Source organism: Microvirga sp. BSC39, assembly GCF_000739015.1.
In the GTDB taxonomy this organism is placed as follows: Bacteria; Pseudomonadota; Alphaproteobacteria; order Rhizobiales; family Beijerinckiaceae; genus Microvirga.
In genome coordinates, this window is the sequence record NZ_JPUG01000040.1 from 1 (window position 1) to 51,276 (window position 51,276).

General features: G+C 55.6%; 34 protein-coding genes and 7 pseudogenes. 24 read left to right on the plus strand and 17 right to left on the minus strand.

Annotated features, from left to right (window positions below; all coding sequences use genetic code 11):
• The 10 genes and pseudogenes from MA07_RS04840 to MA07_RS04880 form a co-directional block, all read left to right on the plus strand.
• A partial coding sequence (locus MA07_RS04840; RefSeq protein ID WP_036347678.1) for a recombinase family protein occupies window positions 1-1,425 on the plus strand: 1,425 nt, incomplete at its 5' end.
• Window positions 1,426-1,468: 43 nt separating this feature from the next.
• Window positions 1,469-1,624 (plus strand): annotated as a pseudogene (locus MA07_RS30725) (IS630 family transposase); the annotation flags it as partial.
• A gap of 444 nt (window positions 1,625-2,068) precedes the next feature.
• A complete protein-coding gene (locus tag MA07_RS04845; protein ID WP_036347680.1) occupies window positions 2,069-3,010 on the plus strand; it encodes a glycosyltransferase in 942 nt (313 codons plus the stop codon).
• A gap of 71 nt (window positions 3,011-3,081) precedes the next feature.
• Complete coding sequence (locus MA07_RS04850; protein ID WP_244445159.1) at window positions 3,082-3,996, plus strand: glycosyltransferase; 915 nt, start codon at window positions 3,082-3,084, stop codon at window positions 3,994-3,996.
• Window positions 3,989-5,086, plus strand: a complete 1,098-nt coding sequence (locus MA07_RS28615; RefSeq protein ID WP_081928779.1) for a Gfo/Idh/MocA family oxidoreductase — start codon at window positions 3,989-3,991, stop codon at window positions 5,084-5,086. Before MA07_RS04850 ends, MA07_RS28615 begins: the two co-directional genes overlap by 8 nt.
• A complete protein-coding gene (locus MA07_RS04860) occupies window positions 5,083-6,165 on the plus strand; it encodes an NAD-dependent epimerase/dehydratase family protein (RefSeq protein WP_036347685.1) in 1,083 nt (360 codons plus the stop codon). The genes MA07_RS28615 and MA07_RS04860 overlap by 4 nt, the downstream gene beginning before the upstream one ends.
• 126 nt (window positions 6,166-6,291) lie before the next feature.
• Complete coding sequence (locus tag MA07_RS28620) at window positions 6,292-7,830, plus strand: glycosyltransferase (protein WP_152568725.1); 1,539 nt, start codon at window positions 6,292-6,294, stop codon at window positions 7,828-7,830.
• Window positions 7,778-8,812, plus strand: a complete 1,035-nt coding sequence (locus MA07_RS28625; RefSeq protein ID WP_160195384.1) for a polysaccharide deacetylase family protein — start codon at window positions 7,778-7,780, stop codon at window positions 8,810-8,812. Before MA07_RS28620 ends, MA07_RS28625 begins: the two co-directional genes overlap by 53 nt.
• A 46-nt stretch (window positions 8,813-8,858) precedes the next feature.
• Window positions 8,859-9,734 (plus strand): glycosyltransferase family 2 protein, encoded by an 876-nt coding sequence (locus MA07_RS04875; RefSeq protein ID WP_052002846.1) that lies wholly within the window; start codon window positions 8,859-8,861, stop codon window positions 9,732-9,734.
• Complete coding sequence (locus MA07_RS04880; RefSeq protein ID WP_052002847.1) at window positions 9,734-10,660, plus strand: glycosyltransferase; 927 nt, start codon at window positions 9,734-9,736, stop codon at window positions 10,658-10,660. Before MA07_RS04875 ends, MA07_RS04880 begins: the two co-directional genes overlap by 1 nt.
• Window positions 10,661-11,201: 541 nt before the next feature.
• Here the strand turns inward: MA07_RS04880 and MA07_RS28630 are convergent.
• Window positions 11,202-12,434, minus strand: a complete 1,233-nt coding sequence (locus tag MA07_RS28630) for an ABC transporter ATP-binding protein (protein ID WP_081928782.1) — start codon at window positions 12,432-12,434, stop codon at window positions 11,202-11,204.
• Between the two features lie 6 nt (window positions 12,435-12,440).
• Window positions 12,441-13,328: an ABC transporter permease gene (locus MA07_RS04885; RefSeq protein WP_160195385.1), complete on the minus strand. Its 888-nt coding sequence runs from the start codon at window positions 13,326-13,328 to the stop codon at window positions 12,441-12,443.
• Between the two features lie 593 nt (window positions 13,329-13,921).
• Here MA07_RS04885 and MA07_RS27545 point away from each other — a divergent pair.
• Window positions 13,922-16,078 (plus strand): glycosyltransferase, encoded by a 2,157-nt coding sequence (locus MA07_RS27545; RefSeq protein ID WP_052002849.1) that lies wholly within the window; start codon window positions 13,922-13,924, stop codon window positions 16,076-16,078.
• 587 nt (window positions 16,079-16,665) lie between these two features.
• Here MA07_RS27545 and MA07_RS04895 read toward each other — a convergent pair.
• Entirely contained in the window at window positions 16,666-17,736 is a 1,071-nt protein-coding gene (locus MA07_RS04895) for a phosphotransferase (RefSeq protein ID WP_036347690.1), read from the minus strand.
• Window positions 17,737-17,912: 176 nt separating this feature from the next.
• Window positions 17,913-19,033: pseudogene (locus MA07_RS28635) on the minus strand (IS3 family transposase); the annotation flags it as partial.
• 485 nt (window positions 19,034-19,518) lie between these two features.
• On the opposite strand from MA07_RS28635, the gene MA07_RS28640 reads away from it, so the two are divergent.
• Window positions 19,519-20,301, plus strand: coding sequence for a response regulator transcription factor (locus MA07_RS28640; protein WP_081928783.1), 783 nt, complete (start codon window positions 19,519-19,521; stop codon window positions 20,299-20,301).
• A gap of 643 nt (window positions 20,302-20,944) precedes the next feature.
• Window positions 20,945-22,672, plus strand: coding sequence for a CAP domain-containing protein (locus MA07_RS27550; RefSeq protein WP_052002850.1), 1,728 nt, complete (start codon window positions 20,945-20,947; stop codon window positions 22,670-22,672).
• Between the two features lie 304 nt (window positions 22,673-22,976).
• On the opposite strand, the gene MA07_RS04915 is transcribed toward MA07_RS27550, so the two are convergent.
• From MA07_RS04915 to MA07_RS28645, 9 genes are all read right to left on the minus strand, one after another.
• Window positions 22,977-24,455, minus strand: a complete 1,479-nt coding sequence (locus MA07_RS04915) for an IS66 family transposase (RefSeq protein WP_052002857.1) — start codon at window positions 24,453-24,455, stop codon at window positions 22,977-22,979.
• A gap of 117 nt (window positions 24,456-24,572) precedes the next feature.
• The gene (tnpB, locus tag MA07_RS04920; RefSeq protein WP_036347695.1) at window positions 24,573-24,929 is read right to left on the minus strand and encodes an IS66 family insertion sequence element accessory protein TnpB; all 357 of its coding nucleotides are present in this window, start codon (window positions 24,927-24,929) and stop codon (window positions 24,573-24,575) included.
• Window positions 24,926-25,315, minus strand: coding sequence for a transposase (locus MA07_RS04925; RefSeq protein ID WP_036347697.1), 390 nt, complete (start codon window positions 25,313-25,315; stop codon window positions 24,926-24,928). Before MA07_RS04925 ends, tnpB begins: the two co-directional genes overlap by 4 nt.
• Window positions 25,316-26,032: 717 nt before the next feature.
• The gene (locus MA07_RS04930) at window positions 26,033-26,992 is read right to left on the minus strand and encodes a glycosyltransferase family 2 protein (protein WP_052002851.1); all 960 of its coding nucleotides are present in this window, start codon (window positions 26,990-26,992) and stop codon (window positions 26,033-26,035) included.
• A complete protein-coding gene (locus MA07_RS04935) occupies window positions 26,989-28,212 on the minus strand; it encodes a glycosyltransferase (protein ID WP_152568727.1) in 1,224 nt (407 codons plus the stop codon). The genes MA07_RS04930 and MA07_RS04935 overlap by 4 nt, the downstream gene beginning before the upstream one ends.
• 59 nt (window positions 28,213-28,271) lie before the next feature.
• Window positions 28,272-29,153, minus strand: a complete 882-nt coding sequence (locus MA07_RS27555; protein ID WP_052002853.1) for a glycoside hydrolase family 16 protein — start codon at window positions 29,151-29,153, stop codon at window positions 28,272-28,274.
• A 347-nt stretch (window positions 29,154-29,500) separates the two neighbouring features.
• Entirely contained in the window at window positions 29,501-30,448 is a 948-nt protein-coding gene (locus MA07_RS04945) for a glycosyltransferase family 2 protein (protein ID WP_036347699.1), read from the minus strand.
• Between the two features lie 15 nt (window positions 30,449-30,463).
• Complete coding sequence (locus MA07_RS04950) at window positions 30,464-32,323, minus strand: Wzz/FepE/Etk N-terminal domain-containing protein (RefSeq protein ID WP_152568729.1); 1,860 nt, start codon at window positions 32,321-32,323, stop codon at window positions 30,464-30,466.
• Window positions 32,324-32,458: 135 nt separating this feature from the next.
• Complete coding sequence (locus MA07_RS28645; RefSeq protein ID WP_081928784.1) at window positions 32,459-33,508, minus strand: glycosyltransferase family 2 protein; 1,050 nt, start codon at window positions 33,506-33,508, stop codon at window positions 32,459-32,461.
• A gap of 699 nt (window positions 33,509-34,207) precedes the next feature.
• Here MA07_RS28645 and MA07_RS28650 point away from each other — a divergent pair.
• The 6 genes and pseudogenes from MA07_RS28650 to istB all read left to right on the plus strand — a co-directional run bounded on the left by MA07_RS28650 (window position 34,208) and on the right by istB (window position 40,894).
• Complete coding sequence (locus MA07_RS28650) at window positions 34,208-34,930, plus strand: sugar transferase (RefSeq protein WP_081928792.1); 723 nt, start codon at window positions 34,208-34,210, stop codon at window positions 34,928-34,930.
• Between the two features lie 337 nt (window positions 34,931-35,267).
• On the plus strand, window positions 35,268-36,209 hold the full coding sequence (locus MA07_RS04960; protein ID WP_036347704.1) for a glycosyltransferase family 2 protein: 942 nt from the start codon (window positions 35,268-35,270) through the stop codon (window positions 36,207-36,209).
• Between the two features lie 290 nt (window positions 36,210-36,499).
• Window positions 36,500-37,798 (plus strand): O-antigen ligase family protein, encoded by a 1,299-nt coding sequence (locus tag MA07_RS04965; RefSeq protein WP_036347706.1) that lies wholly within the window; start codon window positions 36,500-36,502, stop codon window positions 37,796-37,798.
• A 361-nt stretch (window positions 37,799-38,159) separates the two neighbouring features.
• Window positions 38,160-38,537 (plus strand): annotated as a pseudogene (locus MA07_RS04970) (integrase core domain-containing protein); the annotation flags it as partial.
• Window positions 38,538-38,772: 235 nt separating this feature from the next.
• Window positions 38,773-40,025 (plus strand): annotated as a pseudogene (gene istA, locus MA07_RS04975) (IS21 family transposase).
• Window positions 40,022-40,894: pseudogene (gene istB / locus MA07_RS04980) on the plus strand (IS21-like element helper ATPase IstB). The pseudogenes istA and istB overlap by 4 nt, the downstream one beginning before the upstream one ends.
• A gap of 63 nt (window positions 40,895-40,957) precedes the next feature.
• Here the strand turns inward: istB and MA07_RS04985 are convergent.
• Window positions 40,958-41,976 (minus strand): annotated as a pseudogene (locus MA07_RS04985) (IS701 family transposase); the annotation flags it as partial.
• A 395-nt stretch (window positions 41,977-42,371) separates the two neighbouring features.
• Here MA07_RS04985 and MA07_RS04990 point away from each other — a divergent pair.
• The 4 genes and pseudogenes from MA07_RS04990 to MA07_RS05005 all read left to right on the plus strand — a co-directional run bounded on the left by MA07_RS04990 (window position 42,372) and on the right by MA07_RS05005 (window position 46,305).
• Window positions 42,372-43,607, plus strand: coding sequence for a polysaccharide biosynthesis/export family protein (locus tag MA07_RS04990; protein ID WP_160195387.1), 1,236 nt, complete (start codon window positions 42,372-42,374; stop codon window positions 43,605-43,607).
• Between the two features lie 24 nt (window positions 43,608-43,631).
• Entirely contained in the window at window positions 43,632-44,729 is a 1,098-nt protein-coding gene (locus MA07_RS04995; protein WP_036347710.1) for a glycosyltransferase family 2 protein, read from the plus strand.
• A 116-nt stretch (window positions 44,730-44,845) separates the two neighbouring features.
• A pseudogene (locus tag MA07_RS05000) lies at window positions 44,846-45,177 on the plus strand (transposase); the annotation flags it as partial.
• A gap of 93 nt (window positions 45,178-45,270) precedes the next feature.
• The gene (locus MA07_RS05005) at window positions 45,271-46,305 is read left to right on the plus strand and encodes a glycosyltransferase family A protein (protein WP_036347715.1); all 1,035 of its coding nucleotides are present in this window, start codon (window positions 45,271-45,273) and stop codon (window positions 46,303-46,305) included.
• Window positions 46,306-46,350: 45 nt separating this feature from the next.
• On the opposite strand, the gene MA07_RS05010 is transcribed toward MA07_RS05005, so the two are convergent.
• The 3 genes from MA07_RS05010 to MA07_RS05020 all read right to left on the minus strand — a co-directional run bounded on the left by MA07_RS05010 (window position 46,351) and on the right by MA07_RS05020 (window position 50,416).
• Window positions 46,351-47,307, minus strand: a complete 957-nt coding sequence (locus MA07_RS05010; protein WP_160195388.1) for a polysaccharide pyruvyl transferase family protein — start codon at window positions 47,305-47,307, stop codon at window positions 46,351-46,353.
• 158 nt (window positions 47,308-47,465) lie between these two features.
• Window positions 47,466-48,599 (minus strand): glycosyltransferase family A protein, encoded by a 1,134-nt coding sequence (locus tag MA07_RS05015; protein WP_052002854.1) that lies wholly within the window; start codon window positions 48,597-48,599, stop codon window positions 47,466-47,468.
• On the minus strand, window positions 48,596-50,416 hold the full coding sequence (locus MA07_RS05020) for a lipopolysaccharide biosynthesis protein (protein ID WP_081928789.1): 1,821 nt from the start codon (window positions 50,414-50,416) through the stop codon (window positions 48,596-48,598). The genes MA07_RS05015 and MA07_RS05020 overlap by 4 nt, the downstream gene beginning before the upstream one ends.
• A gap of 579 nt (window positions 50,417-50,995) precedes the next feature.
• On the opposite strand from MA07_RS05020, the gene MA07_RS05025 reads away from it, so the two are divergent.
• Window positions 50,996-51,276: sugar phosphate nucleotidyltransferase (locus MA07_RS05025; protein WP_036347718.1), on the plus strand; the 281-nt coding region annotated here is incomplete at its 3' end.

The following is a 51,276-nucleotide window of genomic DNA, read 5'->3' on the forward strand; positions in this document are numbered from 1 at the left end:
GTCAGCGGTGTGCTGCGCTATCTCGTTGACCACGACCTTCGCCTGCCGGATCGCATTCGCCGCGGGCCGCACAAAGGAGAGGTGCACTGGACCCGGCCCAACGGGCAGACGCTGCGCGACATGTTGCGCAACCCGCTCTATGCCGGCGCCTATGTCTATGGCCGCCGCACCTATGACGGCCGCCTGCGCCGGCCCGGCCAGCCGCACAGCGGCAAACGCTTCCTGCGCGATCCAAAGGCCTGGAAGGTTCTGCACCGAGGCATGCGTCCGGCCTACATTGATTGGGACACCTTCGAGCGGAACCAGGAGCAGATGGCCGCCAATCGCGCCCGCCACACCGGCCTTCCCCGCGGCGGTCCCGCGCTGCTCGGCGGGCTGGTGGCCTGCGGGGTCTGTGGCCGGCGCATGTGCGTCACCTACAACGACGATGGCCGGGAGGCGCGGTATTCCTGCAATCAGATGGCGACGACCTACGGCGCGCCCCAGTGCCAGTCGATCAGTGCCCGCCCGGTGGATGAGCATGTCAGTGCCCTGATGCTGGAAGCGCTCTCGCCGTCGGCGATTGAGGTCAGCCTGCAGGTGGCCGAGGATCTCGAGCTGGAGCGCCAGCAACGACGGCGGCACTGGAAGCAGCGGCTGGAACGGGCAATCTACGAGGCGGATCTGGCCCGCCGGCGCTATGAGGCGGTCGACCCGTCCAACCGCCTCGTCGCCCGCACCCTGGAGCGGGACTGGGAAGCCGCGCCGGCCGCCCACCAGACGCCGGAGAGTGAGCACCACCGGGTCCTGGCCTGCGAGCCGGACCCGCTGACGCCCGAGGAACCGGCAGCCGTGCACTGCCTGGCCGAGGACATTCCGGCCCTGTGGAGCGCCGCATCCACAACGGCGCGCGACCGGCAGACGATCGCGCGGACCATGCTCGAACGCGTGGTAATCCATCTGCAGGGCGCGACCGAGCGGGCGGAGATCGCGTGCCACTGGGCCGGCGGCGTCATCACCCGGCATGCGGTGATCCGTCCGGTGCGGCGGTTCGAGCAGCTGGCGAACTTCGATCAGCTGCTGGCACGGGCGGTGGAGTTGCGGACGGCCGGTACCACGGCAGAGCAGATTGCTGCCATCCTGAACGCGGAGGGCTTTCGGCCGGCCAAGCGCAGCGCCTTCAACGCTCCGATGATCCGGCGCCTGCTGCAGCGGCACGGACACGGCACGACCCGGCCGATCTGGTCCGGGAAAGTGCCGCGTGCGGATGCTGAGGAAATGACCTTGCAGGAGGTGGCCGACCAACTCGGAACCCACTGGCAGACGGTGTACGGCTGGCTGCGGCGTGGCACGCTCAAGGGCCGGCTGGCTCAGGTGGGCAAACAACGCATTTGGCTGGTGAAGCTCGCGGATAGCCCCGCAGCTCGCATCAAGCCATCAGACTGAACGTCAACAGGAAGCAGTTATTGAGAGGCATTATGGCAAAACGATCGAGCAGGTCTTCTCCCAGATCAAAGCCCATCTGCGCAAAGCCGAAGCCCGAACCGTCGAGGCGCTCTGGCGGGCCATCGGCGACATCTGTGATCTCGTCGAGCCCGAGGCATGCCGTAACTACTTCACCGCGGCCGGATACGGATTCGTCTGAATGACCGGTGCTCTAGTAATTTGATGTGCTTGGTGAAGGACAGGGCTGGCAGCAGCTTATGAGATGTGCCTGTTTTGAAGCAACTGACCAGCAAAAACCCACCTTGAGCGGGGTTCAACAGCCTTCGCTAAGCGTCGACGGCGACGCCCCTACCACTGAATGCTGAACGATCTGCCGCCATGGGCTTGTGGCCCAGCCGCGGGCGCCCCTGGCTGGAAATTCGGTGTTTCGAGTAACTGACACATGATCTGCAGTTGCCAACAAGACGAGCACCGCACCCGTTACCTCCTATTGCACGCTGAAATTAATCATAAGAGTGATTTCAACTCGCGCCTATAGCCACGGCTGATGACTCAGGAGCCCATGGATTGTACATAGTATCGTGGAGCACGAGCCTCTCCTAGCTGTATAGGCATGTTGCTGCTGGATTGAACGAGCGGCGCTATGGCGAGGATATCTGAACCTGTCAGAGTTAGTGTCTTGGTGATTGCCTACAATCACGAGCGGTTCGTTCGTCATGCTCTCGAGAGTGTCATGGCACAGCAGACGGACTTTCCGTTCGAGGTCATCGTCAGCGAGGACGCGTCAACCGACAGAACACCACAAATCATACACTCTATCGCCCGGCGATGGCCAGGTCGGATCCATGTTCTTGAATCAAAGCGCAACCTGCGTTCCAATGAGGTAGTAGCGCGTGGACTCCGAGTGGCTCAAGGAAAGTACATTTCCTTGCTCGACGGTGACGATTTCTGGACGTCCACCTCGAAACTCCAGGCTCAAGCCTCTTTTCTGGACGAAAATCCGGATTGTGCAGCCGTATTTCATAATGCGTTAGTGGCCAACGGGGACGTGACTAGCCCGCAACGCTGGACGCCTTCTCACCAAAAAAAGTTCTCGAACCTCCACGATATCTGGTACGGCAATCCATTCGCGACCTGCGCTGGGATGCTGCGCCTCGCTCCTATCCAAGATGTTCCAGAGTGGTACGCCGCATTCTTCCCAATCACCGATTGGCCACTGTACATCTTATGTGCAGAGAAGGGTAAGATCGCCTTCCAGGATGAGGATGTTGGTGTCTATCGCATGCACGACGGGGGCATGTTTTCGTCACTGCCCAATGGACAAAAAAGAAAGCTAATATTCTCGTTCTACCGTCGGATGAACGAAGTGCTGAATTTCAAATACGATCGTATCGCACGAGAAGCCTGCTCCCGGTACTTCTACGATTGGTCCGTTGAATTCTCATCAAACGGCAAGATTAATCAGGCTTGGGAGTGTCTCTGGCGCGCTTCTTTAGGTGGTGGCGTCGGAGATTCAGTATCATACAGACAAGTGCTTGGTTTAGCGAAGCATCTTCTAGTTCAAAGGCTGTTGTCATCAACATGACTGGAGCAATTCAGTACCGCAGCACAGTGTCAGCTCTCGCGTCGGATGTGGAGCGTCCACTTTGGTCCGTGATGATCCCCACATATAACTGTGCTCAGTATTTAGGTGAGACCATCAGAAGCGTCTTGGATCAAGACCCAGGTCCAAACCTCATGCAAATTGAGGTGGTCGATGATAACTCCACCCAAGATGATCCAGCCGCTGTAGTAAGGTCTGTAGGGCAGGGGAGGGTTGGATTCTTCAAGCAAGCACGAAACGTCGGACATATTTCAAACTTTGAGACCTGCCTCAACCGCGCGCGGGGTCATCTGGTCCATATTCTGCATGGAGACGATTGCGTTCGGCCCAAATTTTACGAGAAGCTCGGACAAGGATTTGAGCTTGCTCCTGAAATCGGTGCAGCGTTCTGCAGGCAAGCCTTCGTCGATGCCTCAGGTCGAAGGTTGTCATTTTCTCCCTTAGAAGAACCCGCTGCGGGCATTCTCCCCAACGCGTTGCTTCGCCTGGCGCAGGAGCAGAGGATCATGACGCCCTCAATCGTTGTCAGGCGCGAGGTCTACGAACGACTTGGCGCGTTCGATCGGCGGCTGGCATGCAGTGAAGATTGGGAAATGTGGGTTCGCATCGCGGCGAATTATCCGATTTGGTACGAACCCGAGCCGCTCGCGCTATATCGACTTCATGACGCCTCTTCATCCGCGCGGCACCAACTCACAGCGGAGGATATGGCTTATACCCGGGCGGCAATCGAAATCTTCCGCGCCTACCTGCCGGACGCAATAAAGCCAACGGCAGAGCGACATGCTCGCAACGCCTATGCTCGTTCTGCGATTGCAGCAGCAGGTCAGATGTTGGAAAAGGGCGACGTCTCAGCATTCTTTGCGCAGCTTCGGGAGGCCCTTCTCTTCGAACATTCTTTTGACGTTCTGCTGCGTGCGGCACGAATGTTTGTTCGGTCCGGTATTCATAGGTTGCGTCATGGTTGAGTCATCTGACAGATGCACACCTGTGTCAGTGGCTATTGCTGGTTGTGGGGCTGTCACTCGGCTGTATTATGCGCCAGCTTTGGCGGCGCTTACAGCCGCTGGCAAGATTGAGCTCAAGGTCGCATTCGACCCCGATCGCACGAGTGCCGAAGCACTCTGCAGTCAGTTCAAAGCAGCAAGAGTCGCGGACACGTTTAGCGATTGTTTGAACGGCCCAGAGGTCCTTATTGTCGCTTCGCCGCCCCATTTTCACGCGGAACAGGTCACGGCAGCTCTCACAGCGGGCCTTCATGTTTTTTGTGAAAAGCCCTTAGCGACGAACAGCAGCGATGCTGACCGCATGTTGACTGCAGCCAAGCAAAGCAAGCGAATGCTCGGCGTAGGCCTCATACGCCGACATCTTCCAGCTGCTCGTATGATCCGTGACCTTCTAGCAGCTGACGTTTTGGGTCGTCCACGCCGCGTGCACTGCTTTGAAGGGGGGCCTATGAGTTGGCCCGTACACTCACCGGCATACTTTTCCCGCTCTCTTTCAGGCGGCGGCGTGCTCCAGGATGTCGGCACCCATGTGCTTGATCTTCTAACATGGTGGTTTGGACCGCCTCTAGCCGTCGACTACGAAGATGATTCTATGGGTGGTGTTGAGGCAAATTGTCGAGTGGTGCTCGATTATTCAGACTTCCAAGCAGTGGTGCGCTTGAGCCGTGATTGGCAGCAACCGAACCGCTGGTTTATCGAGGGTGAAAAGAGTTGGCTTGCTTGGAATGCCAACGACGGTCGCGACCTTGAACTTGGCACCTGCGGGGGAAGTCTCACCCTTAGTGCGGCACTCAAGTGCAACACATCAAATCCCCAACGCATGAGGGCCTCCCACCCGGTTCATGACTTTAATGCTTCCTTCGAAAATCAGATTGCCTCCTTCATCAACGCCGTCCATGGCGGAACCCACGCTCCCGTCCCCGGTGAAGTTGGCCTCGATGTGGTACGGATTATCGATCGGTGCTATGCCAACCGTAGGTTGATGCATATGCCATGGCTCTCGGATGCCGAGTTTTCACAGGCTTTAGCTCTCTCGGAAAACCTGACATGAGCCATACCATAGCTGTTCTTGGGGCCAATGGTTTCATCGGCGGACGGACGGTCGAGATGATGCGGCTACTCGGCTGGGCCGAGCCAAGGCCACTTGTCCGCCGTGCCGAGGCACTCGCCCACGTCTGCCGTTTCGCCCTTGATGCCCGGGTCGCTGATGCTCGAGACGAGACCGCTCTGCGGGCGGCCTTTCTCGGCTGCCAAACCGTACTACACGCTGTCGCTGGCGATCGCCACACGATTTTGGGAACGTTGGAACCTGTTTACCGAGCGGCCCACCAGGCTGGCGTAAAGCGGCTGATTTACTTGAGCACCGCGTCGGTCCATGGCCAAGATCCTGCACCCGGGACCGACGAAACCAGCCCGCTCTCAGACCGGCAGCCGATTGCCTATAACAACTTTAAGGTGCGTGCAGAAGCGCGGCTCTCTGCGTTGCGCCGCGCTGGGGACGTTGAAATCGTCATACTTCGTCCAGGTATTGTTCACGGCCCAAAGTCAGCTTGGACAGCGGGATTGGCAGATGAACTCCTCGCCGGGCAAGCGTACCTTGTCGGCGGTGGACGCGGCATATGCAACAGTATATACATCGACAATTTGGTGCATGCGATTCAGCTGGCTGCCAGGGCTCCACACATCGACGGCCAAGCTTTCTTGGTGAGCGATGCCGAACAGGTTACTTGGTGCGATCTGTGTCGGCCGATCGTGGAGGCGCTTGGATTCCGCATGGCGGATTTGCCAGATCCTCCTGTTGCAGCACCCCATCGTCCGCTGCTTAGCCGCCTCCGTCACACGCCAGAACTTGTCGCAGCCTATCGGAGGCTCCCAGAACCCATGCGGCACGCCTTGCGGGCCGGGTATGCCTCCTACCGGCTCCAGCGTGACAAGCCCGAAAAAAAAGCCCACGCCAGAAACCGGCTGGAGGCGAGCCACGAACGCGCGCTCCTCCACCAATGTGGCTACCGCTTACCCACGACACGAGCCAAGGAGCGCCTTGGCTTCGAACCAATCGTCACTTTTCCTGAGGCGGTGCGCAGGTCCGTTGCTTGGCTAAAATTTGCCGGGTATCCTGTAGTAGACTAACCCAATTCAAGGCTAGCGCTTCCTTGGAGATAGATCTTGTCCCACTCCCACCTGCCTGAGCCCAACTCTCAGGACCACGCAACCGGGTCGACGAGACGTGCGCAGCCCGCGGATACATCCGTTTCCGTGATCATAACCACTTTCAATGACTCTCATTATTTGGGCGATGCACTTGATAGTGTCGCTGCACAATCGGTAAAGCCAAAGGAAGTCATCGTTGTTGACGACGGATCGTCCGACGATCCCGCTGCCGTCACAGCCCGCTACCCAGATGTTCGTGTCATTCGGCAACCCAATCAAGGCTTAGCTGCGGCGCGTAATACTGGTCTGCGCGCGGCCAGTGGGCGCTATGTGCTCTTCCTTGATGCGGACGACATTTTGCTCTCGAAAGCCATTGAGGCGAACCTGCAGCAGTTTCAGGCAAACCCCTCTGCCGGATTCGTCTACGGCGCCTACCGATATGTGGACGAGCATCTGAACGTTCTGCACGTAGCAACTTTTCGTCCGATCGGAAACGACCCATACGCGGATTTCCTGAAAGAAAACTGCATCGGTATGCACGCGACCGTTCTTTACCAACGCGAATGCCTCGAAGCGATCGGAGGCTTCGATGCCAGCCTGAGGGCCTGTGAGGATTACGATGTTTATCTAAGGATGGCGCAGCGGTATTCCATCGCCTGTGCGCCTGAGTTGATTGCCGATTACAGGCGGCATGAGCGCAACATGTCGCACAACGCGCCGATGATGCTTGCTACGGCTCTTAAGGTGCTGCGGAAGCAAAAGGCCTACACAGGCTCCAACGAAAAATGGCGGAATGCACGCAGAACCGGGATCCTAAACATAAAGCAATATTACCTTCTGGAACATCTGCGGAGAGTTCGGAAAGCACTCAACCACGGCCACGAGCGACGGGCGATGGCCCGACAGACCATCAGCATGTTCAGCATGGCGCCTGGTTCACTTCTGACAGTTGGCCTGCGAGGGGCGCTGCGTGTCGCAGCGAAGCACCGGGACAAACGACCGCCACGCATGGGAGATCTCAGACGAACAGTACCTTTCAGCAATGAATTCGGCTACGATCGCGGAAAGCCGCTCGACCGCCACTATATAGAAGCCTTCCTGATGCAGAACGCCTCTGACATCAAGGGACGGGTCCTCGAGATTGGGGATAGTACCTACACAATGCAGTTTGGTGCTGAACGAGTGGCAACTGCCGACGTGTTAAACCGCTTCCCAGGAAACCCCCAAACAACGTTCCTCGGTGACCTAGCAGGTGAAAGCAATCTTCCGTCAGACACGTTCGACTGCGTTGTGCTAACCCAAACATTGCACCTCATCTACGACATGCAAGCCGCCGTTCGCACCCTTCTACGAGTGTTGCGTCCTGGAGGGGTACTCCTCATTACTGTGCCTTGGGTAAGCTCAATCGACCGTGGGGAATGGGGAGATTCCTGGTACTGGTCACTAACTCCGCGTGCACTCGACCGCCTCCTGAGCGAGCACTTCGGAAGTGATAATGTCAGCATTAATCATTACGGGAATGTGCTGGCTGCAACCGCGTTCTTGTATGGTCTCGCAGAGCATGAACTCACCCCCCAAGAACTCAATGTCCATGATCGTTTCTGCCCAGTCATTGTTGCAGGACGTGCAATCAAAAAGTTATAGCTTGATGAGAGGACTCGGGCGAGCACAGACTTTGCTGCGGCGACTTACGCGCCACGAGCGGCCAATCGTGTTGATGTATCATCGAGTCGCGGAAGTAGCCTGTGATCCCTGGCAACTTGCTGTGCGTCCGCATTACTTCGCTGATCATCTTAGAGTACTGACGAGTGAACGGAAGGTGGTACCACTGGCTTGGCTTGTGGACGAACTGCAGGAAGGCCGCATACCTTTGAGAAGTGCCGTGCTTACCTTTGATGATGGCTATGCAGATGTGTTTCATACAGCCAAGCCAATCTTGGAGGAGTATGACTGTCCTGCAACCGTATTCCTAACTACTGGGGCACTGGATACTCCTGGGTTTTGGTGGGACGTTCTTAGCCGTATTATCTTAGAAACGCCCACTCTCCCTCTAACGCTCAATTTCGAGGCTGGTGGCAACAGCCACCACTTTGGTTCCTGGCAGGTAGGGCAGCCCGGCGGAGTGCAAGACATCGCGGCGCGTGAAGCGTTACATACCGAGCTTTGGCGAGCATTGCGGCCGCTCGACCCAATTGAGCGCGATTCTGCTCTTGCTGAACTCGCTACATGGGCGGGAGTTGACGTCAGTCCCCGCAGCAGTGATCGTGTAATGACATCGCAGGAGGCTCGAGCATTGTCAGAGTCCCCGCTCATCAGCATTGGAGCGCATACAGTTACTCATCCATCCTTGCCGCTCATCCCGGATAACGACAAGAGGCGGGAGATTTGCGATAGCCGGATGGCATGCGAGCGCATTGTGGCGCACCCTATTCCAGGATTTGCCTATCCCTTCGGTGACCAGGATGATGCGAGCGTTTCGGCAGCCCGTGCAGCAGGGATCCAGTTCGCCTGCACAACCGATGCTGGCGTCATCACTCCCAAAACTGATCTCATGAAAATACCACGCATCTTGGCTGCCGACTGGAGCCAAGATGATTTCCGTCAAAATGTCCTAAGCTTCTGCTGAAAAAGGCTCTCCGCTCTGATCTTCTCGCCCTCAGGGTGTTCCGGACATGTCACCTCCTTCCCCATGCGTCAGCGTGATTATCATCGTCTTCAACGGTGAAGAATTCCTGCAGCAAGCCATCGTCAGCGTCATTAGCCAGACGTTTGTTGACTGGGAGCTGCTAATCGTTGACGACGGTTCCATGGATGGAAGCGCAAATATTGCGCAACGATACGCAGATCAAGATCCTCGCATTCAGGTTCTCTTCCATAGCGATCGGAAGAACCATGGCATGAGTGCTGCGCGAAACCTTGGGCTTGCCCATGCTCGGGGTGAGTTCGTTGGCTTCCTGGATGCCGATGATGTCTGGATGCCAGAGAAGCTTGCTGAGCAGATATCAATCTTAAAGGCTCAGCCAAGTGCTGGCATGGTCTATGGCCGCACGCTAATCTGGTCGTCTTGGGCGGACGGGGAGGGCAGCGACTTCTATTATGACCTTGGATTACCGCCTAACAAAATCTACGAACCGCCGATCCTGTTTCACGTCCTCCTTGCCAACAAATCTCAAACTCCAACAACATGTAATGCGCTTATCCGTGGCAGTCTCACCAGGCAGGTGGGTGGCTTTGGCGAGGCCTTCACGGGTATGTTTGAAGATCAAGTCTTCTTTTCAAAGGTGCTCCTCCGCGCTCCAACCTTCCTATCAGATCGCACTTGGGCGAAGTACCGGCGACACTCATCAAGTTGCTCTGCACAATCCGCAGCCGCGGGTGAGGATGAGAAAGCCAGGCTTGCCTTTCTAAAATGGTTGAACGCATACGCAGCCCGTGAGAACGTGCAAATTGGCACTCGGCTCCGAATCTGGAGGGAAGTGACGCGGTGCGGGAAAAAGGTCATTGCCAACCGTCTTCGACGATCGTTGAGCAATAGGATACTACCCTGATGCCTACGGTTTCAGTGATTACGCCATTTCTGAATGCCGAGCCATATCTTGAGGCTGCGATCGGGAGTGTCAAAGGACAAACTGAAACAGACTGGGAACTGCTTCTGATCGATGATGGTTCAACAGACAATAGTGTTGCGATCGCGCGGCGTGCTGCAGAACTGGATTCGAGAGTTCGTCTGTTATTCAACGCAGACGAGCAACGTGGTGCAGCAGCAGCTCGCAATCTAGGTCTTCAGCACGCCCAAGGCGACGTTGTATCGTTCCTAGACGCCGACGACCTTTATGAACCTGATGCCCTTGCAAGTGCTGTGGCTGCCTTTGAGGCCAATCACGAGGCCGCAATGGTTTATGGCCCATCACGCTGGTGGCATCCAGGCGATGAGGAGCAAGATTGGACCGAAAGCGTCGCGGACCTAGCCCAACGCCTTCACGATCCTCCTAGCTTGTTGACCCGTGTCATTCTCCTGCAACGGGGACATGTGCCTTGCACCTGCGGGGTTCTAATCCGGCGCAATGTTATCCAAACAGTGGGGGGGTTTGAAGAGCGCTTCCGGCTCTATGAAGATCAGAGTCTTTGGGTCAAGGTGTTTCTCCAATACCCCGTCTTTGTGACTACGACCTGCATGGCACGGTACAGGCAGCATTCAGGCTCGGTTTCAGCGTCAGCGAGCGAAAGTGGCGAGTATGACCGGCTTCAGCCTCACCCGGCTCGAATGGAGTTCCTGAAATGGGTATCATATTACGTAAAGAGCCAGCACGTATACAACCGGAAGCTTGAGCGGGCACTTCGCATTGCCCGCGCGTACTATGACGCGCCTCCAAGCTTGCAAAGAAAGATTGACCGGCTCGCAATCTTATTTCGCCACGTGGTCAACGAATTCTATGTGAGACTTAAACCTCGTCTTCGTAAACTGCTCCGTTGAAGAGGTAAAATTCACGATATAAAGCCGTCCTTGAGTCTGTTCTGGGCATAGGCGGCGTCCGCCGATCAAGTTCTGTCATCCCAGCCGCTGGCGACCCGGCACCGCAAGGCATGTGTCAGCCCCGCCCTATGCCAGAGCGCGGAGCGAATAGCTTCAGAGTGTATTGACGGACGGCTGATCGGCTCAATGTTGAACCACGGCTACGGCTTAGGCTCATCAAGATTTGACTGGCTGCGCTCTTGCTAGGCCGTGCGACGCTCCTCGAATGAGTGCCGACGGACCTTGCTCTGGTGCGTGCACTACCCACTAAAGCGCGTGTACGGCGCGCTTACAGTTGGCACTAGTCCCGCCTCGGCAATTTGATAGCCCCTCAAACTGCAAGACTGATCCGCCACGTGTCCCTGCGGGCCAATTGCTAGCTCATGCAGCGGCGTGACAATCCGAACACATTCGGTATGTTTTGACGAGAATGTCTATCGCCACCTGTTAACCGAGTTTCCTGTCGAACAACCTAAAAACTATTTAAGGCGCCGATAGAGGTTCAGCCTTCTTGAGACACTCTCGTCCATTGGTGTTGCATCGTCATATGTCCGTAACCCGGATATGCAATGACTGCTCTTCCTGCAAGCTGTCCCGCGTGGACGTCAAACACTGTGGCTCGTTCGACATGATCCTCCATAAGAGCACCAGACGAGTAGAGCCCAGCATTGATGTAGTACCGCCCTGGTACGAGTAGAAGTGGGGTGAACTCGCAGCGAAAATGAGAGCCAACCGAATCCACTTCCGAAATGTTGGCTGAGTCGAACGACGCTATAGCCTCCCCAACCTCATCACAGATTGTGAACGAGCAATCGACTTTGATGTCGGAACGGGAAATTTCAAAGGTAAGCACTGCGGGCGATCCAGCTACCAAGGCTCCCGTGGGTGAAGAGATATCGATGTGAGACAGTCTCACCCGGCCCTCACCAAGTCGATCTGTTCTGGCACTCAATCCGGCTGCCATTTGGGCATCTGTCCGTCGTAAATGGGCGCTGACTACATCGCTTGGAGATCCGTCAGCAGCCACTTTGCCACCGGAGATAAGAATTGCCCGTGTGCAAAGTTTCTGCACTGTACCGAGCTGATGACTTACAAGAATTACCGTGCGGCCGCTGTTACCTATAGTCTCAATACGATTGAGGCACTTCCTTTGAAATTCAGCGTCGCCAACCGCTAGGATTTCGTCAAGCACTAGAATTTCTGGTTGTATATGGGCTGCTACAGCAAATGCTAAGCGTAAATACATCCCGCTGGAGTATCGCTTGATGGGCGTGTCAATGAATTGTTCTACACCAGCAAAGTCAATAATCTGGTCTAGCTTCGCCGCGATTTCATGGCGCTTCATTCCGAGAATGGCGCCATTCAAGAAAATGTTTTCTCTGCCGGTTAACTCGGGATGGAACCCAGTTCCCACTTCGAGCAGCGCACCGAGACGACCGTAAACGGTCGCGCGCCCGCTCGTTGGCGAAACAATCCTTGCCAGAATTTTAAGGAGCGTACTCTTTCCTGCGCCATTAGCGCCAATTATGCCAAGAACTTCTCCTCTTTGGATGTCGAACGACACATCACTCAGTGCCCAAAATTCCGATGATTGTGAAGCGGTTTTGGATCTACCTTGAATAACCCGAGTTCCAAGTGAGGCCACGGCGTCCCGCAGAGTAGGGTGGCCATCTGTTCGACGACCGAGATGGTATTTTTTGGACAGGTGCTCGATCCGAACAGCTATATCGCTCATGATTGATCACACAATATCCGCAAAAATTCGCTCGCTGCGTTGAAAATAGTAGAGCCCGCCGAGCAGTATGGCGAGCGTACTTATCGCCGAGACTACAATCATCTCCGGATGAGGGGGTATATTCAACATGCACCACCGTACACCTTCGACAACGCCGGCCATTGGATTGAGCCCATAGACCAACCGCCAACTAGCTGGAATGAGACTGCTTGGGTACACCACAGGAGTAAGAAATAGCAGGATCTGGATGGCAAACGGCGTTATGTAGCCCACGTCGCGATACCTGACATGAGCGGCCGCCAGTGCAGCGCCGGCACCAAGTGCCGCAGCAATAGCAATCAGAAGGAAGAAGGGAAGAAAGACAATATTTAGCGAAACCGGTACCCCAAGGGCGAACATAACCAGGAGCAGAAGACCAAGACTGGTTAGTAGGTCCGTGACGCAGGAGAGGATCGCTGCCATTGGGATAATGAGCCGAGGAAAGTACACTCGTTTCAAAAGGTCGCGATTATTGGTGAGGCTCGACGAGGCACTCGCAAGCGCATGAGAAAAGTATCCCCACGGTAAGAGGCCTGCCAGCACAAACACAGAATAGGGAACTCCGTCAGAAGAAATGCCTGCAAGGCGACTAAAAACAAGACTGAAGACAACCATCGATGCTAGAGGCTGGAGGATTGCCCAGAGTAGCCCCAAAAATGTCTGGCGGTACCGAACTTTGAAATCGCGCCAGATCAGGAAATAAATTACGGTTCGAAACTGGAGAATCTCTAGAAGGTCTGAGGTATCGATGCTCTTCCGTGGCCTAATAATGATCGCGGGGTGCGCGGCTATCTTGGAGTGCGCGCCATCAATATTATTGCGCCGCTTTTTGTCGTCGATGGGACTTGAGCTCATGTTGTACGCCATTGAAGATTATACAGTTGAATAAGCTAGAGTTGAACGTCGATCATTGAGGCCTTTTTGATCGTGATGTCCTGTTCCCGATCCCACACGGAGAACTGTAGCGACAATACGAGCGCGGCGGTCAATCTACAAGGTAGAGCATCTCATACCGATTGAGCGACAGTTTGGCTCATCTACTAGACAATTTGATGTAGAATTCCCTTCCTTTCTTGTTGAAATTCCCAGTTCAGCACGATTTATGCATCAGGAGAGCGGGTGGTCACCTAAGCTGCATGGTCGTTGGATGAGATTCATCACCAGAGCCTCTGGATTTGCTTCTTTCCCCATACCTAATAGCAACTGCCTGTTGCCAATGTGTAGTGATGGTTCTGCTCTCTTGTTTCATGCTCCAACTGAAGTTCAAGAAGCGACCGCGAAGAGAAGTCATTATGCTTAAGGATTATACGTAGCTGTTTAACTTGTTAATGCACGTGTATTAAGATATTTTGCCTACATAGACGCACTTCCTCCTCGGCTCAGACTTTGGGCGTGTCTATCCAGTGGAGAGCGTCTACCCAATTAGATGGTATCAGACGAGCGTTGCTATGTTTGTGAGTTCAATCGGCGGCGTTCATATAGAGAGTATCCAACTCGAACAGTTGGATAGCTATCATCTAAATCCCAAGACGCTCTACATCATCTGGACCAATGACACGCCGATAGGCCAGATCCTTTCGGGAAGTAATCATGACTCTGCGATCACTAAGGCTGCTGCCCGGGAGGCCACGCGCGCGTATCAGGCGATCCTTTCATATCCACCCCCCACCTGCGCCCTGCCTGTTAACGCGACGATTATTGTTGATCACGCGAATGGGCAATTATCGGATCTCGAGCGCTGCTTGCTTTCACTGTCCGAACAGAGGCACCAAGCGGTTCAGATTGTTGTTCTTGATCGCAGCCTAAACGGTGCCGACGTAGAGGCGGTTGCAGCCAGTGCGGGGGCTGAGTATTTGTCTGCAACCTTGATGGGGCCATGCGCTGCAAAGAACGTAAGCCTCGGACGTGCGCGAGGAGAGGTGATTGTCTTCATCGATGATCGTCTAGTTTGCCACCAGAACTGGCTGCAGAATCTGCTCGCCGCTTTCGACTCCACTGAGATCATGGCCGTTGCCGGACTAGAACTCCCGCTGGCCTTCGGAGCTGAGCCGCACGGTATAGCAGGGGTGTCATCGCAAGCCAGCCGGAGTTTCCGGCGAAGAGACTTTTCTCCGGAAATCATTACGAGCATCAAAGAGAGTGGCGTTCCAATTTGGGAGATAGGCGCAAGTTCGCATATTGCTTTCCGAGCAGGTATCTTTCAGCGGACCAAGTTTGACGAGGCACTCGATCAACAGGCTTCCGAGTTTGCCGGCGCGTGCGATCTTTGGCTTCGAGTTGCGTTGGCAGGGGGTACATGTAGAGTTGAGCCGACTGCAGCAGCGATGAAGGGTATGGAGTGCCTGAGGCGGCGAGTTCAGTCTCAGGTCAGTGGCTACATTGTCGCTCTTCGAGCCAACTTCCAAGACTCGGCCAAACTGAGGTTGAAACGACAACTGCATCGCGGCTTGGTCAGCATGTATGTGCGAAAGCTTCGCTCGCGCCTAAGAGGCGTGACACTCAGCAACGTCACCGCTTGGGACGAGGTGATCGGCTATGTCAAAGGCATGCTAGCGCAGGTGCGCCCAAATTCTTTATCAAGAACTGAACTGCCCAAGCTTGCTTCAGCGGGGAAGCACCTCGCTCCTGTTGATGAACCACTAGTTAGTGTCGTGATTCCTGCCTACAACGCGGCTGCTACGATAGAGGCCACTCTGACCAGTGTGCGCTGCCAGACATACCGACAACTCGAAATCCTAGTTGTCGATGATGGATCGACGGATCAAACTTCCGAGCTCGTGGAGCGACACGCACGAGACGATCCTCGCATACGTTTGATCTATCAGGAGAACCAGGGGCTCGCTGCGGCTCGCAACCGTGCTATCTCTTTGGCGCGAGGGGAACTGATTGCCCCAGTGGATGCTGACGATCTATGCCACCCCAAAAAGTTCGAACGTCAAGTTGCCGCGTTCCGAAAATCGGGCTCGGTGTGTGGGTTGGTTTACGGTTGGTCAGTTTCTATTGACGAATTTGATAATATCGAGAGTGGCGCTTGGCCGTATTTCTTTGAAGGTTACGTCCTGAAACAACTCCTCGCACACAACTTTGTTGGGAACGGCAGTTCCCCACTCATGACGCGGGCTGCTGTTGATCGTTGTGGTGGGTACGACACAAATATGAAGGAAGTAGGAGCACACCGCTGCGAGGATTTAAAATTATACTTGTCCATTGCAGAGCATTTTGATTTCGCAGTCGTGCCGGCTCCGCTAACGGGGTATCGGGTGACAGAAGGGAACCTGTCGTCTGATATTGACGAGATGATACGCTCACATCAAATCGTCGTTAGTGAGTACGCTCGGCGGTACCCGGAGTACAAAGCCGATGTGCAAACAGGCCATATCACGCTTGCCGCCCATTTCATTGTGCGCGCGTTCCATGACAGGCGGTTCCGCCGAGGCTTTACGGCGCTCTTGGGGGTCGTTCGCTATGCACCGGTTTCGGCGGCCTGGGTTCTGTCGGCATTCCTCATAAGTCATCTGCGTCGATCTGTTGTTCCGAGATTTAGAAGGCCCTCAGTGCACGAGGAAAGTGGAAACAAGTTTCCGAATAGTGTTCATCTGAGATGATGGACTTGCATTAACGCGCAACAATAATAGAAGCGAAAAATTACGTGTCGGTCGAGGTAAGTTAATTAGCCGCAATAAGATCAGGTGCGCCCTCCTAACACTCACCATATGCGCCTAGGTGGCCGGACCGAAATGAACGCCCCTGACGCAGTATGCTGCAAGCCGCGTGTTCTCACTGACGCCTTCACTCCAGCCCGATGTCTCAGATCAAATAGGACGTCCAACATAGATCCTAACATGGTCGTTTTGATGCCAGTGATCATCTGTTGTAAAACTATGAAGCTCGGGGTCTCCTTTCTTAGCCGAGTCTTGTTTGCATGGGCAGGATCCGTCCTGCGCTAACGAGTGATGAGCCTGCGAACTGACTTCTCAGCAGATGAGGTTCAGCAACTTGCCGTCCTCCCCTGCGGCGCCCGTCAAAACCGTCGCCTACTGATCCAAACCGCGGCGCAGCATGGGATGAGCGGTGCCGAGACAGCACGGATTGATCAAACGAGATAGAGCCGAAGGGGCACCTAATTCATGAAGGTTCGGTTAATGCTAGAAACACGGCATCCTTTTGCTCTGATCGCCGCCCCGGGATGCTGTCAGATTGAAACCGCTTCATCTTCAAGCCAGCGCGAAAGTTTCTCAGCCCTGACGATCCAGTGAAGAAACCTTACCATTCGTCCAGCTAGTTCGACGCGAGTAACGTCAACGGGCGACTCTCGCTGAATGTCGCTGATAATGTGAAGCATACGATCAATCATGACGCTCTGTATAAAAAGCGTCTCCCGAGCTTCAAACGGGCAACTTAATTTGTATTGTCGTAGAAATGCGGCTACAAGCTCCCTACTTGGCTCTTTCTTCGAGATGAGAATGTAGCTCAGAGCATTTTGGACGTCCACAACTCGTGGCGCCTCAACAATGCTATCAAAATCGATGATTCCACAGATCCCTTGGCGATTCTGAAGCATGTTCCATCCATGCCAATCATTATAGATAGTTTGCTTCGGTAATTGCATAACAGCGGATATTTCTGCATGAGGCAATTGAATATAGCGATTGACTACTACCTCAAGCATCTTGCGGTGCATTCGAGACATTTTTGATCCGCAGGTGTTCGGCAGTGGGTCCGTCAGTGCTTGAACGACTTGCGACGTTTGAAACATCGGGAGGACAAAGTTGCCTTCCTCGTCCCCGAGTGAGAACTCTGTCATTGTCGAATGAAACTTGGCGACAAGGGCGCCAACTTCTTCCGCGCGGGAGATCTCAAACAGATCAGTGACTGGGTGTCCTGGTATAAATCCGTACACGATCCAGAAGCCACCTCGGTCAGACAGGTACTCTGATCCGTCTGATAGATAGCGTATTCGGGGTACATCGTATGGGAAGTTGTACTCCGCTAGGTGCCGAACAACCTTTAGTTGATACAGTAGGTATGTGAGCGGACCTTCGTAATACCTGAGGATGTAGTCTCTCTCTAAGGAATGGAAGGCGTAGTTGGAAGAGGCTCGTCCACCGAGGTTCGTCAACGAGGTAACCTGGGAGAAGCCCCAATATTCTAGTGTTCTTCGAATTTCCGCGGCTTGTGCTGGAGAGAATCCGGCAGGTTCCATACGACGCAGTGGCTTCAGGAATTTGGCACCTGCGGACCTCAAGATAACAAGCAAGTTCATTCCATACCTCACCTCGTTGGGGCCCGGGCTGGGGTTTTGGATTGGAGGTACTCTTCGCGCCGCGGCAACATCTCCATAATGTAATGCAGCTGATCCTAGTCGGTAGGAGCTACCTGAGTTGAAAGGTGTTGCGCGCTAGAGCCGATAAGCCGTGCCACACAAAGTGCGTGGGCGCGTTGGGAGGGAAGGGCAGAGGCATCTGGGACCGAACTGGCGCCGACGTAATCGCGCTTGATCGGTCGCACGAAGGCTTCGGCCATGCCATTGCTCTGCGGGCTCTGCACCGGCGTGGTTCTTTGCTCCAGCCCCATGTCCCGTGCCAGGCTCCTGGTGTCATGGGCGATGTAGCCTGAGCCGTTGTCGGAGAGCCATTCAATCGTCTGTGGCAGACGGTTCACCGGCCCGAAGCGGTACTCGACTGCGGTGATCATCAGGTCCTGCACATCCGCGCCCTTGATCCCCTCGGTCGTGGCCACATGGCCCAGCACCTCCCGGTCACAGCAGTCGAGGGCAAAGGCCACCCGCACTGTCTCGCCATTGTCACAGCCGATCTCGAACCCATCCGAGCACCAGCGCAGATTGGAGCGCTCCACGGCCACGCGCCCATCGTGCCGGCGCGCCTCAGCCCCGCCGACATGGCGCTGCAGCAACAGGCCATGAGCCTTCATGACCTGATAGACGCGCTTGTGGTTGGGAGGAGCTCGACCCTGCTCACGGGCCTGGCGGACCAGAAGGGCGTGAACCCGCCGATAGCCATAGGTCGGCAGGCTACCGATGATGGCCTTGATCGCCTCCACCAGGCCCTCGTCCGGCAGAGGAGGACGGCCCCGCCGCCTTGTCGGCCGGCCAGCAACCTGCGCGGCAATGTTGGAGCGGGCGATCTGGAGCGTGGAGCAGACCATGCTCATGGCAAACCGCCCTTGGGCCACGACAGCGAGCGCAACAGCTGCTTTTTTGGCCCGGTGGCGACCTCCAGCGCCTCCTTGAGGATCTCGGCTTCCAAGGTCTTCTTGCCCAGAAGCCGCTGCAGCTCGCGGACCTGGTTCTGCAGAGCCCGATACTCGGAGGCGGCCACCACCTCCTCCTGGGCACTGGTGGCGGTCAATGCGCCTTGCGCGGCGAGCTTGCGCCAGCGGAAGAGCTGGTTGGGCGCCACTCCATGCCGGCGGGCCACCAGGCTGACCGTAGCGTCGGGTTCGTAGGTCTCCTGGACGATGGCCAGCTTCTCGGCGGCCGTCCAGCGGCGGCGACGTTGCGGTCCGTCGAGGACCTCTATCTTCGGCGAAGAACCGGTCATAGCGCCAACACTACTCCTATCTCTTAGCGAGGTGGGAGATCGCGTCCGGTCTATTCGGGGGCTACTTCAGCATTGTTTGGGAGGCCGCGCCTTTGAGTGCATCCAAGCATGCTGCAGAGGAACCCGACTGGGGGAAGCGTCGGATCCACATGAGCAGATGTGGAAGAGGTAACATCGCGAGGGTGGGGGGCTGCTCTCTACCGTCTCATTCTGACTGGCGCGGGTGGAGGCCTCTGACATTTGAGCAGGAAAGGGCCTTGTGACTGTAGGGCACCATCCAGTGCCCAGTCTTACAACGTCACAATATCTATGTTTTTAAGAGGTCAAGCATTTTCGGCGGAAGCTCATTGGATGCTCAACAGCTTTTCCCTGGGGGTATCGATCCCTAAAAGAGGTAGACCGAACGGTCTAGACCTTGATTGATCCGGCGGCCTCTTTTAATCGATTTTTAAGAAAGCTTTGCTGTTAGCAACTAGGAGTTGGCAATGAAATCGGCGGCGGCAGCCCCTACTCAGAAAAATGAGTTCGAGCATAATCAGGGACTGAGCGCTCCCAGACCATGCGTGGCCACCATTCTCGTGTCGGAAAATGTACTAATGCTAGCTGGGCTGCGTCAGCTGCTTGAGGGAACATGTTTCGCAATGAAAGCTATGACAGGGGGGCTTCCCTCAAACGATCAGTCTCATGAGCTTTCAAATCCCATTCTTTTCATCATCGATGCTAACAACTCCACACAGCAAGCAGCAGAGACCATCAGCTATTTGAGGGCCGTACATCCAACTGCACGCATGGTTGTCATACGAGATAGCTTCGAGCCCAGCTTTCTCATAAAGATTGGCAAATTAGTTGACGGCTTTTGTCAAACCCGATCCAACAGAGACGCCTTGATTAAGTCTTTAGAGTTAGTAATGCTCGGGGAGCCTGTTCTTCCGTCCGGGTTAATTAATGCTCTGCTCACGCACACTGCGAATGGCTCAACGTTGCTTACTGCAGACGGCTGGATGAATGGGACATCTGAACTGCATACAGGTAATGTCTCTGAGCCACATCTGCCGAAGCTGTCATCAAGAGAAGTTGAAATTCTTCGGTATTTGACGCACGGTGCAAGCAACAAACTCATCGCCCGCAAATTAGATGTCGGTGAGACAACTATAAAAGTTCATCTTAGAACAATCCTTCGGAAAATCGGCGCTTCCAATCGTACTCAGGCCGCAATGTGGGCTGCTCAGAGGCTGCCACCAACTGCCGGCCATATAGAGTGCACATGACGAAGAGCTTTGTGAGTTCAACAGAAGGATTTGTGCTCCTTAGCTTCTCCTTGGATTTAAGTGTGCGGGTTCGGGCGGAGGCGAGACGAGCTATTGCCGTAAGGCGGCTACCAGCCAGTTTGGGGTAACTGACAATGACGTCTTCAAACTCATGAAGTGTCTGGATGTGAGACCTCCTTGGCGTGAGCGACGACCTGGAGGGCTGGCGGCAAAGCGTCTGAATCGGGTGGCTTGTAGCGCCGGTTGGCAAGCTTCGGCTCGGCGTCGCAGGCCGTCGAAGCGCCAAGCGTACTCCTCAATCGCGCAACGCACCTGATCCCAACAACGTTCCGCTATCAAACAGCTAGTATCACTGAGCACATAGTTGATGCGTGGCCTATCTTGGCTTACAAGATCACCCCACTACTGGATTTTAGCCAAGTAGCGACTCTTCGAAAATCGAAGCATAAAAATATTTACCCAAGATTATATGGGGGCAGAAACATGATAGAATCGATATTCTATATATATTATATGTAGATCTAGGTTTTTTCTCAGATAAATTTGAATTTTGTACAGCAGCTATACTGGCTGAAGCCTCTGCGCTGCGCGGTAGGAACTATGCCGCCGACGCTTCTGGCTTTGAATCCTCCAGGATAATATTATGGTAATCACGCAAACCAGTCTTGAAAATCTCTTCCTGCAGCTTGTGAATGAGGCGCGGGCGATGGCCGGTGCCAATGCACTCACGGCCGATGGCGAACTCCTTACAGCAGCGCGCAACCACGCGACTTGGGTGGATATTAAGGACACGCTCAGCCATACCGGCGCCAACAACTCGAGCCCTGGCGACCGCATGGCTGCAGCAGGCTATGGTGCGCAAGGTTGGGGTGAGAACATTGCATATGTGAGTGGTGAATTGAACGAAGCGACTGTTCGCCAGCTACATAGCAATCTGATGAGTTCACCCACTCACTATGCGAACATCATCAATCGATCCTTTGAGGAGGTCGGGATCGGCCTAGTACAGGGTCAGATCAACGGTCAACTCGCTGTTTTCGTGACGCAGGCATTTGGAACCCCCAATGCCCAAGAGCGGGCTGAGCCAATCGATGTGGGCATCGCTCCGACAGCGACTGTCTCACTAGCGACTCCGAAAGGAGACTTTGACGCGTTCTTGAAAACTATGCGCACTCAAGAGTCTGGCGACAATTACACGTTCATGAGCTCTCTTGGCTATCTTGGGGCCTACCAGTTTGCCGAAGGCACCGTTAGGGATATGGGCTACTACTCGGGCGACAGCACGGGTCGTCAGGATTGGATTGGCAGCTTCACAGGCAAGAACGGTGTTAACAGCAAAGCCGAGTTGCTGAGCACGCCAGCCCTCCAGGATATGGTCTTCAAGGAAATGCTCCAGCTTTACTGGAATTATGCCAAGTCGCCCTATTACGATATGGCCAAGTACGTAGGAAAAACAATCGACGGGGTATTCATTACGCCGTCTGCGATCATCGCGGGCTCACACTTGGTCGGTGCCCCCGAGATGAAGAAGTATCTGGATTCAAATGGGTCAATTGTGAGTGCAGATGGTTACGGTACACAGGTCTCTAAATACGTGAGGCTCTTTGCAGGTTTCGCAACGCCGTTTGATATAGAGGCCTCAACCGCCAGCCCGCCAGCCACACCGAATCCAGTATTGGGCAGCACCATTAACGCTACTAAGGCCAACGATACCCTTGTGGGCACATCCGGCAATGACACCCTGCAAGGCAGCTACGGCCACGATACTCTGGATGGCAGGACTGGCGCTGACATTATGACAGGCGGGACTGGAAACGACATCTATTACGTGGAGAACGCCGGCGACAAAGTCGTCGAGGCGATCTACGCGGGTGAAGATACCGTGCACAGCTGGATTAGCTTGACTCTCGCAAGCCACGTTGAAAACGTACAACTGAGAGGTGCCGCTAGCATCAGCGCAACTGGTAATGCGCTGGCCAATAAACTGCATGGGAACTCAGGTGACAACGTCCTGAGCGGCGGAGCAGGTAACGATACGCTCCGAGGCGATGCCGGAAAGGATGCATTTCTGTTCAATGCGACGCTGAATGGCTCCAACAATGTCGACATCATTACGGATTTCTCTGTGCTCGATGACACGATCCGGCTCGCAAGTACAGTGTTCACCCAGTTGGGTGCGATGGGGGGCCTGAGTTCGACTGCGTTCTACAAGGGCGCAGCGGCTCATATCGCGAGCGACCGCATCATCTATGACAGCGCCACGGGCGCTCTGTTCTACGATTCAGACGGCACTGGATCCGCTGTTGCGATCAAATTTGCCCAGCTTGGCACTGGGTTGGCGATCAGCAACGCCGACTTCGTGGTTATCTGAATGCAGTGCTTGGTGAAGCTCTCCTCCTGGAGGGCTTCATCTCACCAACGTAAAGTGTGCTGCGGTTCTATGGAATCAGGATAGCTGAGCCCTTAGAGTTGGTTGTGGTCGGCTGGGAGACGTCCCATGCCAGATCCTCTGTCCCGAGACTTGCGTGAGGAGATCGTGCGTGCAGAGGGCCGACCCTCCATTCGGCAGGCGGCTTGGCATTTTAACCTAAGCGCGTACGCGGTTGTGAAGCTGATGCTGCGCTTCCGTCAGAGCAGCAACTCAGCTCCAGCACGCTTAACTGTAAGCGGTGTTCTCAGGCCACAGCCTTGAGGTTTGGCGTGGTGGCATAGGCCCACGGCAGCAGATCATCGAGGCGGGTGTTGAGATGGCCGGTAACGATGCGGCTCAGCACGTCGGTAAGATAAGCCTGCGGATCCACCCCGCACAGTTTGCAGGTTTCGACCAGCGAGGCGATGATCGCCCAGTGCTCGCCCCCGCGATCCGAGCCGGCAAACAGCGCATTCTTGCGCGTCAAAGCCAAGGGCCGGATCGCCCGCTCGACCACGTTGGAGTCGATCTCGATCCGCCCGTCGTCCACAAAGCGGGTCAGCCCGTCCCAGCGCGAGAGCGCATAGCGGATCGCCTCAGCCAGCTTGCTCTTCTGGCTGATCAGACCGAGCTTGCCTCGCAGCCAGGGCTCCAGAGCGTCCAGCACCGGACGGCTCTTCTGTTGGCGAATCCGGCATCTCTCCACAGCATTCATGCCGCGGATCTCGCTCTCAATGCGGTAGAGTTCCGCAATGCGCGTGAGGGCTTCGCTGGCAATCGGCGCTGACCCGGCCGCGGCCAGCTCGTAAAAGCGCCGCCGCACATGCGCCCAGCAGAACGCGAGGGTCACCTGGTTGCCGCCCGTCAGAGCCTGATAGCCGCTATAGCCATCCACCTGCAGCACGCCGGCAAAACCGGACAGATGCGCAATCGGCCGCGCCGCCTTGCGATCCGGCGCATAGACGTAGGCCACCCCGGGCGGATCCGTGCCGCCCCACGGCCGGTCGTCCCGGGCGTAGGCAAACAACTGACCCGTCTTGGTCTGGCCGCGGCCAGGATCGAGCACCGGTGCCGTGGTCTCATCGGCAAACAGGCGGGGTGAGGTCTTCAGCTGCGCCAGCAGGCGCTCATGCACCGGCCGCAGATGCCAGGCGGCTCGCCCGACCCAATCGGCCAGGGTCGAGCGATCCAGGCTGATGCCCTGCCGGGCATAGATCTGTGCCTGCCGGTAGAGCGGCAGATGATCGGCATACTTGGATACGAGCACTTGGGCGATGAGCGCATCGGTGGGCAGTCCGCCTTCGATCACACGGGCCGGAGCCGGTGCTTGCACCACCGCCTCACAGGCGCGGCAGGCGTATTTGGGCCGGCGGACCACCAGCACGCGCAGCTGCGCCGGCACGATGTCGAGGCGCTCGGAGACATCCTCGCCGATGCGGTGCAAGAGGTTGCGGCAGCACGGGCAGGTCGTATCCTCAACGTCGATGATCGTCTCGATCCGCGGCAGATGGGCCGGTAACGCTCCCCGGTTCCGGCGTCGCTGAGCCGCGCGGCTACTACGCTCGGCCGGATCGGCTTGCTCGTGTTGGGCGTCCTCGGCAGCCTCACTCTGTTCGGCCTCTTCCAAGCCCAGCAGCAGCTGATCCTCGGGCAGGCTCTCGGCGCGGCGCCCGAAGCGGTGACGCTGCATCGCCTTGATGATCTGCTCCAGGCGTTCAGCGCGGGCCCGCTCGGCCAGGAGCATGGCCTTGAGCAGATCGGGATCATCGGGGAGGGTTTGCGTCGCGCTGGTCACAAGACGAAGTGAATCATGCCTCAGCGATGCCGACGATGGCTCTTATGGATGGGGCTGACGGCGCAATCAACTCGCCGCCGACGGCGCTATGGTTTGGCGCGCCTCATGCACCCGCCGCCAATCCAAACCTTCGAGCAGAGCGGAGAGCTCGGTGGCTGACAGGTGGATGACTCCGTCCTGCACCTTGGGCCAGCGGAACTCGCCATCCTCCAATCGTTTGGCGACCAGCACGACACCAGTGCCATCCCAGAACACCAGCTTGATGCGATCCGTGCGTTTGGCGCGGAACACGTAAACAGCCCCGGAGAACGGATCGGCTCCCATGGTGTCGCGCACCAGGGCGGCTAGGCCATCGGCACCTTTACGAAAGTCGATGGGCTTGGTTGCCACCATCACGCGCACGCTGCCGCTCCGCCCGATCATTGCAGGCTCTTGAGCGCGTGCAGCACGAGGGCCAATGTCGCGCCATCGACCCCTGGCGGCACACGAATGATGGCGCCTTCCACGGCGATCTCGATCACCGCCTTAGGACAGGCTGCAGGCTGCGGCGGGTCAGGGGCGACAACAACAGGAGTAAAGGCCAGCGGAGGATCAGCCGCTTCTCGCCTCGCCTGACGGCGCCAGGTGAACAGGTGCTGGGGCGACATGCCGTGGCGGCGGGCCACCTCGGACACCACCGCGCCCGGCGCCATCGCCTCCTCCAGGATCCGCACCTTCTCATCCGTCGGCCAGCGCCGCCGCCCGCTGGCTCCTGTGATCACTTCCAGGCGCCGCACGGGTCGGGGCGGCTCAAGCATATGGTCAACCATCGACACAAAACGATCTCCAAACAGAGATCGTCAGTCTCGCCCCTCAGACATGCGAACGTAAGGTGGGTTCAGAACACCGCTTACGCTTAACTGGCCACCACTGACCAGTCATCGAATCACACGAGGCGCTTGTGCGGGCTCTCCTGGCTATCAAGGCCGACATCTCGCCAGGGAAAGTCGGGGTCGAATTGCGTTAGCACTGCATCGTGATGTACTCGGCCTTCACCATCAGTCACTGGTTTAGCCCAGCTAGCCTGACGCACGACAAAGAGCCCGAGAGCCGCCGAGCAGGGTAGAACCGCCCGGACGTAGTCCGAGCGCGGTCACACCGGCAGAACAATATGGATCCTGCCCATTTTGTGTCCCTAGGTGAGACCAGTACGTCAACCAACATGGTGCGCTGCTATCGGCGCTGCTCCAGAGGTAAGCGTCTGGTGGATGCTCACCCTTCGGCCACTGGAAGGCGACCACGTTCGTGGCCGCGCCTGCGCGCCAGTGGCTGCATCGCTTCGCCGATGCTGGACGGGCCCATGTGTATCAGGTGTGGTGCCACAACCCCAGCCCGGCGATGCAGTAAGGGCTTAGAGAAAGCTTCCCAGACAGATAATAAACCGAAATGTGAAACGATCAGCCAAACCTAGTCATGGAATACCAGACGAATATTGGCTCTGCGTCGGGGTACTATAAAGGTCATAGGCCACAGCAGCCGATGGTGCTCTAATTAATGCTTTGCAGACCAATCCGGCGCGATGAGCGAACCACAGCTTGAATCAAACATTGCCACGCAATGTAGCGGAGCACAGGGGCGCTCATCGTTGCTGTGCGTATAAGGTCAGTGATTCGCCTCTCCTTGAAAAAATCGATAAATTGCACCCACGCAGCCCTCTGTTGCGTCGTGATGAAATGACGCCTCAACGCGTTCTGAAACCGCGGATGACCTTGTGCGCGTACCAAGGCTGCTTCATCAACAGAACACAGCTTGAGCAGGTCTGCCGCTCTGTGCGCTAATGTCAGTGAGCCCTCGCGCACTGAGTACACGTAATTAGGACTTGGGACCGAAATCCAAGTTGCGCCCTCAAGCAGCGCGTTTACGTAGAACGCGTAATCTTCCGCAAATCTCATATCTTCATTGTACCGTAGATCATGAAGATCAATATACGACCGCCGAACAATTGGTTTCAGGAAGCCATAGCCTCTGCGAGGCATCTTGGGATTCGGCAAATTGCCGAGAACAAAGCATTCCCCGTCAATCCGAGACGGCAAGCCATTGAGCCCAAACATTGGACCAAGGACACTTTTGGAAGCCTCATCGAAGAGTAGGAGATCATCACAAACTAAATCGGCACCAGCTTGATCCCCAGCAGCTGTCAAGAGCTTTAGGCGCTCAGGGACGTACCAGTCGTCGGCATCCAGAAGGGCGATCCACCGTCCGCTCGCAGCGGCGATGCCTGCATTCCTTGCGGCGGAGGGGCCTCGATTGGTATCGAGTCTGATGATTTTCAGGCGCGGCTCCTTCTCGGCATGTTCTTCGACAATCTGGGCAGTATCATCTGTTGATGCATCATCAACGACGATCACTTCGATCTCACGAAGCGTCTGCCTCAGTGCAGACTCGACCGAGCGCCGAATAAAATCGTGCCCGTTGCGAACAGGTACAATAACACTAACCTCAATCATCTGCTTTCCAAGTAGCGGCCTTCAACGTCGCTGTTATTCTTCTGCTCAATCAGGAGAGCAAGGCGATTCAAATAGACGCGAGTATCAGTTTCATCCACGAAAAGCGCCTGCGGCTTAGCCATAATCCTGGCGCGAAGAATTGAATAGCTCGCGGTATCAAGATCGCGTAGGAAATCACAGATATTTTTTGCGACAGGCTCTGCAAAGCTCCTTCCGAGGTCATGTTCGGCTACCATTTTTTCCGTTGTCGTTGCTTCGCGACTAAGAGCAACAGCGCCGAAGAAGCCGCCCTCATACAAACGGTTTGGTAAAAGCCAATCGGAGTTTGCTCCAGCATCGGTGTAATCAATAGACCAACTGAAGTGAACGTTCTCGTAAATTCGTGCGAGATCCTCTGGACTGGAGTAGGGTCCTTCAAAGACCATGTTCGGTCGCTGTCCGATAGTCTGAGTGAATTCAGCCTCGCTGATGTCCTCTCGTGATAGCCGGCCTCGAATATATATCCGTACCTTCGCTCCGAGCTCATCGGCAATGGCTGCAAGTATGTCCAAACTCTTTCGGCAGCGAAGTACACCAAACCATCCGATAACCCATGGTTCGGTGCCGAGTGAGAGCCCCGTTGGTCTCACATAAGACTGCGGCGCAGCTTGGATTTGGCTTCCGGAAATCTTGTTCTCCAGCAAGTGCCAAGGTCCATGATACCGCTGAACAGGTTCGAAATATTCTTTGATGAAATCCGGAGATGAGACTACCAGGAGATCGGCAGTTTTGAGAAGTTGGCGTTCAACTGCGCGGATCAGCGAAGAAACCCGCCCACCTCCAACAAAGATACGCTGTACATCGAGAACTTCATAGACAAGCTTTGCTTTCGAGCCACTCAACAACCTCGCAACTACCGCGAGCGCAAACATGTCGATGTTGCGCGCTTGAATCACATCTGCTTCACGCAAGGAACGGGCATACCGTAGTGCTGCAACGAGGCCACGAGCGAGGGGCACAAGACGCTTAAGATAGTTGCGGTCGACGGTCGTCCCTAAGGAGACGTTGTCAAAAGGGATTGATGAGCGTTCTGCTTGGTGCCGACGGGCGAAAGTAAACCCTATAACACGACAGCCGTTCAGCTGAAGTGACAAAATGCGCCGTTGAACGGCTGTCTCGCGAGCATCATGCCCAAAGTAGGCGAGGAGCAGCGCGGGTACGTTGCGGGCGTGCCGTGTCATCAACACTTGTCCTTGAACAACCTGAAAAAGCAGTTATGGCGAGCACCATTCGGGGGTGGCTAGCGAGGCGGATTATCATCAGGCTTTCCATCGCTGATGCGCTGATACACGCGAACGTAGTCTATCTCCATCATTGACGGGAGTGCAGTGTTGGCATCTGGGCTTCCGGGCCAGTAACCTCCGACTGCGAGATTTATCAGTAGGTACATTGGCTTTGATGGAATCTCCGTACTCTGAAACCGGTAAGTTTCCTTTCCATCTACATACCAGATCAGCTTGTCGGGCTGCCAATCAATCCCAAAGGTGTGGAATTCAGCGGACAGATCAGCATCTGAGGACATGCCACTGGCTTTCCCCCGTTTCCCAGCTTTATCGGTAAAGTGAAATGTTTGGTGCGCCTTAGCTGGTTCGTGTCCTAGGACTTCCATAATGTCAATTTCTGGCGGCCAGGTGCCATCAATAGGAAGTAGCCAGAATGCTGACCAAAAACCTTTTCCTTTGGGAACCTTTGCTCGAACCTCAAAGTACCCGAATGACTGCGAGAAAGATTGAAGTCCAACGCAATCGCTTCGCTTCTCCCATCGGTTGCAACCTGCTGTCGTGACCATGCCAGACGTATACCGAAGATCAGATTTGGCGCCTTTACATTGCCACGCTGGCGTATCTTGTCTTTTAGCGACGAGCCTGAGCATGCCGCTATGCTGGTTGATCGCGGCCGGGATGTAACACTGCTGCTCCTGATTGCCCCCCAATGTTTGATTGCCCCATAAATCTGAAGGCTTCCACTTGCCTACATCCAAGGACTCGGAATTGAACTCGTCTTGGAATGTGAGCTGCCATCCAGCGTTGCTCGACAATGGAAAGATCACTGTCAGAACGCAAATCAACCACGAGAAAGCTTTCAACAAGCGAAGCTCGGCCTTAGGACGATAAAGCTGCATATATTGCACTGGCTTGGTGTCTCCGTTTCTAGCGCACCCTATTCAAGTATGAAGACTTTTTAATAGCGCCTGATAAGTCCCGGCGATGAAAACAAAGATCGCCTCTGTCTTGTTCATCGGCCAGAGCTCAAGCAGCGCTTTCTGGTGAGCGAACGAGGTATTCAGTCATCACGGCTTGCGACGAGCTCGTGGGAACCGGCTAAAAGCCCTTGCAACCAGTTGTCGGGTCACGGACACTCACATCATGGTTTCTGGTACAGCTCTGATAGATTGGCAGCGATGGCGGGAACCTGCTTAGCTGCAGAGCACGTCTATAGATTGGTCAGTGGCTCGAGCGGAACCACTGATCAGCGCGCAGGAAGCCGTCGCACACGTTTTGTAATGGCCTCTGAGCTGCTCCTCAGGAGGTAGACAAATGTACGAGGCTCAGCAAGGGCGAGTCTAGCGGCTCTTGCTACCTGTAAGTGCTTAATGGCTTCAATCAAGTCCATGTACCTGAGCAGAAGATCAAGATGTTCATCATACCTCGTAAGTTCGCGACGCAGCGTCTCCTCATTGGACGCTGTCCCAATTCGGTGCTGAGCACGCTGAAAATCTACGAGATGCTGCTTACGCAACTTAGATGAAAGCGAACCTGCATTGACATAATACCGGTAGAGAGGTTCAGAAGTAACAACAAACCGTGCGCCAGCTATTAGTGCGCGAAGGCACAGAAGATAGTCCTCTCCAATCAAAACACTTGTATCGTAAAAAATATCGTTTGTGAGAAGCAGTTCCCGCCGGAACATAGGCTTCAGGTAGCCAAGTTTGAACCCTGGCGTCAGCATCATATTGCGACGAACGTATTCGGGAGGGCCCACGACGAAATAGTAGGGAGGAGCCCCACTAGGAAGGGCCGCATGAGCACTTTTGTGAGCGTTGGCGGGAGTGATGAGTATGTTGTCAGCAACGATGTCGGCTGACGTCGTGGAACTCAGTTCAAGCAACCTTTCAAGCCGATCGACCAACATTTCGTCATCAGCATCCAGCAACGCGATCCATTCGCCGCTTGCCATTCTCATTCCGTCATTTCTGGCCGCCGAGGGTCCTCCGTTTGACTCTCTGACATAGTACTTGATCCGCGAGTCGGTGCTTGCGACCTCCAAGACTATTTCGCCTGTTGCGTCAGAGGACCCGTCATCAATTACAATTACCTCGATATCCCTGACGGTCTGGTCGCACGCGGACAATAGGGCGCGACGAATGTAAGGAGCTGCATTATAAGCAGGGATGATAACCGAAACGCGGGGCGTCATACGCAAGAGCCTTGATTAAGATGGTCGTAATGAAGCAGATCTCGTTCGAAGGCTGGACATGATGACGTGTATTCGCTGGTTTGGCTTCACGCCGCGTTCAACCTCGAACAATGCGACACCAAGAACATTTCCGTTGCGGAGATCGATCTCGCTGATGACCTCGCGTAATGCGCCGAGGCCAATGTTGTTTTTGTCAGCTAAAATTAGAACTGCATCCAGACGAGGAAGGATAGATTTCGTAGAGGCGCAGTTGATAGGCGCCAGATTGACAAGCACGACGCTGGCTCGTGCTCGAGCGAGTTCAAGGAGGTCGCCAATCTTCTGCGGTGCTGCGGAGTTCAAGGTGAGGCTCGGTCGAGCCTGCACAGGTTCGCAAGGCAGCAGAGTTAACTCTGTTCCACCGAGTTTCACCAATGCATCATCAAGTCCGATTTGTCCTGAGATAACGCTAGCGATTCCCCTGCGGGAGGAAGGCGCAAATAGCTGTGACACACCTGCGTTCTCAGGGTCAGCGTCGATGATCAGAGTTGTATCCTGAGAAGCCATAAGGAATGCAAGATTGCTCGCGATGATCGAGGGATGTCGACCAGAGGGTGCTCCAAGGATGCCCAAGGTGCGGATGCTCTGCCCCAAACCCAAAAGCTCAAGATCGACCTTCAAACTTTGTATAGCTTCGCTGAAGTGTGGAGCTGCCCCTCCCAAGACGGCCATATAGCCATCCAACTTATACTGGCTGAGCGAGCCGCCTTGATTGAGAGTAGGAACCTGGCCGAAAGTTGGTGTTGATAGATCGATGGCACGTGAGCCCGATTTCTGCCAAATGTCGGCTAGTGGCACGAAGCCCACACAACGAATGCCAGCGGAGCGAAGCTGCGCTGGGGAGTCGATTGATGGAGAAACAAAGCGTCGCACTAACGCTACAGCTATCCCAAGTCCGGCACCAGCGATCAACGCAAGCAGAAGCGTAAGCTTCTTTTTCGGGAAACTCGCGGACAATGGAACAGTTGCTTCGTTTAGAATGACAGCGTCTGAACCAGGCGCACTTTGTTGTTGAGTGATTTCTGCCAGCCGCTGGAAGAAGGTCTCATAGGTGCTCTGAAGGGTCTGGGCCGCATTCTCAAGCCGCTTGAGTTTAACCCGCCGCTGATCAGCAGTTTCGGCTGGCTGCGCAGAGGTGAGCCCTGAGCCCGGCCGCACCCCGACGTTGGCTTCACGGTACTCCTCAGCCGCGGTAAATGCCTGTTCAGCCTGTGTGCGAAGCTGGTCAACGCGATCCTCCATCCACGCTGTCGCCTGCCTGATGGCATCATTGCGAAGGTTCCGCCTTTCCTCGATGTATGCCTTTGCATATGCGTTTGCCAGGAGGGCAGACAACTCTGGATCGCGGGAAGTGTAGGCTATCTCGATCGTATACGACAAACCTGGGCGATATACCGCCAGGCCGGTCTGAACCAGCCTGCGCTCGCGTTCTCTCTTTGAGGTTTCGAGACGTGTTTGGGCATTGGGGCTGTTATCAGCCGTGCTTCTCCAACTCGATAAGGACGTAATGATAGAGCGAAACCAGCTTTGCTCGCTATTCTGCGTGCGGTCAGGCAGAAGCAACTCAGGGTTCACTATGCGAAGTACTTGGTCAGCGACTCGCTCGGATCGGATAATTTCTATCTGGGTCTCGATGTCACCCACATCCATCGGTATAGAGCCGTTGGCTTCTTTACTGATAACAAGACCCTTTTGGTTTTGAAGGAATATGGTTGAGCTCGCTGTGTAAAGAGGCTGCGCTGTCAGCGCATACACAAGTGCAATGACCGTAAAGAAAGCAGAGCAAAGAATAACAGGCCACTTTGCGTATTTTATAAATGTCAGTGCGTCCGCCAAGGTGAACAGACTGTCAGGGTGTTCCCCTACGTGGTGTGAGTTCTGAGTGAGTTCACGATGGAGCACAGAGAGCCTCAGATGATACGGTTCAAAACGGCTGATATCGCTTTCTCAGCGAAACAGTCACAGGTCTGGTTAATGACCCGAATTTGATCGAAAGATCAAGTTAATGGCCTGGTTGGCGCTAGCTTTAAGAAAACCAGCTCCCCAGCTCAGATGCATGATCCCAGATGCAAGCCCAACAGCAAGCAGAGCCTTATCGCGCTTCTTGATGGCTTGAGCGACAGAAACGCCTATAAGCATCGCAATGTACATGCCAGGAATAAATAGGGCAATTGGTGCCACAGGAGCTAGTAACATCCCGGCGATCGTAGCCACCAAGATAACTGGAGGGATAACTTGGCGGAGTTTTGGAAACTGGCGATGTAAGAGCAAGGTGCGGGCACGCCCTTGACCATGATTGAAGTACTGGCGCGCGAGAGCACGCCAAGATTTGCGCGGAAAGTATGTGATGCAGGCCTCACTGCACATCCAAATTCGTCCACCTGAGCACGTCAGACGATAATCGTATTCGGCATCCTCGTTGTGCGTGAACTTTTCATTGTAGCCTGACAAGGACAGAAAGGTGCGACGATCGAAAGCCGCATGGTGTCCATGATCAACAAACCTTGATGCGCTGCTGCTGCGTCGATGCGCCGATCCGCCATTCCCAATACGACTGTTCTGCGCGAAAGCGATAGCCCTTTGAAAGGGTGTTGTCCCTTCAGCACGCATCGGCACCACAACTGATTGTGCGTTTTGCTCCAGCAAATTTGTGGCGCATAGTTCAATGAAATCAAGCGGGTAATCCGCGTGCGCGTCCGCGCGAATTATGATTTCAGATGACGAAGAGGCAAGTTGCGCGCCTAAGTTCAGGGCCGCTGCCTGTAAGCGCTTTGGATTATGCAGAAGTGAGATACCAGAGTGGTTTGCCTGTAAGCGTCGGACGATCTCGCAAGTCTCATCCGTGCTCCCTCCATCGACCACGAGGATCTCATCGCATTCAGGCCGAAGCTGAGGTATGAGTGATCGAAGGCACCGTTCTATAAAGGCACTTTCATTCAATACGGGAACAACTACTGAGATAGGTGGATAGTGCATTAAGCGCTCAACCGGCCGGCCACTCATTGAACATACGTCACTCATAGGTCATGGGATCCTGGATCTGCGCATTCTGACGAATGAACGTGGGACGTCTGGCGGGCAATAGGTTTATATTCACGATGATTTTGTGGATCAACACTCAATATCAGGGTGCCCCTGAATATCAAGTGTATTCCTGAACCGGAGTATTCCTTAGGGATATTGTCATTCAAGGTTTGGTTAAGCTTTCTCGTGGTCAGCAGCTTAGGAGTTGCGAGTCCTCTTCCAATCAAATTTTCTATCACTTGGTAAAGATGTGCATCCAGTTTAGACATGCTATTCTGCCTGTACAGATTTGCCTCCATAAACCAGCAAACGACAGCGCAGGCTCGTTGAATGCGGCAGCTAATCGTGCTAGGAACTGCCCCTCTAGCAGGCTCAAAGAAGCCAGTGCATTTGATAGTACCTGGGTCCTGCTACGAGGATAGTAGCATCAATAAGATTTAAATCTTAATATTTAGGACGACTCTGTCAAGGAGTTTGGTTTGAGAGCTGCTCGCAGGGAGTACCACTTCCGATTAGGCGCAGGTTGATCAATGCGGCTTGTTTTGGGCCCGATTCTCTGGTTTATATGCGCTGCAGCGAGAAGAAAAAACGCCAAAGCTAGGACTTCCTACCAAGCGTTGATCGATGCTTGGTGCTTAGTGTCCAGCTCCCCCGCTGAAACGACTTTTGGCGAAGCTTATTATGACGGTGCGATCCATGATTGGGGCTAATGAAGGTTCAAAGGGGCAGGTTGCCCCTAATCCCTACTCTTGGGATAGTTCTTATTTCGGAGCAACTTCGGAAAGGGTCAGACGTAAGTTTCGACCAATTGGAGGAGTTTCTAAGCGCTGCTTCGACATTAGCGTTGCGCTAGTGGTCGTATTTTTGTTGCTGCCTCTGATAATCTTTGTCGCTCTCCTTGTGTATTTCACAAGCCCTGGTCCGGTTATCTACCGTCACAAGAGAGTGGGCTACGATGGAAAAGAGTTTAGCTGTCTGAAATTTCGGACCATGCACCAGAACGGTGATCAGATTCTTCAGGCGCACTTTGCGCAGTTTCCTGATGCTGTGAGCGAATGGATCGAAACGCGAAAGCTCACACATGATCCTCGAGTTACGCGTTTTGGAGCGTTCCTGCGGAAGTCCAGCTTGGATGAACTTCCGCAAATCTTCAATATCTTGCGTGGTGATATGAGCCTCGTTGGTCCTCGCCCGATCGTCCATGACGAACTTTCGATGTATGGCGCCAAGGCATCCCACTATCTCACGGCAAGGCCAGGCTTGACAGGTGCTTGGCAGATTAGTGGTCGAAGTGATACAACCTACACGGAGCGCGTTGCTCTCGACGTCAACTACGTCACAGAGTGGTCATTCGCACGTGATATCTTGATTATTGTTCAGACCGTCCCTGCGGTTCTCGCTGCCAGGGGTAGCCGTTAACTCGAGGCCTTACGAGCGTTGGTATGGAGCATTGATTATTAGGCTGACGATCCCGTACCCCTAATTGATTTTCAAAAACTCGGGCCAGTCCGTTGGCGGCACATGCAAGTGGTGACTTGATCAGTGACCGTGCGTGGTGCTGAGGTTGCCTTCTTTGAAAGGCTTTTCGGAGCTGTGGGGCCTGAGTGCTGGAGAGTCCGATGACAACTCGAATCGGATGCCTTATGCATCTCAGCAGCGCGAGAGCCACGTTGAAGCCACCGGTGGCGCGTCCACCACTTGAAGGTCGCTCGGTTTCATCAGTTCAGTGGGCCGATTGTAGGCAGCAAGGGTCGGTATGACAGACGCCGTTTGTGTTGGGATTACGACCTATAATCGCGCAGAGAAGCTAAAGCTGCTTCTTGATGCTCTCGACTTACAGGTGCTGCCGAGCGAGCTTGAAAACCGGGTCAGAGTTGTGCTGGTTGACAACAGTGCGGAAGGCTCGGCCGGAGAGGTTGCTCAAGCATACATCAACGATGGCAGGTTTCCTCTCAAATACATACTAGAACCTTCTAAAGGCCTATCAAAAGCGAGGAACGCAGTTCTTTCAACTGCTATGCCTGACGCTGAGTTTATTATTTTCATTGATGATGACGAAATTCCACTGCCATGCTGGCTCGCATCCCTCGTTCAGGCGGTTGTTGATGCCGGCACGGCTGCAGCAGTTGGGCCAGTGCGACCTGTTTTCGAAGGTCCAGTCGCACCATGGATCGTCGACGGACAGCACTTTGCTAAGTACATGCGATCGGACGGCGGTTTCGTTGATGATGGGTACACCTGCAATACCATACTGAGAGCGTCTGTGTTGAAGGAGCAGAGCTTAACCTTCAGCTTGGACTTCAACCATACAGGTGGCGAAGACACTATGTTTTTTGCTTCGTTAACTAAATCAGGCGCCAAGATTGCTTGGGCTGAGCAAGCCGTTGTTCTCGAATGGATCCCAGAAGGCAGAACTACCTTGCCGTGGCTGGTTCGAAGATGGTTTCGGACCGGCGGGACAGAGGCTCACCTGAGTCGCTTTGGAGCGAACGGGGTTTTAGGCCGAAACTTCAACCTAGCTCGCGGGTGCTTGCGTGTTGGAGTGGGGACGGTGCTGCTCATAGGGTTATCGCCATGGTTCTGGATGAACCGAAAGGGAGGGGCCCGTGTGCTGACAATGATCTGTCGAGGTGCTGGCCTCATCGCGAGCGCATTCGGGAGGCAGCATCAGGAGTACGCGCATCCCGCTTACAAATAGTCGTGCATGCAGATTTCCGATCGTATCTCAAACATGTATCCGGCTCAATGTAGATAGGTCATCTCGGGTGTTATGAGCGGGCTCGTTCATAGCGTCAGCAAATGAACCACAGTGAACTTCGCCCTTGTTGCTAGTCCGCTTCTTTGCGCAGAAAGATCAATGGCCAATGAATGGTAAATAAATGCTGTCTCAGATCATATCTATTATGGTACAGGTCAGCTTAGCTCCTGAGATGATCTCTAGTAAGCCAGTCGATAATCTTCCTTGAGTTCCGAATGAGCCAACATCCAATGGTCCTCAACTATGGGCGGTACAATCAGAATGTCACTATTCAATCACCAAATGTGGGGGATGTAGGCGACAGAGCAGGTGCCGAGGTCCTCCTTCAGTCTGTTAATATCGGAAGCGTGCTTGAGAAATTGTTCTTCTGCCTTTTAATCCTTGTCGGATTTGGCGCTTCATTCGCCTTGTCCCGATCGATGGAACGTATCGTTTGGCTGTTGGCAGACTGCCTTCTGGTGATTTACTTCCTTAAAGCTTACAGACCTATGGTATCTGCAAGCTTCTATGCTTGGCCACTACTCCTTTGGCCAATACTGGCATCGCTTTCATCGATGTGGTCACTTCTCCCAGGATTAAGTCTCTATCACGGCCTGCAATTAGCAGCGACCATTCTGCTCGGGGTCGTTCTGTTCGTGCGCTTCAAACTGGAAGGAACAATAAAGCTGGTGTTCGGAGGGCTTCTTGCAGCGCTTTTGCTCTCGTTCCTGATCCGAGAAAGAGATAAATTTGGAAACTTGGAGGGCACGTTCACGCATAAAAACCAGCTGGGAGCCGCAGCTGTCACGCTTTTTTACACGTCAGCGGTCCTCTTTTTAAGCGGATGGCGGCGCATTCTTTCAGGGGCCGGTGCTGTCGCAGCCGTTGCAGCTATCGTGCTAAGCCATTCAGGGACATCGCTCATATGCTTAGCAATATCGGCTGCCTTGCTCACAATTTCTGCAATTTGGATTGCAAGCAGACCCGTGTTCGTCTTCTGTGCCGCGGTAGGCGTGGTTATCATGTCGGCCCTCGCGTTCGCTCTTTTGAACACGAACGGTAGCGTCTTGAGTAATATACTTGGGTTGCTTGGGAAGGATACGACGCTGACAGGAAGAACAGTTCTATGGAGCTACGGTTGGCTCAGCTTCATGGACCACTTCTGGTTGGGCGTCGGGTATAAGGCCTATATCGCATCCTCCGAGACAACGAGTGGGCTCATTCAGCACATACTCCAGCAGCGCCTCCCGTACTTGCACAATAACTGGCTTGATGTAGCCGCGGACCTTGGAGTTGTTGGTTTCACCCTCTTCGCGGCCGTGATGGGTCTGATCACGTCGAGGGTCATTTTTCTGTTTTTTGCGACCCGCGATCTAAGTGCCGTTTGGTGTATGTGCTTCAGTATCAACACGCTGATCATCTCTCTGACCGAAGGGCCTTTGTTCCGGAACCATTCAATGCTCCAGGTCCTGATCGTGGTTGTTCTCCTAGGTACAATCAATTCTGCTAATTCATCGAGGCGCTTCGAGCAAAGAGTACGGACTAGGTAGAGCAGAGGTCGGTGTGAAGGCATGCCTTGCCGCTTCGTTTGCTTAGTCACGGCATCTGAACTTTGAACCAGTAGAACCAACGTCAGCCTGGAAGATGAAACGAGCACTCTTATTGAGCGTTTCTTTCTATTTCCGGTGAGTGGACCACTCTATGTCGTATTTAGGAGCGTCTGGTCCCATTGTATTTTCGATGTTGAGGCGGGTGCGGTTCAGTCCGGTAAACCTCAATGGCTTTACTGAATAAACTAAATATATTGAAACTTTGACTCTACCGACATCTCTGGAACTTAACGACAGACAACGGGGACACCCTAACACACCGGCGCCAGGGAAAATTCTCGACTCTAGCTGTTTGGTGGCGTCAATGCGCGATCACATGCGCACCGAACTAGCCCTTGGCGCTCTGATCATGGCGGCCCAGCGGCAGCGACCAGGCCCTGGGCTTATTCACGATTCGGATCGTGGAAGCCAATACGCGTCTGAGGCGTATGCCCAGCAACTGGCTCTCATGGGCGCCAAGCCATCGATGAGCCGGACGGGCTGCTGCTATGACAATGCCCCGATGGAATCCTTCCTCCATTCCTTGAAGGTCGAGTTGGTTCATCAGCATCGTTGGACGACCCGCGAGGAGGCACGACGGGATCTGTTCGGCTACATCGAGGGCTACTACAATCGGCAGCGCATTCACTCGGCCCTCGGGTATCTCACACCCGAACAGGCCGAGCGGACAGCGAGCTAACCCGGTGTCCACTCAATCGGGGGAAGATCACGCCAGCATGGATAGGGTGATGTGCCGGTGCCAGCCCGTCCACGAGCGCACCTCGTACTCGTCTGTTGATACCGGAGTGAAACTCCCCAGACCTGCCGCTTGAACTTTCCCCAGGTGGCGCGCCCGCCGGTCGTTTTGGCGGGGCCCGGGAAGACCGGCAGGCTCTCTTCGCCGATGCTGTTCCTGATGGTCAGGAGGGCATGCGGTGATCCAGCTTGGGGAGTTAGTCATGATCCTGGAGTGGCACCGGCAGGGTATGTCGGTCTCGGCGATCGCCCGCCAGAGCGGCCTCGACCGCAAGACGGTCCGCAAATACATCAAGCGAGGTCTGGAGGCGCCGGCCTACGGTCCGCGCAAGCCACGTCAGACCGTTATCGATCCCTTCACCCATTACCTGCGCGAGCGCGTGAGCGCCTTCCCAGGGCTGACCGGCTCTCGCCTGTTCCGCAAGATCAAGGAGCGCGCTATGCTGGAGGTTATACCGCCGTCACCGACTTCCTGCGCGAGATCCGCCCCGCAACGCCATCCTCCTTCGAGGTCCGCTTCGAGACCGCGCCCGGCGAGCAGGCCCAGGTCGACTTCGCCCAGTTCCAGGTGGTGTTCACCGACGAGCCCACGGCCCCGCGCATCGTGTGGCTGTTCTCGCTGGTGCTCGGCTACAGTCGCCTGATCTGGGCCCGCTTCGTTCTACATCAGGACTTGGCCACCCTCCTGCGCTGCCACGTGGCCGCCTTCGAGGCCTTGGGCGGCGTGCCGCACGAGCTGCTCTACGACCGCATGAAGACCGTGGTCACCGGCGAGGCCGACACGGGCGGCATCGTCTACAACCGTGCCCTCATCGATCTGGCCCGTCACTTCGGCTTCCATCCCAAAGCCTGCCGGCCGTACCGGGCCAAAACCAAAGGCAAGGTCGAGCGGCCCTTCCGCTACATCCGCGAGGACTTCTTCCTGGCGCGCTCCTTCGACAATCTCGAGGACCTGAACCGGCAACTGCAGCACTGGCTCGCCACGGTGGCCAACCCACGCCTGCATGCCACCACGCGCCGTGTCGTCACCGAAGCCTTCGCCGAGGAGAAGCCCTTCTTACGGTCGCTGCCGCTGGCCCCGTTCCGTTCGGTGCTGCGGCTAGAGCGGCGCATCTCGCGCGACGGCATGGTCAGCGTGGGCGCCAACTTCTACAGCGTGCCCGATGCCACCCGCCGGCGCGTGGTCGAGGTGCACACCCTGGCCGACGAGATCCGCATCTTCGAGGACGGCCAGCAGATTGCCGCCCATCCGGTGCTGGAGGGCCGCCACCAGCGCCGGGTTGCTCCCGGTCACCGCAAGGGCCTACCCGCGGGGCGCATGCGTGGATCTGACGCTTTCCCGATCAGTCGCACCGGTGACGTGGTCGCCCAACGCTCGCTCGAGTTCTACGATGCTGTGGCCCGCCACCTGGCCCGGGAGACGCGCGCATGAGTGCCGCTCTCGAGCTCACCCCCACCACCCTGGAGCGGATCCGCCAGGATCTGGTCGGCCTGAAGATGCCGCGCGCCCGCGAGGCGCTCGATGCCATCGTTCGCCGCCTTGAGCAGGGCGACATCAGCGCGCTGTAAGCCATCGACACGCTGCAGTCCGAGGAGCTGACCGTATGCGAGAACAGGCGTATCAAAACAGGGTTGCGCATGCCGCGCCGGTCGACGTTCAAGATCCTGTCGGGCTTTGACTTTACCTTCCAGCCCTCGCTCGACCGGGACCGCATCCTGACCCTGGCGCAGTTGGGCTTTATCGCCCGCTACGAGGTAGTGCACTTCCTGGGCCCGCTTGGAACCGGCAAGAGCCACCTGGCCACGGCCCTAGGCGTGGAGGCGGTGAAAGCCGGCCGGAGCGTGCACTTCTGCACGCTGGCGGATCTGATCGGCCTGCTCGCGCGTGCCAAGCGCGAGGGGCGTCTGGCGGAGCGGATCCGGTTCTTCTGTCGACCCACGCTGCTGATCGTGGATGAGATCGGCTATCTGCCGGTGGTCGAAGGCGACGGCAATCTGTTCTTCCAGTTGGTCAACGCACGCTATGAACGTGGAGCGATGATCCTGACCTCGAACCGCGGATTTGCCGAATGGGGTGAGGTGTTCGGCGATCCTGTTGTGGCCACGGCCCTGCTGGATCGGCTTCTGCATCATGCGGTGGTGATCCAGATCGAGGGCTCGAGTTACCGGCTGCGGCAGCATGCCGAACTGATGCCTGAGCATGTCCGCACCAAGGCGCTGATCACGCCGCCCAGTCCAGTGCCGGCCTCCCGCCCGCGAGGCCGGCCTCCGAAAAATGGTCCCAAGCCCCTGGGGACGTAAGCGGCACAACTGGGGAATTTTACTTCGGCGCTTCTGGGGATGATTCATACGGCATTGACACCCGTCCAATCCGGTCTCGCCCTTGGCCTCCTCAAAGCAGTTCTCGATCCGCCAGCGCATCCCCGCAATCTGCACCAGGTCAGCCAGCGACGTCTCCTCCGGTGACCGGGTACCGGGTGAGATAGAACGTGAACTGATGCGGCTGCCCCTTCTGGCCCTTCCTACGGCGGATCAGCAGGCCGGTTTTCCAGCCTGGCACCGGCGGCGTGCGATACGGCAGATACGCCCAATCGTACAGCCGCGGGCCCTTGGCTCCATCCCCGGCACTCAGCCGTTTCCAGCCTCTGCCCGGTACATCCTCAAGCCAATCTTCCACGGGCTTGAACCCGAGCCGCTGAGCGGAGGTCACTGCCAGCACATAGCCGCGCCCGTGCGCCTCGATCAAGACGCCGGATCTGGTGATCGGCCCCATAGAGGCTGTCGCTCACCACCCAGGCACACGGCACGCCGGCCTCGAACGCTTGCTTGAGCATCGCCTGTCCGAGCTTCGGCTTGGTGGCGAAGCCGATCTCCTCCGGCACGCCCGCTTCCGCGCGGCGGGCGGCGTCAAACGCCCAGGTTTGCGGCAGGTACAGCGCCCGGTCGATGAGCGCATGCCCGTGCCGGCTGGCATAGGCGAGAAACACCCCGATCTGGCAGTTCTCGATGCGGCCGGCCGTGCCGGAGTACTGGCGTTTGACGCCGGCCGACTTGTCACCCTTCTTCACAAAGCCGGTCTCATCCAGCACCAGCAAGGCGTCAGGATCACCGCGATGCTCGACCACATAGGTGCGCAGATCATCGCGCACAGCCTCGGCATCCCAGTGCATGCGGGACAGGAAGTCCTGCACACCGTCAGGTGTCATGTCGCCGGCGGCTTCGGCCAGGTGCCAGCCGTTCTTGCGTTCAAGCGGCGCGAGCAGGCCCTGCAGGTAGGCTCTGGCCCGCCGGCGCGGCTCAATGCGGCCGAAGCGGGGAGCAATGCGCGAGCAGAGTTCGTCCAGCTGAGCGGCCCAGCGGTGGGCCTCGCTTGCGTACGTCATGGTGCGACACCTCCGTGTCTAAGACAACGCACAAGGCCCGGCTGTAGTACTAGTCGGTCCCGTTCATCAGGCCGTAATATGTCGCCCCGCGCTCGGTGTTTGATGCGGTGTTCTGGAACGATTGCTGTACCTTCAGATAAACGTGGGGACAACAAATAGCAGTCTCTCAGCCTTCGCAGACTATCAATGCGATTGCACGGTGACGCCTGAGTGCAAGCGTAGCATTTTCAACATCACCATATCTTGTCTGGATATCCCAAAATAATCTGTAGCCGCGCCTTTATTTTTTCCTACATTTTGGCAGGGGCCTTACCCGAGGCTCTTGAGGTGTACTAAAGCTCCGGTTAGCTATACTAAAGCTCCGGTTCCACTAAATCACTCACCAGAACGGTATGATGACAACTACATCAAAGAAGGTCTTAACTTGGAGCCGCGCGGTCCGCTGGGCAAGCGTCAGCATAGTGTACTTTGCCCTACAAGCACCGGCATTCGCAGAGTATCGGTTGGCGCCCGGGGACGTGCTGGAGCTTTCAGTCGCAGGATTTTCTGATTTGCGTCAGAAAGCGACGGTTGGGGTTGATGGCGATATTGTATTGCCACTAGTTGGAAGCATCAAAGCCGCCGATCGGACATTGCCTGAACTGTCTCAAGCTGTTCGGCAGGCTTATTCAAGTGCGGTGCTCCAGCAGAGGACTCCTGGCGGCCAATCCGAGCCTATCGTGATTACATCAAACGAGATTACCTTGCAGATTGCTGAGTACCGTCCGGTATATCTAGGTGGTGATGTCGCAAATCCTGGGCAGCAAGCCTATCGCCCAGGTATGACGCTGAGGCAGGCAATCATGGTCGCAGGTGGCTATGGCGCTGGTCGCGCAGGTATAGCCAATCCTCGCCTCGAAGCATTGCAACTCCGGGGTGAGATTGAAGCGCTCTGGGTGCAGCAGGTAAAAGATCAAGCCAGTGCTTGGCGTATAAATAATGAGTTGCAGGGAAGTGAGTCTCCGTTTCCTGACTTTTCTCAGAGCCCACTCGACCGAACTGTAATTAATCAGATTAAGACGACTGAAGAGGATCAACTAAGAACACGGAGGGCGGATCTGGCTAAGCGGAAAGCCTCGATTGAAAAAACAATTGTGCAGGCTGACAAGCGTCTGGCTCTTTTATCGGAGCAGATGAAAAATGAAGAAGCTGGAAGTCAGGCCGACGCTGAAGATTTTGCACGGATCAGTAGCCTGTTTGAAAAGGGCAATGTAGCCGTGAACCGCCTCTCGGATGCGCGTAGAACAATGCTCTTTTCAGGAACACGTGTTCTTCAGACGACGTCCGCTATGTCTCAGCTTGAAAGGGAAAGGGAGACTTTGCGGCGTTCTCTTGAAGAGATTGATGCGAAGACACGAATAGAATTGAATGACAGCCTCCAACAGGTCAATGCGAGAATCGCACAGTCGCAAGTCAAGCTTTCCGCGCTTGAGGAAAAGTTGCGATATTTGGGTGGGTCGCGGCTGCAGGAAAACCTTATCTTCTCGGTAATACGCAAGGGTGCAACAGGCGTAGAGCGTTTGACTCCCCAAGAAGATGATGAGCTTCGTCCTGGCGACGTGATAGAAGTCACTATCCAAGATATTCTATGATGAAGCCGGTTTAGGTAGGACACTATGGAGACTTTAAGTAAAGTTGCTGTTGTTATACCATACTATCAGCGAAGCCCTGGGATCCTTCGGCGGGCTTTGGAATCGATTGCTGCCCAGAAGGTTGACGAGGGCACCCGTATTGTTGTCATCGTGGTCGATGACGACTCGCCACACGAAGCAAGCCGGGAGATCGACGGTCTTTGCCTGCCAGAGTACGTAAGTATATCTGTTCACCGGCAGCCTAACGGTGGGCCAGCAGTTGCACGCAATACTGGGCTTGATCTGGTGCCTTCAGACGCCAACTGGATCGCCTTTCTCGACTCCGATGACGAATGGCTGCCAGATCACATCAGAACTGCTCTCAGTTCTCTCAAGAATGGTGCAGACCTCTACTTCTGCGACCACAAACGTGCTGGTTTCCACGACACCTACTTCCCCTCCGTTCCCTTCCCACTCGTAGGCGAACTGATCCTGCCCCGCCAAATCATGCTAACGCTTACGCTGCGCTACATGCCTAGCCACCTGTCCACTATGGTCTTTCGAACGGAAATCGGTTCCGCAACACGTTTTGACGGCAGGCTTCGGGGTGCTGGTGAAGATCTGATCTTTATTGTGGAGCTAGCTTGCCTAGCAGAGCGCATAGCTGTCTCGTCTCAAGTAAATGTGGCCTGTGGAAATGGCGTAAACATCTGCTTCGGCAACTTGGATTGGAATGCCCCAGGGAACCTATTGCGGGCAGCCGAGCAGGTTTGGGCCTTTACTCTGCTGGCTAGAATGGTTCACAGGCTCCCAGTGTCGTCCGATGACTCTGCAATTGTTGAGCTTGAACTCAAGCGCTTAAGGAGGGAGTTCGCATTTTTGTGGCTCCGCAAAGTTCTTCGAAAAATCCGGTTTCCAAATGAACTGCTCCACCTCATCCGCAATGACAAGCGAACACTTCTCTGGTTTCCAAGCTCATTAGGGGTGGTAGTGGCTCAGAAAGCGCTAGGCATGTACGAGACTTCCGTTACGCATAAGGTAGATGGTCTCGAAACGATCACGTTGCGTAATAATGCTAGGGGCACTAGAAGCACGGGATCATCAGGATCAGATCAGTCCGGGGCAGGGCAAGATGACGCTTGATGTACAGCCGCAGCCCGTCAGGCGCTCACTTGCGTGTGACCTTCTCCCTGGAAACTGGACCGGCCAAAGTGGGAATTTTCTCGTCATGTCTCCCGGCTGGGAGAAGGGGAAAGGCCATGAAGGTGTCCAGGTTCTCAGAGCAGCAGATCGCCGTCCTGCTCAAGCAGGTCGATGACGGCGTGAGCGTCGAGGAGGTCTGCCGCAAGGTCGGGATCTCGCAGCAGACCTACTACCGCTGGCGCAAGAAGTATGGCGGGCTGATGCCCTCGGAGGTGCGCCGCCTCAGGCAGCTCGAGGAGGAGAACCGGCGCCTGAAGCAGATGGTGGCGGACCTCTCGCTCGACAAAGCCATGCTGCAGGACGTGCTGTCAAAAAAGCTCTGAAGCCTGCGCGGGCGCGGCGGCTGGTGGATGGTCTGCAGGGTGCGTTCCAGGTCTCGATCCGACGGGCCTAGCGCGAATTATCTAGTAGGAACTCGACTACACGCAAGGGCAGAGCTAACCTAACTTCAACTCGCTCCCACCACCATTCAGGGTACCCAATGACCAGCGTTGGCGTCATTCTACCATTTTATCAACGTGAGCCGGGCTTACTACGCCAAGCAGTGCGCTCGGTGCTGGAGCAATCCCTTCCAGACGACGTCCGACTGGTCATAGTTGTTGTGGATGACGAATCTCCCTGCCCATCAGATGATGAACTCGCGTCTCTGCCCCCTCTGGGCCGCCACAGCCTTGTCACCTTGAAGCGCGAAAATGGAGGTCCAGGTGCTGCACGCAACACGGGTCTTGACTACTTTGAGACCACCCCGGTTGATTTCGTGGCATTCCTCGATACAGACGACACTTGGCTGCCGCACCACGTCGCTGACGGCATAGCGTGCTTGGGTAAGAACGCCGATTACTTCTTTGCAAACCACCGACGCGATACCTACGAGGGTGGCCGCAGCTACTTCGATTCGAACTCAACGGTCAAAAAATGGCTGCGCCTCGGCCAAGGCTCCCCCTTGGAGCCTACTAGCAACCCGCAAGTCTTTGCGCTCAGGCGCGACACGCAGCTGTTGGCTTTCATGCAGGATTACCTCTCGCAGACCTCGACTGTGATTTACCGCTATGAGGTGCTCCGCGACATCCGTTTCGAGGCGTCCCTCAGGACCGCCGGCGAGGACCTTCTGTTTTGGTTTTCTCTTTGTAAAGTTGCGCGTCGTGTCGTTTTCACCACAGAGGTGGGCGTCATTTGCGGGAGCGGAGTCAACATCTTCCACTCTACTCTGACATCGTGGGATCACCCAAACACCCCGAGTAGGTTCGCCTTCCAAATGATGCTCTGGAGTTATGTTGACGGACGCTTCGAATTATCTCCTGAGGAGCAGGCGATCGTGAGGTCGAAGATTGCAGACTTTGAGCGGGGATTCAGTTATATTTGGTTGCGCGCACTTCTAAAGACAGGCCGGGCCAACATCTCCCTCCTGCGCATTCTCCGCGAACGACTCGGCTGGCAACCTTGGCGCATCATTCCTTCTGCCGCCGGCGCGATACGTCGCCGCCTCGCGCGGGGACAAATGTTCCCTGAATATTAAAGAGGCGGGGCAACTCGCGTATATGCAGTCCGAGTTGCCGCTTACTCAGGCTGCAACGGCACTTCGGTACCAAGCCTCTGCTTCCGCTAGGCTCGCTGCACGGGAGACATTGCCACCAGCCGTGCACCAGGTCTCCATGTAAGTACTGGTTTTGCCGTAGCTGTTATCCAGGACACAGTGGGGTATATCAAGGAGGAAACTCATGATGTGTCCGTGCAGTCGGTCTGTGATAACTGTGCGGCCGCGGCTCAGTAGGTCGAAGCCGCGCCTGAGCCGAAGCCAAGCTAGGCGGTGATATCGCGTACTGAGATAGGACTGCTTGCCGCCGCGGAGGTATGCCAAAGCTAGTGGCAGTACATCCCGCAGCTTCGAGTTCATGTGAAAGCCGGGCGGCTCAGCCGGCCAGTCTGCTATTAGGATACGTGGGTCAATAGCGAGGGCCCGCAAATCGTGCGCCGTGGCCGCTTCTCGGTCGCGGCGCAGGTGGAGCAAAAGGTCTTGATCGGGTTCTCCCCTCTCTATTGGGCCGATGAAGTAGGCCATGTCCGGGCACATCCGAACGTCGCATTGGAAGGATCGCGTCGCCAGATCGAAACTCCTTTGATCTCGCACCAGAAGTGTGAATGCACCATGCCGCTCGATCAGACGCGCGGTGCGGTCGATGTTAGCCTGCTCGCGGTAGAAGATCGTCTGTGGGAACTGAATCACGGGACGTCCCGGATAGCGTTCTAGCACCTCTTCGCGAAAAGGCTGGAACCAAGGCCACAAGTCGCCGAAGTTGCCGCCTCCCTGAAGGAGAATCGGTCCATTACCGATCCTGCGCTCAAGTTCTGACCAAATACAGTTGTCTTTCGACGCAACGTAAGAAGGTTTTAATCTCTTGCGCTCTAAAAAGGCAATCTCGCCTGCATAGATCGCGCTGTCGCCGATGTTGTCATAATCAGGGAAGTCTAGCAGCGCTACACGCTCGCTTGAGTTTAAGAGGTCGGCGGTCTGCTCCAAGACAATATCTTGTAGCCGTCTGATGTCGGCAATTCGCCCTTCAGACACTAACCTCATCGGAAGCTCCATATCAGGAAGGCCACCCAGAAATGATGGCGGCCACGGCAGGCTTTTATTTGAATGATCCGGGCTATGCAAGTATCGGTGCTGACCCCGAGTCAGTTGACATTTCCCCAAGCGCGGCCGGTCTTTAAACGGATGTGATAGGCAGCGACCTTTGGGTATAGATGCACTGGGGTAAGCGCCATTGCCTCACGGATATAACCCGAAGCCAAAAGGCGCCGGGACGTCCTGGCTTGCATAAAAATCAGCTCCTTGCGGTTCTCGTCGCACAGTCCTCCAGCGTGGTTACGAATGGCCTTAGCAATGAAAGCGCAGTCCTCTACCGTGGGCTCGAAAGGTCGGTAGACCGAAGTTTCAAGCAGTTTGGCCGCTGTAGCAATCTCTAAGTAGTTTTGCTCCTCATCTGATAGCATGGACGCCGCCACATAAATCATTCCTTGGAGCGAGCCAGCCGCGTGAAAGGCATCGAGCTGATTGCGCTCGAAGGGTAAGTCAGAGCGACCCTCCCGCCTGCGCCTCTCCGACAAAGCCGCCAACTGCCCCGACAAGGCAAGAACGCGGCCGTTCACTATAGATTTGCTGCTGATGCTGCCCGGATGCACGCGGTACTCGCCATGGATATCAGGAAGGTTGTGCAACTCACCCAATTTCCGAAGCCGCCAGTAAAGGTCTACATCTTCAGCATGGTTGACGTGTCGGTACCCGCCAACAGTGACCAGCGCTGCGCGCCGTGCCATCAAAAAGGGATGCATTAGGTAGGGTTCGCGCGAGGGTGCCCAAGTCGGATTGCCTGTCGGAACACCGAATGTTGTGCTCGTACCGGTGCGCTGTCCTACGCTGTCAATGTGATAGGCGTTGGAGCTGACCGCTACACAATTGGGATGCCCACGCAAGTAGGCCAACTGGGCCTCGAACCTTTCTGGGAAGGAGATGTCGTCAGCGTCAAGACGGGCGATGAACTCGGCCGTGGCTTTCTCGAGTCCCATATTGAGTGTGTCCACGATGCCGCTATTGGGCTTCGAGAATAGAATGATCCTAGCGTCTGCGGCGGCCATGGTGGATACGAGCGCCGCTGTTCCGTCTGTCGATCCATCGTCAATAACAAGGATGCGAAAATCTTCGAATGTCTGATCAAGCAGGGATTGCAACGACTCGCGAAGGGTCGATTCAGCGTTGAAGGCAGGCAACAAAACGTCGATCGTGGGCGGCTTTAACATGGTGGTTTTCATCGTGAGGACCTCCAGGAGAAAATGAGGGGAACAGCGCGCCCAACGGCGTAGCGCAGTGCCTCCGATATCTCGCGCTCAGGTCCATCGGGGCACCGCGCCATGAACCACAACAGGACAGCGGAGGTGGCGAAGGTCGCAGCGCCCGCGGCGCCGACTAGGGTTAGGGTCGTAAATGTACTCACTCCCAGACTTGTCTCTGCGAGGTAACTTTGCAGCGCCAGGATCACCCCGACCATCGCGACGGAACTAGCCAGCGGTCGAATGTTGCCGGCAATCTGCTCATACAGTGAAAGGCCGGTGAGCTGCTGTACCAAGTGCATGTTTATTACTGTGCCAACCGCGGCCGCGCCAGCCCGGCCGAAAAGGATGCCAGGAAATCCGCCTAGGAACATACCCAAGGCCATTAAGGGGACGCGGATGAAGAGGTTAACCAAGTCGCGACCGAACAAGAGTTGCGTCTGGCCCAGCGCCATGGCTAGCGGCTGCAGCGTCGTGGCAAGCGTCTGGAGCGCAATTACGCTCGCGATAACCTGAATTACAATGGTAGCTCCCGCCCATTGTGGCCCGAGTGTCAGCGGCACCACAATGGGAGCCGCTGCCGCGAATCCGAAGCCGATGGGAAAGGCGATGGCGCAGAGCAGCCTTTGAGCGCGTAAATAGGCGCGGCGCAGCCGCTCAGGGTCATCAACCATGCGGGAGAAGCCAGGAAACAGGGTCTGGGCGATAGGCAGCGTCGCCTCTCGCGTAGGCAGCGCCGCCAGATTGTCACCTACGGTATACGTGCCCAACGACGCCTGGCCATAGATGTATCCCACAACTAGTTTGTCGAGATTCCAGTTAAGGGCGTTAACGCCCTGACCAAGCGAAAGCCAGATGGAGAACGAAAATAGCTCTCGAGCGCGCCCGAGCCCAAATCGTGGTCGATATGGACGAACAGCGTAGGACAGAACTAGATTTAGCAGTTGCGCTATCGACGAACCAAGGATCAATGCCCAGTAGCTCTGGTAAGCCAATGCGATGACAGCTGCCACCACAAAACCTGTAAGTTTCTGGGACACATTGAGCGCGAACTCCTGCCAGAATACCAGGTCGCGCGTCATTACTACTAGCTTGGGATTAAAGAACCCACTTAAGAGGCCCGTCATCGCTACCACCAATATCACTGGCCCTAATCTGGGGTCGGCGTATAGTCCAGCAATTGGCCAAGCGGCTAGGGAGAGCGCAACCGCAATGATCACCGCTCTCATCCCATTGAGCGTGAAAGCAGTATGGAAGTGCTCTTCATCCGGTGCGTTGTGCTGGACTAAGGCTGCAGACAGCGATAGCTCCGTGACCGAACCTACGATAGTAAGGATGGTTGTGGCGATGGCTACAATGCCGAAGTCATCTGGCGTTAATAGTCGCGCCAATACTAACGTGCTCCCAAAGCCAATGACGCTAACAAAAAGGCGCGTCAGCCCAATCCAAAGGGCGCCCCGCGCCAGCCGACCCCGAATACTCTGCATGGAATTTCGTTCTATCTGCCGAAGGCTTGCACCCGGCTCGTTCGATGATACAAATTTCGCCGGTTTTAGGCGCCAAGAGGACGGCTTTTGCTGATCTACAAGCTCACGGTTCCGTCTCGAGTTGCGGCTCGCCTTCCCAAGCCGACATTTCCTCCGATAAGGTTGAATCCGTCTGCGAACTTGGCTTGTTGTACTTCGCTCCCAAGCAGTCGACGCACATAGATCTGATTGCTTTGGATGCAGTTGCCCTGTGTCTCTGATCAAGCTTGTCTGATCGTTCCCATGCAGGCGACCGCTCATAGCTAGGTACATTCGGGGTGAGGGGGGCGTTTCGTACAGTACTATAGGAGAGAGGCTGCGAAGGCGACCCTTCCTGCGCCATCGAAGTCCCTATGGGGCCCATGAAGATCAGGGAGGCCAGAGTAGATCGCAGGGCAATATTGGCACATAGTTTCAAATCAGACCTCGTCGTGAACAGGGTTGAACTGCTGATAAGGTGGTTTTCGACAAATAACAGCATACAGATGATCTGGGGAAGGTGCCTTGGTGTGGCATTGCAGCGCCTTCCGACCGGAGAATGAGAACGGACGCATCCGACAAACGGTCGGACATTGAGCGGTGGCCTTGTAACCTGTGCAATACACCCGACCATTTGGTCTCGGATCGTTCCTCATGACAGCAAAGCGATAGGTTGTGAGCCGCTGTGCCTAGGTTTCGTCTCAAGACTGCTCCTCGATGTGGTTGAACGGGCACGTCACTTGCGATACTGCACCATACCCGAGGATGTCACCCGGCTGCTGGGTGCCCACGCACGGTATTCGGACCAGCGTGCTAGCCAGACCTCATAAACTATCCCGAACGTAATTTTCACTCTCATCTATGGCTCATTCAATGAAGCGTATCCGCAAAGCAGTCCTGCCCGTCGCCGGTCTCGGCACCCGGTTCCTGCCCGCCACCAAGGCTGTGCCCAAGGAGATGCTGTGCGTCGTCGACCGTCCCGTGGTGCAGCACGTGGTTGACGAGGCCCGCGCCGCCGGGATCGAGCATTTCATCTTCGTCACCGGGCGCAACAAGGCCGTGATCGAGGACCATTTCGACATTGCCTACGAGCTCAACCGCACCCTCGAGGGCCGCGGCAAGACCAAGGAGCTGGAGATCCTGGCCAAGGATCA

Coding starts and splice junctions, on each gene's coding strand:
- MA07_RS04935 (WP_152568727.1), bottom strand. CDS start 28,212: ATGACACGGCACGCCCGCAACGTACCCGCGCTGCTCCTCGCCTACTTT.
- MA07_RS04860 (WP_036347685.1), top strand. CDS start 5,083: ATGAGCCATACCATAGCTGTTCTTGGGGCCAATGGTTTCATCGGCGGA.
- MA07_RS28645 (WP_081928784.1), bottom strand. CDS start 33,508: ATGAGTGACGTATGTTCAATGAGTGGCCGGCCGGTTGAGCGCTTAATG.
- MA07_RS28615 (WP_081928779.1), top strand. CDS start 3,989: ATGGTTGAGTCATCTGACAGATGCACACCTGTGTCAGTGGCTATTGCT.
- MA07_RS27555 (WP_052002853.1), bottom strand. CDS start 29,153: ATGCAGCTTTATCGTCCTAAGGCCGAGCTTCGCTTGTTGAAAGCTTTC.
- MA07_RS04995 (WP_036347710.1), top strand. CDS start 43,632: ATGGAGACTTTAAGTAAAGTTGCTGTTGTTATACCATACTATCAGCGA.
- MA07_RS28625 (WP_160195384.1), top strand. CDS start 7,778: ATGATCGTTTCTGCCCAGTCATTGTTGCAGGACGTGCAATCAAAAAGT.
- MA07_RS05015 (WP_052002854.1), bottom strand. CDS start 48,599: ATGAAAACCACCATGTTAAAGCCGCCCACGATCGACGTTTTGTTGCCT.
- MA07_RS28650 (WP_081928792.1), top strand. CDS start 34,208: ATGATTGGGGCTAATGAAGGTTCAAAGGGGCAGGTTGCCCCTAATCCC.
- tnpB (WP_036347695.1), bottom strand. CDS start 24,929: ATGATCGGGCGGAGCGGCAGCGTGCGCGTGATGGTGGCAACCAAGCCC.
- MA07_RS04925 (WP_036347697.1), bottom strand. CDS start 25,315: ATGGTTGACCATATGCTTGAGCCGCCCCGACCCGTGCGGCGCCTGGAA.
- MA07_RS04930 (WP_052002851.1), bottom strand. CDS start 26,992: ATGATTGAGGTTAGTGTTATTGTACCTGTTCGCAACGGGCACGATTTT.
- MA07_RS28640 (WP_081928783.1), top strand. CDS start 19,519: ATGAAATCGGCGGCGGCAGCCCCTACTCAGAAAAATGAGTTCGAGCAT.
- MA07_RS04990 (WP_160195387.1), top strand. CDS start 42,372: ATGACAACTACATCAAAGAAGGTCTTAACTTGGAGCCGCGCGGTCCGC.
- MA07_RS27545 (WP_052002849.1), top strand. CDS start 13,922: ATGTTTGTGAGTTCAATCGGCGGCGTTCATATAGAGAGTATCCAACTC.
- MA07_RS04875 (WP_052002846.1), top strand. CDS start 8,859: ATGTCACCTCCTTCCCCATGCGTCAGCGTGATTATCATCGTCTTCAAC.
- MA07_RS04915 (WP_052002857.1), bottom strand. CDS start 24,455: ATGCTCCTGGCCGAGCGGGCCCGCGCTGAACGCCTGGAGCAGATCATC.
- MA07_RS04850 (WP_244445159.1), top strand. CDS start 3,082: ATGATCCCCACATATAACTGTGCTCAGTATTTAGGTGAGACCATCAGA.
- MA07_RS04945 (WP_036347699.1), bottom strand. CDS start 30,448: ATGACGCCCCGCGTTTCGGTTATCATCCCTGCTTATAATGCAGCTCCT.
- MA07_RS04895 (WP_036347690.1), bottom strand. CDS start 17,736: ATGAACTTGCTTGTTATCTTGAGGTCCGCAGGTGCCAAATTCCTGAAG.
- MA07_RS04965 (WP_036347706.1), top strand. CDS start 36,500: ATGGTCCTCAACTATGGGCGGTACAATCAGAATGTCACTATTCAATCA.
- MA07_RS28630 (WP_081928782.1), bottom strand. CDS start 12,434: ATGAGCGATATAGCTGTTCGGATCGAGCACCTGTCCAAAAAATACCAT.
- MA07_RS27550 (WP_052002850.1), top strand. CDS start 20,945: ATGGTAATCACGCAAACCAGTCTTGAAAATCTCTTCCTGCAGCTTGTG.
- MA07_RS04960 (WP_036347704.1), top strand. CDS start 35,268: ATGACAGACGCCGTTTGTGTTGGGATTACGACCTATAATCGCGCAGAG.
- MA07_RS05020 (WP_081928789.1), bottom strand. CDS start 50,416: ATGTACCTAGCTATGAGCGGTCGCCTGCATGGGAACGATCAGACAAGC.
- MA07_RS04885 (WP_160195385.1), bottom strand. CDS start 13,328: ATGAGCTCAAGTCCCATCGACGACAAAAAGCGGCGCAATAATATTGAT.
- MA07_RS05005 (WP_036347715.1), top strand. CDS start 45,271: ATGACCAGCGTTGGCGTCATTCTACCATTTTATCAACGTGAGCCGGGC.
- MA07_RS04880 (WP_052002847.1), top strand. CDS start 9,734: ATGCCTACGGTTTCAGTGATTACGCCATTTCTGAATGCCGAGCCATAT.
- MA07_RS04845 (WP_036347680.1), top strand. CDS start 2,069: ATGGCGAGGATATCTGAACCTGTCAGAGTTAGTGTCTTGGTGATTGCC.